The following is a 57,671-nucleotide window of genomic DNA, read 5'->3' on the forward strand; positions in this document are numbered from 1 at the left end:
GTGAGGCGCTGGATGACACAAGAGAAATGGGGACAACTCCGTCAAAAACTGCTCAAGACGGTTGGCCGGAATAATTATAAAACATGGATCGAACCGCTGCAGTTCGATCAAATGTCCGAGGGGGTTGTTACCTTTCAAGTGCCCACAAACTTTATGGGCAACTATGTCAGTCAGAACTTTGCTGATCTGATACTATATGAGTTGAACAATTCGGGGGAAACGGTTCAGCGTGTGGCCTTCAAGGTCGCTGCCAATACGGCCACCCGCCCGATGCGGGCATCCGAGACCCCCGCCGAACCCGAAGTCGAACAGGCCATGGCGCCAAAGTCGCAGTCGGCTTATTCGAACACCGGGCTGGATGAACTTCAGGCTGCGCCACTGGATGCGCGGTTCACTTTTGACAGCTTTGTCGTCGGAAAACCCAACGAATTGGCCCATGCAGCGGCGCGTCGTGTTTCTGAAGGCGGCCCCGTGACATTCAATCCGTTGGTTCTGTACGGCGGTGTCGGCCTGGGTAAAACCCACCTGATGCACGCAATCGCCTGGGAACTGAAAGCCCGTAAACCCGAGCTGAATGTCCTGTATCTGTCGGCCGAGCAATTCATGTACCGGTTCGTGCAGGCTCTGCGCGAACGCAAGATGATGGACTTCAAACATCTGTTCCGCTCGGTTGATGTCCTGATGGTTGACGACGTGCAATTCATCGCAGGCAAGGACAGTACCCAGGAAGAGTTTTTCCACACCTTCAACGCGCTGGTGGATCAGAACAAGCAGATCATCATTTCTGCCGATCGCGCACCGGGCGAGATCAAGGATCTGGAAGACCGTGTGAAGTCGCGGTTGCAGTGCGGGCTGGTCGTTGATCTGCACCCCACCGATTATGAACTGCGTCTGGGGATCTTGCAGACCAAGGTTCAGCAATATCGCACGACCTACCCGGATCTACAGTTGGCAGATGGGGTTCTCGAGTTTCTGGCACATCGGATCTCTACCAATGTGCGCGTGCTCGAAGGCGCGTTGACCCGGCTGTTTGCCTTTGCGTCTCTGGTCGGACGCGAGATCGACATGGATCTGACCCAGGATTGTCTGGCCGATGTGCTGCGCGCCTCGGAACGCAAGATCACGGTCGAGGAAATCCAGCGAAAAGTGTCGGATTACTACAATATCCGCCTGTCTGACATCATCGGCCCAAAGCGTCTGCGCTCCTATGCCCGTCCACGCCAGGTGGCAATGTATCTGTGCAAGCAACTGACCAGCCGGTCCTTGCCTGAAATCGGCCGCCGGTTCGGCGGACGGGACCACACCACAGTGATGCATGGCGTCAAGCGGATCGAAGAATTGAAGCTGACCGATGGGCAGATCGCCGAAGATGTGGAAATGCTGCGGCGCGCGCTGGAAGCGTGAGGGTTGAGATCTGGGCGGTGCGTGCAAGCACGCACCCTACAATACGTTGAACACATTGGCCCCGAACATCAGTGTTCGGGGCCTTTTCGTGGTCAGATGGGCAACGAATCCCGGTGTTCTGAACCATTCCTGGGATCCGCCTCTTGACGCCCCCGAAAAACCTGCCGAGAAATCCAAGAAAAAACCTTGTGCCGAAGGGGTAACACGTTAACGTGCTTCTCCCGGCCATGCGGAGAGGAAATTAGGGACATGAAGATCAGCATCGAACGCGGCACCCTGTTGAAAGCCGTATCGCAGGCCCAGTCGGTCGTAGAACGCCGCAATACAATTCCGATTCTGGCCAATGTTCTCATCGAAGCCGAAGGTGACCAGGTTCAGTTCCGCGCCACCGATCTGGACATCGAGGTGGTCGACAAGGCCCCTGCCCAGGTCGAGCGCGCCGGTGCCACGACCGTGGCAGCGACCACGCTGCACGAAATTGTCCGCAAGCTGCCGGATGGTGCGTTGGTGACCCTGATCGCAGACAATGCCGCCGGGCGTCTGACGGTGGAGGCCGGGCGGTCGAACTTTTCGCTGGCCACCCTGCCGCGCGAAGATTTCCCCGTCATGGCGACTTCTGAATACCAGTCTAATTTCTCCGCCAATGCGGCGGTGTTGCGTCGGCTGTTCGACAAATCGAAATTTGCCATTTCGACCGAAGAAACCCGGTATTACCTGAATGGCGTCTATCTGCATGTGTCGGATGGTGACAACGGCAAGGTTCTGCGCTGTGTGGCCACGGATGGTCACCGGCTGGCGCGCATCGATTCGGACCTGCCGCCCGAGGCGTCGGATATGCCCGGTGTCATCGTGCCCCGCAAAACCGTGGGCGAGCTGCGCAAGCTGCTGGATGACGACGAGATGGACATCGCCGTTTCTGTTTCGGAAACCAAGATCCGGTTTGCCACGCCTGACATCATTCTGACCTCCAAGGTCATCGACGGCACCTTTCCCGATTACACGCGTGTCATTCCCACCGGCAACACACGCCGCCTGGAGGTCGATGCAGCCGAGTTCGCTCAGGCCGTTGATCGGGTTGCAACCGTGTCGTCAGAACGGTCGCGCGCGGTCAAGTTGCAGTTGGACGAAGACCGGTTGATCCTGTCGGTCAACGCCCCCGACAGCGGTGCCGCCGAAGAGGAATTGGCTGTGGCTTATGGCGACGAAAGGCTGGAAATCGGGTTCAACGCGAAATACCTGCTGGAGATTGCCAGCCAGGTGGACCGGGAAAACGCGGTGTTCATGTTCAATTCCTCAGGTGATCCGACCCTGATGCGTGAAGGCAATGACCTGAGCGCCGTTTACGTCGTGATGCCAATGCGTGTCTAAGCGCGCCTTTGGCACGCGGCCTCCCCTCTTGGCGGCGAAGCCGCCTGCCAGGCAGCGGGACGGGGATATTTTGACCAGAAGAAGGGGGCGCGCGTGCTGGCCTTGAAGGCATTGAGCCTGTCCCATTTTCGTTCGCACAAACGGGCCAAGCTGGAGCTGGACGGGCGACCGGTGGCGCTGCATGGGGTCAATGGCGCGGGCAAGACCAACATTCTGGAAGCGGTATCGCTGTTTTCACCTGGACGCGGATTGCGGCGGGCCAGTGCTGCGGAAATGGCCCGCAAACCTGAAGCGTTGGGATGGAAGTTGAAAGCGCTGATTTCCAACGCTGAGCAGACATTCGAGGTGGAAACCTGGTCCGAAGCAGGATCGCCACGTCAGGTTCGAATCGACGAAAAGGCTTCGAACCAGATTGCATTGGGACGGATTGCGCGGGTTGTCTGGTTGATCCCGTCAATGGATCGTCTGTGGATCGAAGGCGCAGAAGGGCGACGACGGTTTCTCGATCGGATCGCGCTCAGCTTTGACCCCGACCATGCCGAAGCCTCGCTGATCTATGAAAAGATGATGCGGGAACGCAATCGGTTGCTGAAGGACCAGATCCGGGATGCCCATTGGTATGCGGTTATCGAAGCCCAGATGGCGACCGCGGGTCTGCGCATTCATACAGCCCGGGTGCGCGCATTGGATTTGATACGCCAGGCCCAGGAAAAGGCACAAACCGCCTTTCCCACTGCTGATCTGGAACTGGTCCAAAGCGAGGGTACCATGCCGGGTACCGAAGCGGACCTGCTAGAGGCGTTTGCCGAGAGCCGGTTTCGCGATATTCAGGCCGGGCGCACATTGGTCGGACCGCATCGGTCGGATTTGAATGGGGTCTTTGCCGCCAAGGCCGTTCCTGCGCGCGAATGTTCCACAGGCGAGCAAAAGGCGTTGCTGGTATCATTGATCCTGGCAAATGCACGGGCCTTGGCCGAACAGACCGGATCCCCACCCATTGTGCTGCTGGACGAAGTGGCCGCCCATCTGGATGCAGGCCGCCGGGCGGCGCTGTATGACGAGATCTGTGCCCTGGGGGCCCAGGCCTGGATGACCGGCACCGGACCCGAGCTGTTTGCCGAACTGGACACCCGCGCACAGGTTCTGGAAGTCACAGATGACAGCGGTCTCTCAAAGGTCAGCCTGACATGACAATCACGGTTTGGGATCTGGTTCTGTACGCAGGGGCATTGTTCATTCTGTTTCTGACCCCCGGACCCGTTTGGCTGGCCCTGATGGCCAGGTCGGTGTCCGGCGGGTTTACGGCCGCTTGGCCGTTGGCATTCGGCGTGGCAGTCGGAGACATCCTGTGGCCGCTGATCGCCATTGCCGGCATGTCTTGGGTCGTCTCCGAAATCTCTGGGGTCATGACTGTTCTGAGATGGGTGGCAACGTTGATCTTTCTGGGGATGGGCATAGGCCTGTTGCGCCATTGCGATGACAGGCTGCAAGAGAACAGGGCCCTGACCCGTCCAGGGGCCTGGGCCGGGTTCCTGGCTGGTGTTGTCGTCATTCTGGGCAACCCAAAGGCCATCCTGTTCTACATGGGCGTCCTGCCGGGTTTTTTCGACCTGCACGGCATCACGCGACCAGACATCATCGCCATCGTGGTTCTATCCTTTTTTGTGCCACTGGTGGGTAATCTGTGCTTTGCCGGTTTCATCCATCGGTTGCGCCATATCATCACGTCGCGAACATCGATGCGCAGGGTCAATCAGATCGCCGGTTGCCTGCTGATCTGTGTGGGGGCGATCATTCCCTTTACCTGAGGAAAAAGCCCGGTGATTGCGTGACAATCCCTTTTGCAAATCGTATAAGATTGCAAAAGAAATAGGGAAGTCCCGCATGTCCGAAGACACACAGCAGCCGAACGAATATGGCGCTGATTCCATCAAAGTTCTCAAAGGCTTAGAAGCAGTCCGCAAACGTCCCGGCATGTATATCGGGGATACGGACGATGGCTCGGGTCTGCACCATATGGTGTATGAGGTCGTGGATAACGGCATTGACGAGGCTTTGGCCGGTCACGCAGACGCGGTGACCGTGAAAATTCACGCAGATTCCAGCGTTTCGGTCCACGACAATGGGCGTGGGATTCCGGTGGATATCCATCAGGAGGAAGGCGTATCCGCCGCCGAGGTCATCATGACCCAGCTGCACGCTGGTGGTAAATTCGACAGCAATTCCTACAAGGTGTCGGGTGGCCTGCATGGGGTGGGCGTTTCAGTCGTGAACGCCTTGTCCGACTGGTTGGAACTGCGCATCTGGCGCAATGGCAAGGAACATGTCGCCCGGTTTGAACACGGCGATACTGTCAAGCATCTCGAAGTGGTCGGTGAGTGCGGCGACCAGACTGGTACCCAAGTCCGCTTCATGGCTTCGACAAATACGTTTTCGAACCTCGAATATATCTTCGAAACGCTCGAAAAACGCCTGCGCGAACTCGCCTTTCTGAACTCGGGCGTGCGGATCATCCTGGTTGACGAACGGCCGGCAGAGCGGCTCGAAACAGAGCTGTTTTATGACGGCGGCGTCAAGGAATTCGTCAAATACCTGGACCGTCACAAGACCCCGGTCATGGAAGAACCAATTTATATCATCGGTGAAAAGGACGACATCGGCATCGAAATCGCGATGTGGTGGAATGACAGCTATCACGAAAATGTCCTGCCCTTTACCAACAACATCCCCCAGCGGGATGGTGGTACCCATGTGGCCGGTTTCCGTGGCGCGCTGACACGTACCATCAACAACTACGCGCAAAGCTCAGGGATAGCCAAAAAAGAGAAGATTAGCTTCACCGGTGACGATTCACGCGAAGGGTTGACCTGTGTGCTATCGGTCAAGGTTCCGGACCCGAAATTCTCGTCTCAGACCAAGGACAAGCTGGTATCCTCAGAAGTCCGCCCGGTCGTAGAAAGTCTGCTCAACGAAAAGCTGGCTGAGTGGTTCGAAGAAAACCCGATTGTCGCCAAGCAAATTGTTGGCAAGATCATCGAAGCCGCTCTGGCGCGTGAAGCGGCCCGCAAGGCGCGCGAGCTGACCCGGCGCAAGACTGCGATGGATGTGAACTTCCTCGCCGGCAAGCTCAAGGATTGTTCCGAAAAAGACCCGTCCAAGACCGAAGTCTTTCTGGTCGAGGGTGACTCGGCCGGTGGATCTGCCCAGACCGGGCGGGACCGTCTGACCCAGGCCATCCTGCCCCTGCGCGGCAAGATCCTGAACGTCGAACGCGCCCGGTTCGACAAGATGCTGGGAAGTCAGGAAATCGGCAACCTGGTGATGGCGCTGGGAACCGGCATTGGCCGTGACGAATTCAACATCGAAAAGCTGCGGTACCACAAGATCGTCATCATGACCGACGCCGACGTGGACGGTGCCCACATCCGGACGCTGTTGCTGACCTTCTTCTACCGGCAGATGCCGGAACTGATCGAAGGCGGTTATCTCTACATCGCGCAGCCACCACTGTACAAAGTCAGCCGTGGCAAGTCCGAAGTCTATCTCAAGGACCAGGCTGCGCTAGATGATTACCTGATCCAACAGGGCGTCGAAGGCGCAACGCTCAAGCTCGGCACTGGCGAAGAAATCATTGGTCAGGACCTGATCCGTGTCGTGGATGATGCCCGCCAATTGAAACGGGTTCTGGACGCCTTCCCAACTCACTATCCGCGTCACATTCTGGAGCAGGCCGCAGTGGCCGGAGCCTTTGTACCCGGAGCGGTCGACGCCGACTTGCAAGGCGTCGCAGACAAGGTTGCGGCCCGCCTGGACGCCATCGCGCTGGAATATGAACGCGGGTGGCAGGGGCGCATCACCCAGGATCACGGCATTCGTCTCGCCCGGATTCTCCGGGGTGTCGAAGAGGTTCGGACATTGGACGGCCCCATGTTGCGTTCGGGAGAGGCCCGCAAAACAGGCAGTTTCACCAAGAGCCTGCAGGACATCTATGCGACCCCGGCCACTCTGATCCGCCGAGACCGCGTTCAGGCCATCCACGGTCCGCTGACGCTGTTGCACGCCATATTGGCAGAAGGCGAAAAGGGTCTGGCGCTGCAGCGATACAAAGGTCTGGGAGAAATGAACCCCGACCAGCTGTGGGAAACGACATTGGATCCTGATGCCCGCACCCTGCTACAGGTGCGCGTAGATGATATGGTCGAAGCCGATGATCTCTTTACCAAACTCATGGGCGACGTCGTCGAACCCCGCCGCGAATTCATCCAACGCAACGCATTGAGCGTCGAGAATTTGGATTTCTAGGCTTTTGTAGGTTCAGGTATAACTTTGCACTTAGAGCATAACTTTGCACTCCGGCGTGAACGCCTGGGGAAAAATGGGTCGTGGCAAGCCCTAAATTAGAGGACGTAGCGGGCGCAGCACTCGTCAGTATAGGGCGAGAAGCTGTCCTTGGGGACAAAAGTGCGTTTCGCGTTGGATCTGATCCGATACACCTGCTGTAGGGATCCCCATAGCACTGCGGATACTCAGCCGAGTGGGTATCCGCAGTGCAGAAAACAATTTTTTATCCAAAGAGTTAGCGAACCTTCACTTGTCGGAATCAAAAGGCTGGTTTCTCGTCCAGTCGAACGTACCCTGATCCCTTTCCGCCACCGCTTGTTTCCAGCCAACCATTTCAACACGGGCTTTGAAGTTCATACCCTCCGGGGAATGACGCGTGATGCCGTCGAATACAGTCGCCAGGCGCTGAGTCTGGTTGATCTTCTCCTCTACGGCGGAATTGATCACCATCTTCTGCATCGCCAGTTGGTTGATCGGCACAGTTGCCATACGCCCGGCCAGAGCCTCAACTGCATCGTCTAATTGATCATCCGGAACCGATTTCAGTATCAGCCCCATCTCCGCGGCCTCAACGCCAGAGATTTTGTCACCGGTGAACATCATGCGCTTCGCCTTCTCTGGACCCAGCCGATGAACCCACATCGCTGTGGTCGGGCATCCCCAGACCCGGGTAGGCATGTAACCGATCTGGGCGGAATCTCCCATGATTGTCAGATCTGCGCAAAGAGCAATATCTGACCCGCCAGCAACGGCGAAACCATGGACTTTGCATACAACCGGTTTCATCGCCCAGAACAGCGACATGAAGTTCTGGGTGTTCGCCCACATGAACTGGAAGTCCTGCATCGGATCCCAGGGCATCTCCTGCACCACCTTATTGGGGCCGTTGCCTTCGGCGTAGTGCGCCAGATCATAGCCTGAGCAAAACGCCTTGCCCGCTCCGGCCAGAACTATCACATGCACGCCAGGGTCTGCGTCAGCCCGCCCTACAGCGGCGGCAAGTTCGCGCGGCAGATCATCGTCAATCGCGTTCATCACGTCCGGGCGGTTCAGGGTGATCCGCCCGATACGGCCGTCTTTCTCATAAAGAACTTTGGACATGTTCACTCCCAATCGCTGACGGCTTTGACCTCAAGGAACTCCTCCAACCCCCATCCAGTACGATCCTGATCTTCTCTTCGCTGGAATAATGCTTGCGCGTGCCGCGTTTGATATCTTTGACGATCTTCTCGCCAGGGCTCTTCGTTGTCTTTCTCATCGTCCACTCCTCGGTGGCTACGATGAGCAACAAACCCTCTCTTAGCAAATAACCCTATTTGGACCCATAAGCGCTGACGTCAGACAGAAAACACTCGAAGCGCGACGCTTGCATCACCGCCAGCACGCCGCATAATCAAACCAAACAGATGAGCCAAACTCTCTCTTAGTTTAGGCAGCCACTGGTTCCAAAAACTCTGACGACGGACAGTCTCAAAGTTGATCTCGCCAATGTCTCTCCCCCTATGAGGAGGCGAATTCAGGAAGTAATGCAAAGTTATGGGCTAGAACCTTAGATTTTTTCCTTTAGTTTCAATGATGGGGGTGCAGCGTTATGCGCGCACCTACAGCTTTTCTAGGTTTCCAGGTACTGCGAACTGACTGACCCCTCTGTTCCTGGTTTTCGTTCTTAGCGATCCTCTGCTTGGCATAGCACTTCGCCGGGTGGCGTCTCCGTATGTGTTCTCAGCGGGTTGGCTGACAGACTGCTAGCCGGCCCCACCTCAAACAGGTTTGGCATACCCAAATAGCGTCGATCAGGTTTTTTGTGTTCCGATGACTTGCGGCAGACCGCGTTCACATTGGAAGGACGAAGGGGTTTGGCCAACGCTAGATACGAGCCAGACCGAGATGCAGGCTGAGACTGTTACAAAGACACAAAATGACCAGAAAAGCAGTTTTGAAACTGTAGGGTTTAAGGGAAGCAGTCTTTCCTTCAGCGGTGGTCTCTGTTCCATTCCTGTTTCACCTCGCGCTCGCCTTCAGCTTGCCGGAAGACGTGTTTGTCGTTCCGATTTGAACCACGATACCGCCCAAGGTGATAAGGGCGATTGCGGCGAAGACTTCCCAGCCTGGTTGGCCGAGGCCGAGCACAAGCATGAGAATGGTGGAAAGAACGGGGGCTGAGTATCCCAGGACGCCAAGCAGCGCAGCGTGACCCTGGCGCATGCCCAGATCCCAGAGAAAGAACGCACCTCCGGCGGGGCCCAACCCCAGCGCGGCGATGACCCAAACATCCTGGGCGGTCAGCGCCGGCAGGTTCGCACCATTTGCCATCCACCACAGCCCGCAGATCAGCGAGGACGCAAAACAGATTGTCGTCATGGCAGAGATAGCATCTGACGGGTCATGGCGGCGCAGGTTTGAAAACGTCGCCCAAAGGAGTGCGCCAACAAAGGCAAGACCGTAGCCGAAGGCCTCAGAGAGCTGGAGCGCAAACCCATCTTTGCCGATCAGAACTAACACACCGGCAAAGCCAAGGGCGGCTCCAAGGTAGCCCGGGAGCCCGCTGCGCAGTCGGAAGAACAAGTTGCCAAGAATGATCAGGCAGGCAGGCCAAAGGTAGTTGATCAGCGACACCGGGATCGGTGCGGCATGATGGAAGGCCTCTAGGTAGGCCAAATGGTAGGCGGCCAGAAGACCAGCAAACGGGATGGTGCGCCGTTCCAGCAGGCGCACCGGCTTCCGGCCCGTTGCAGCACATATTGCAAGCCCCATGGCCGCAGCGATCGCAAAGCAGAACGTCAGGACCAGATAGGGGGGCAGAGAGGCTGAAAAAGCGCCAAGGACTCCCAATGTGCCCCAGGAAAGAATCGCCAAAGCGCCCAGTCCTGTGTGCCGGGCTGACATCAGAAAACCTCGCTGCCCAGAACCGCGTCATGCGACGGTTGCAGCAGAATGGTCTCACCCGCTTCGTTCGGGACACCCATGATCAGGATTTCAGATTTGAACCCGGCGATATTGCGCGGAGGCATATTGACGACGCAGACCACATGACGGCCGAGCAGCTCCTCTTCGGAGTAGTTCTTGATCTGGGCGCTGGACCACCTCTGTCCCAACCCGCCGAAATCAACGCAAACCTTGTACGAAGGATTGCGGGCGCGGGGGAAATCTTTGACCTCGACAATCTTGCCCAGGCGCATTTCCACCTTGGCGAAGTCGTCATAGATGATCTCTTCTTTTTTCATGTGCTTGTTCCTTACGACAGAGCGGCCAGGATGGCGGCTTCGGACCCGGCAGTATCAGCGGTACCGCCGAGGTCGCGGGTTTTAGTGTCGGCGCGCTCCAGCGAGGTTTCGATGGCGCGTTCGATTTCTGCGGCGGCTTCGGGCTCGCCCAGGTGCTCCAGCATCATGGCCGCTGTCCACACTGCGGCTACGGGATTGGCGACGCCCTTCCCTGCGATATCGGGTGCGGACCCGTGTACGGGTTCAAACATCGAAGGGTACTTGCCCTCAGGGTTGATGTTGGCAGAGGGCGCAATTCCGATTGAGCCAGCGACCGCAGGCCCCAAGTCGGACAGGATGTCGCCAAAAAGGTTCGAGGCGACAACCACGTCAAACCAGTCCGGATGAAGGACAAAATTCGCGGTCATGATGTCGATATGAAACTGGGCTGTTTCGATACCAGGATGGCGCTCTGCGGCGGCGACAAAACGCTCGTCCCAGAACGGCATTGTGTGAATGATGCCGTTCGACTTGGTGGCCGAAGACACATGTTTGCGCTTGCGGGTTTTGGCCACGTTGAACGCATAATCCATGATCCGGTCTGTGCCTCGCCGGGTCAGGATGCTTTCCTGAATGGCGGCCTCATATTTCGTGCCCTGATAGACGCGCCCGCCGATCTCGGAGTATTCTCCTTCGACGTTTTCGCGCACGATGATCATATTGATGTCATCTGCACCACGCCCTGCCAAGGGCGAGTTAATTCCCTTTAGCAGGCGCACGGGACGGACATTGGCATATTGATCCAACTCGCGGCGCAACGGGATCAGCAGGCCCCAAAGCGACACGTGATCCGGAACGCCAGGAAAACCGACGGCCCCCAGGTAGATGCTGTCGAACGCCTTCATCTGCTCGATGCCGTCTTCGGGCATCATCCGGCCCGTTTCATGATAGCGTTCGCAGGACCAGTCGAATTCGGTCCACTCCACAGTGAAGTTGTGCTTTTGCGCCACAAGGTCAATGACGCGCTGACCGACAGGCAGAACCTCTTTGCCGATGCCGTCTCCGGGGATGGCAGCGATACGATATGTTTTTGTCATAGCCAGTCCTCCTTACGCGATGCCGCCGATGTGCAGCGTTTTCACCTCCAAGTATTCGTCGATCCCGTGGTGTGCGCCTTCACGGCCCAAACCGCTTTCCTTGATGCCGCCAAAGGGTGCGACCTCGGTGGCGAAGCCACCAACGTTGACGCCGATCATGCCGGTTTCCAGTTCTTCGCTGACACGGAAGGTGCGGGTCAGGTCGTTGGTGTAGAAATAGGCCGCCAACCCATAGGGCGTGGCATTGGCGGCGGCCAGCGCCTCACCTTCGGTTTCGAACTTGAAGAGAGGCGCCACCGGGCCAAATGTCTCTTCATCGGCCACGAGCATGTCAGAGGTCACACCGATCACAACAGCCGGGTTGATAAAGCGGGAGTTGGTGTCTTTTTGCGTTCCTCCGACGATTACGGTTCCGCCCTTGGCAGTGGCATCGTCCAGATGCGATTTGATTTTGGTGATCGCCGCTTCGTTGATCATGGGGCCGATTTCGACACCGTCGGCAAAGCCGTCCCCCAGCTTCATGTTACCAACCACGGCTGCCAGTTTCTCCGCGAAGGCATCATAGACGCCCGCCTGGACAAAGATCCTGTTGGCGCAAACGCAGGTCTGCCCGCCGTTGCGGAATTTCGAGGCCATAACTCCTTCGACGGCAAGATCCAGATCGGCATCGTCGAAGATGATGAATGGGGCGTTGCCGCCCAGCTCCAGGCTCAGGCGTTTCATCGTGCCTGAGCATTGCTCCATCAGCAGTTTGCCCACACGGGTGGAGCCGGTGAAGGACAGCTTGCGCACCGCAGTGCTACCGGTCAGCGCTCCGCCGACACCTGCCGGATCCCCAGTGACGATGTTGACGGCCCCGGACGGGAAGCCGGCACGTTCCGCCAGAACCCCCAAAGCCAGGGCGGTGAAGGGGGTGAACTCCGAAGGCTTGATGACCACGGGGCATCCAGCGGCCAGGGCCGGGGCGATTTTCCGGGTGATCATCGCGGCCGGGAAGTTCCAGGGGGTGATGATGGCGCAGACACCCACTGGCTGTTTCTGGACAATGATACGTCGATCCTGAACCGGGCTGGGGATGGTTTCGCCATAGACGCGCTTTCCCTCTTCGGCGAACCATTTCGCAAAAGATGCCGCATAGGCGATTTCGCCTTTGGCCTCGGCGAAAGGTTTGCCCTGCTCCAGGGTCATGAGCGTGGCCAGGTCATCCTGGGCTTCCATAATCAGGTCGAACCATGTCTCCAGCAGCGCGCCACGATGTGCTGCGGTGGTCTTTCGGAAGGTCGCAAAGCATGCCTCGGCGGCGGTTATTGCGCGTTCGGTTTCACCGGAACCACAGTTCGGAACAGTGCCGACAACAGAAAGTGTCGAGGGGTTGTCCACTTTGATCGTCGTGCCGTTGTCTGCGCTGATCCATTCGCCCGCGACCAGATTTTGTTGACGAAACAGGGTGATGTCTTGAAGATTCATGATTTCCAACTCCAGCAGTTGGAAAAACCCTACCGGGTTTCTGCGGGTGAAAATCTCGAATCTCCCGGCGACGCAGCATTCTGTGCCGCACAAGAAATTCGTTACAGCATTTTATGCTGCGTCTTAGTCCCGATCGACCAGATCTTGGATCGGCACGCTGTGCTTTTCGACGACCGGCTTAATCACGATGTAGGAGAAATATTTGTCGATGCCGAGATTCCGTTCCAGCAGATCCTCCATGATCTCCTGATATTGTGACACACCGCGCGCGACAAATTTTAGCAGATAGTCGTAGCCGCCACTCAGCAGGTAGCAGTCCACCACATTGTCATGTTTGCGGATTTCGTTCTCGAACCGAACAAAGTCCTTGCGGCGGTGGTCGGCAAGCGTGACCTCGGTAAAGACCGTCACGTGTTCACCGAGTTTCCTGAGATTGATGACGGCCCGGTAATTCTGGATATAGCCCGCTTTCTCAAGCCGTTTCACCCGTTGAAGACAGGGGCTGGGGGACAAGCCCACAGCCTCTGCCAGATTCACATTGGTAATGTTGCCCTGCGCCTGCAGGGTGGAAAGAATATTGATGTCGATCCGGTCGAGTTTTGGCGTCCCCACCATATTCTTTCCTCCCGTTGCTTAGCCCGCCAACTCTGCCTGATGGGCCTTTACCATGTCCATCATGCTGTTGAACCGAAAGTCATATTTCGGCATCTCACCAGGGTTCATCGTCGCGCCAAAACCTTCCTGGTCGTGGCGGCGGTAGATCCAGCAATTGGACAGCCCGTATTTGTTGGCCGGGGCGTGGTCATGGAACATGCTTTCGGCGGTGTGCAGAATTTCATGCTTCTGAATGCCCTGACGCGCGAGCATTTCGAGCATGTAGTCGAAATTGCGGTCGAATGGCTTGTAACTGCCCACATCTTCGGCGGTGTAGACGCCGTCGAAATGCACGCCAAGGCGGGTATTGGCACCCGAGAAGGTAAGGTTGTCGGTGTTGGTCAGGACCACCAGTTTGAAGTGCTTCTTCAGGTAGGTCAGTGCCTCGATCGTATCGTCAAAGGCCGGCCAGTGGCGGGCAGATCGGCCATAGGCCTCGCACTCTTCCCAGGTGACCTCGACGCCCCATTCCTCTGCCAAGCGGCGGTACACCACGGGCAGCAGTTCGTAGTATTTTTTCGACGGGGTGTAGCGCTGCGTGGTGCTTTCGTAAAAGGCGTGGGCCTCAAGAATGTCGTCGCGGGTCAGGTTGCGGCTCACCCGGACCGTCAGAGGCTTCAGCCCGGTGACCATGCCGGTTTCCCAGTCGAGCAGGGTGCCATAGACGTCAAAGGTCAGTGCTTTGAAATCGCTCAGTTTCATGTCTTATCCTTTCAGATCCAGAAGGGTGTTCAGGGTCGCACGGAGACGGGTCATCAGCAGATCCACCTCAGTCTCAGTGATGCAGATGGGCGGGGCAAGGCCGATCACGTCATCGGCGAATGCACGGAAGATGACGCCGTTTTCGTATCCCGCTTTGGCCAGGCGGGCGGCCACGTTCATTTCCTTGGCCGGTTTTGTCTTGGTGGATTTGTCTGTGACGATTTCCACAGCTGCCAACAATCCCTTGGCCCGGATATCACCGACCAGCGGATGATCCAGCAGGGTTTTCAGCTGTGCTTCAAAGTAGGCGCCAACCTTCTTCGAGTTTTCGATCATGCCGCCTTCGTAGAGCTTGATGACCTCAAGCGCGACAGCTGCGCTGACAGGATGCCCCGAATAGGTGAAACCATGCCCAAACGGCACGCCTTCGGGCACGGCATTGGCAATGGTCTGATAGACACCATCCGACACAAACACCGCACCCATGGGGGCATAGCCCGAGGTCAGGCCTTTGGCGGTTGTCAGGAAGTCAGGCGTCAGCCCTTCGTGCTCGCACCCAAACATTGGCCCGGTCCGGCCAAAGCCCGTGATGACTTCGTCCACGATGAACAGGATACCCAGTTCACGGCAGGTGTCCTGCATCGCCTTGGCATAACCTTCCGGCGGTACGATCACTCCGCCAGATCCCTGGACCAGTTCCATGATGAAGGCTGCGGTGTCTTCAGCGCCCAGCTCGGCCACTTTGGCCTTCAGGTTGGCGACGCCTTGCGCGATGATCTCTGCGTCCGAAGTCGCTTCATTGCGATACGGATAAGGCGAGGCGATATGGTGCTGCCATTGCATCGGAAGATCGAATTTGTCGTGAAAGACCGGCAGCGCGGTCAACCCAGCGCCATTGGAACTGGAGCCGTGGTAGCCCTTTTCCAGCGCGATAAAGTGCTTTTTGCTGCCTTCGCCGCGAGCGTTGAAATAGTAGCGCACCATACGGATCACGGTGTCCACCGCATCCGAGCCGCCCAGGGTAAAGAACACGTGATCCAGATCTCCGGGAGACAGTTCGGCAAGCTTGGCCGCCAGTTCAATTGCCGGCTCGCTGCCAAAGTGAAAATACCCGGTTGCATAGGGCAGGCGCTGCATCTGTTCGGCGGCGGCAGCGACCACATTCTCGTGGCCGTATCCTGCGTTCACGCACCACAGGCCGGCAAATCCGTCGAGCAGTTCATTGCCTTCGGAATCGGTCAGGAACACACCTTTGCCGGATTGCATGACAGTGACGCCGCGCTCTTCGTGGGCCCGGATCGGCACGACAGGATGAAAGTAGTGGGCGCGGTCTTTTTCGATGAGAGAATTGGAGAGCATCGGTTTCTTTCCCGTATGAGCTTTCCTTTGAGGGTAGGGGAAACCAGCGGAAGGAAAGTGCGTTTTACAATTGGGAACGGCATTTTCAGCCGTCATTTTTAATTTGGCAGCATTTTATGCTGCGACTACCCTGCTGTCTTTGCAGGGATTAAAGCGGATCGTGCTCTGAGTAGCCAGTTTTGCAGCATATTCTGGAAGTATGCGGGGTCTTCGCGCCACTGGCTTTGGAAAGCCATGCCCCGCACGAGGCACATGAATTCGTTCATCATGGATTGCCGGATGTCTGCACCGCAGCCGAAGGCGGCAAGTTCGATGTGCCAGACGTCATTCAGCGCCTCATTGAATTTCTGGGATTCTGCGGCGACATAGGCCAGTTCGCTCTCATTCACACGAGCCTCGGACAGGTAGTCCATGGACACCTGGAAAATTCCGCTTTGATACCTTTCCCAGATGTATTCTGTCAGCGCCTTCAGGCGGTTCTGGCCGGGTTGCAGCGTGCGGGTAAAACTGCGCAGCAGATAAGCTTCCTTGCGAAGCATCTCGGCATAGGCCGCCTGAATCAGTTCCTTGCGCGACGGGAAATGGTGCAGCATCGCGCCGCGCGAAACCCTGGCTTGGCGGGCGATGTCCTGAGTTGAGGTATGCGCCAGTCCCCGATCCACGATCAGGAACTGTGCTGCTTCCAATATCCGGGCCTGGGTCGCTGCGGATCTTTCGGCCTGTGTGCGCCTTGGTTTACTGGCTGCCTTCATGCTTCAGCCTGCCAGAAACGCCGGGAGCCAAAGTGCAATTTGCGGAAAGATGACCATCAGCAGTACGGCAAAACACATCAACAGGAAGAAGGGGATAGCGTAGACCGCCACCTTGTGGATCGGCACGCCAGAAAAGCCCTGAATGACGAACAGGTTGAAGCCGACAGGCGGCGTCATCTGACCCAGCTCGATCATGATGACGAGGAAAATGCCGTACCAGATCGGATCAAATCCGGCGGCGACCACGACAGGCAAGGTGATGGGCAGGCTCATCACAATGATCGAAATGCCGTCCAGGAAGAACCCAAGCAGAATATAGAACAGCGCCAGGGATGCGATCAGGACATAGGGGGACAGATTGAGAGCGTCGATCGCTACCGCGATATTATGCGGAATGTGCATGTATCCGATGGCGGACGACAGAAAGGCTGCGCACATCAGGATCGCGCAGACCATACAGGAGGTTTTGAGCGCGTTAACCAGTGACTCTGCGAGCATTGAGCGGGACAGCTGCCGGCTGAATGCTGCGAAACAGAGTGCGGCAAAGACACCGATGGCAGCTGCTTCAGACGGTGTGGCCCAACCGGAGTAGATCGACCCGAGAACGACCAGGATAAGCCCGAAGACCGGAGCCAGATTGCCCAGAATGGCGCTGAGGCGCGCATCTTCTTTGCTGATCGTGTCCTTGGGGGCCAGCGAAGGGGTAATTGCGCATCTTGCAGCCAGATAGGCAGCATAAAATGCTGCGATCATGAGGCCTGGAACCACGCCAGCGATAAAGAGCTTGGCAATCGAAACCTCGGCCAGAACCCCGTAGATAATAAGAACAATTGAGGGAGGAATCAGGAGCCCAAGGCTGCCCGCACCGGCAAGGGAGCCAAGCGCAAGGCTTTGGGAATATCCGCGCTGGCTCAGCTCACTCGTGGTGATCCGGCCGACGGTGGCAGTCGTCGCAGCGCTGGACCCGGAAACTGCAGCAAACAGCGCAGACCCCAGAACGTTGGTGTGCAGCAGCCCTCCTGGAACCTTGGAAACGATGGGAGAGAGACCTTTATAGAGCCGTTCGGAAATGTCCGTCCGGAACATGATTTCACCCATCCAGATGAACATCGGAACAGCGGCCAGTTCCCAGGACGAGGCACTGCGCACAATGATCCGGCTGGCAATTGCGCCGATCTTGTCCGGTGGAAAGCCCATAAAGGCAAAAAGCGAAACTGCTGCGGCTGTGGCGAGGGCAAGGAATACCCACATTCCTGACGCCAGCACGGCGAGCATCAGGGCGAATACGGCAAGGGCAGTTGTAACGGGGTCCATGATCAGCCCTCCTGTATTTTTGAGATGAAGGGGCGGATGGTCAGGGCCGACAGTTGCAGCACCAGCAGGCAGGCACCGGCAAAGACAATGGCATCCGGTATCCAAAGGGGAACTTCGGCGACGCTTTCGCTGACCGCACCCCGCTTCCAGTTCTTGATCAGGTTGCGCCATAGGAAGGTGCAGAAATACGCGCCCAGTCCGGTTGCACAGGCGGCCACGATGAATTCGACCGTTTGCTTCACGCGGAGCGGGAGCCTGAGAGTGAGCAGGTTCACCTGGATCATGCCTCCGTCCCGCAGTGTCCAGGACAGCGACAGGAAAGTGATGGAAAGAACGGCAAAGCCAATGAACTCATCCAGGACATGGGTCGACGTATCGAACAAGGTCCGCATGACGGTTTCCAGCAGGATGTGTGAAACGGCGTAAATCAGGATTGCGCCCGCGCACATCAGGGCGAACCAAGACAGGGCATCAATCGCACGCAGAAGAAGTCGCATGGTATTCTCCGGGCTCGCCGGTGGCATCAGGGGACGCCACCGGCCGGATGAGTGTTATTGAGCTTTCGCTGCATTGAAGGCGTCGATCAGAGCCTGGCCTCGGGCACCGGTGGTTTCCAGCCAGTCGTTCAAAGCAGCTGCCCCGGCCTCCTGCAGGGCCGTCCGGTAGGCATCGTCATCAGATGTGACCACCGTTACTTTGTTCTCGGCCAGCTGACCGTAGGTTGCAGCAAGACGGTCCGGGATGGCGGCCCAGTTCTGATCGCGGGTTTCGGCGGCTGCTTCGAGGACTGCAGCCTGCTGCTCTGCGCTGAGCCCGTCGAAGGTGCTTTTTGAGATGTGGACGAAATTCAGCGGGATCGCATAGTTGTAGATCTCGGTGAACGTGGTGAAGTGTTCCCAAAAGCTGCCCGAAACCCCGCCCTCGGCAGAGGTCAGAACCGCATCAATTGCGCCGGTTGAGATCGACGGAACAACGTCGGCCCAGGACAGGCGTACTGCGGCGGCACCAAGTTCGTTCAGCGCTGTGGTGCCATTCTTGTCATAGGTCCGAATTTTCAAGCCAGCCAGCGCTTTGGTGGAATTCTTGGGGTCGCGAGCCCAGATGCCCGACGGCGGCCAGGGAGAGGCGTAAAGCAGGATCTGGTCGTTTTCTTCAAAGACCTTTTTGAACTCGGGTTCAGCGACCTTGTAGAGCAGTTCCGCCTCTTCCACCGTTGTCACAAAGAACGGCAGGGACGAAATCAGAAACAGCGGATCAATGCCGCCAAGCGCGCCGCCATAGGTGTCAGCGATTTCCAGAGCACCTTCGCCAACCGCATCAAAGTGGTCAGCCGATTTGTAACCAAGGGCGCCGCCATAGTGGACGACGATTTCGACGGAGCCGCCGGTCTTTTCGGCGACCAGCGTGACAAAGCGGGCATCACCAACTCCGTGGATAGACGTGGCGGAATACTCATTAGAAAGGTTCAGCGTGACATTGTCCGCGACCGCGGTTGTGCCGGTGACAGCGAACGATAACGCCGCCACGCTTGCGAGAAGCATGTGTTTCATTTGGGTTCTCCTTGTTGGTTTGGTTTTGAGTTGGAAGTCAGTTGCCAAGCGTCATCGACGCGATGTCATGGGGCATGTCGGTCAGCAGCTCGTAGCCGTCATTGGTGATTAGAACGGTGTCCGAGTGGCGAAAGCCGCCCTGGCCGCGCCAGTAGATGCCCGGCTCGACGCTGATCACCATGTTCTCCTGCAGGATGTCGTCGCTGCCTTCGGCAACCCAGGGGCCTTCGTGGCCCCCCATACCGATCCCATGGCCGGTTCGGTGCAGAAGGTTGTTCCCAAAGCCTTCGGCGCGGAGAAACTCCATCACCTTGTGGTCGACGTCGTGGCAGCTGACGCCCGGGCACAAAGCTGCGAAGCCAATCCTTCCGGCCTCGACCATGGTGTTGAAGACCTCGGCATCTTCTTTGCGGGGAGAGGTCACAAAGAAGGTGCGTTCAGTTTCCGCGGAATAGCCGTTCACACGCAGAAAGGAGAGGCCGACATTGGGGCCCTCAATCAGCGTGTCCGAGGGCTCTGGAAAACGATGCGGCTGGGCACTGTAGGGGGCGGCCCAGATGCCCTGCCAGATGTTTGAGATATAGGGGTCAAGATAGCCTTCTTGTTGCACGATCTCTTCGCGCAACCGGGCGTTTGCCTTGTCCGTGTCAGCGATGCAGCCGCCGTGGCAGGCCAGGCCCATTGCAAGTTGCAGGCCGCGGTCGGAATACTTCGCCGCCTTGCGGATCGCCGCGACTTCGTAGGGGCTTTTGACCATGCGAAGTTGTTCGACATATGGTAGGACCCGGGGCGACCAGCCGGACAGCGCCACCAGCAATTCACCGGTTATCGACATCTCGACGCCAATGTTTGCCTCCGCGGGCAGCACTGCTTGCAGCGCTTCGATGTAGCTGCCACCGGCCGGTGCGGGGTAATCGATGTATTCGACGATCCGATGCGGCACGGCGATGGTCGCCATGTTTTCCGCTTCGATCCGGGGCGTCAGAAAGACCGGTTGGTTCCCTGGACGGACAACGATGAAGAAGGGCCGTTCAAAGGGTTCATAGCGGAAACCGGTAAAGTAAAAGATGCTGTCTTTGGTCGAAATCAGAAAGGCGTCCAAGCCTGAATTTTTTACTTTTTCTTCGAGTGCAGAAAGGCGGTTTTGGTGTTCGGGCATGGTCTTCCTCAACTAACAATCAGGACTGACTGTTTCTTAATTGAGGCCTGTTCTGCCCGGTGTTTTCTGCTTTTCTCAAAGCAGTTTCGGCATAGAATGCTTTGAGTGCGGACCTGCGCGGCACAATCTATTTCTGGCGGGACGGGCAGGGAGAATTTGACGATCCGGCTCCGAATCCAGCGCCAAAAACGATGAAAGCCGGCAGTTAAGCCGGCTCTCAAATGGTCTGTTCTGATGGTTCAGTGTTCCTACACTTCGCTGACGAACTCATGCCAGCGATGCGATAACCATTGCTCCGATAACGGCGAGGCCAGCTGCGACATACCCGAAAAGCTCTGCGGTGTTTTTGAGGTCTTTGGTCATTTTCGTCTCCCGTGATTGAAAGTGATAAGCTCTGACATTGAGCTTGATAGAGTGTTTAAGATATTGCTTTTGAATAAAAAACTTCCGGATCGTCATTCCTGATATGCCTGCCTTGCATGTCTTGGAGGAGTGAATTTCACCAAGCTCGTCTTTGGCGAAATCATGTGCCGCAGCCACGGCTGCACGGGGCAGGATTTGCTGAAGCCCTGCATTTGGGTCTTTTCCGTGGCTTTGGGATTTCATGCAATATTCAGCGGAATTGCTGTCACCAGATTCGATTTCTGATGAGGCAGAAGGCAAACAGGCCGCACCGGGAACGGCGCGGCCTGCTGCTTCGTTATTTTGCTGATTAGCCGAACTGCAGGATCACCCCAGAAGCAGCTCGGGCAGCCAAAGCGCGATCTCTGGGACAAAGGTTGTCAGCGCCAGGGTAGGCAGCCAGGCAAAGATGATGAAGCTCAGCGTCGGCAGCAACATGCTGGATACCGGCGTCCTGGTGATCTTCGCTCCGAGGTAGAGCAGGGGCGCAGTTGGCGGTGTGATGTTCGCCATACCGAGATTGACCCCCAGCACGGCAGCGAAATGGATCGGGTCCATTCCCACACCCTGCACGATCGGCAGCAGGATCGGTGCCGACAGAAGAAGACCGCTGATGTCGTCCATCAACATCCCGATCAGGATCATGACCAGGTTGACCATCAGCAGGATCACAATCGGGTTGTCCGACACCGAATAGACCAGGTCCTTGGCGATGTTCGGAATATCTTCAAAGATCAGGAATTTGCTGACGATCAGCACCATGAAGATCATCACCATGACAACGCCGATGATTACACCCGAATCCGTCAGGGCCTCGACCAGCGTTCGCCAGGTCAGACCGCGATAGACATAGATCGCCACGGGGATGGCATAAACTACGGCGACGCCAGCTGCCTCAGTCGGTGTCATGATCCCGCCATAGATGCCGCCAAGGATGATGAGCGGCATCAGCAGCGCCGGAAAGGCCAAAGTCGCCTTTTGCCGGAACGCCATGCCAAAGTCCTGCGGACGTTCGAGCAGCTCGATGTCATCATATTTGCGCAGCATGAACTGGTTCACGACAATCAGCAGCGTGATCAGAATAAGCGCTGGAATAACGGTCGACAGAAAGCATTTGAGCACCGATTGCTGTGCAACCCAGCCATAGAGAATGTGGTTCCCGCTGGGCGGAATCAGAAGGCCCAGAGGGCTGGCGCAAACGATCAGTGCAGCCGATTGACCCTCAGGATAATTCGCCCGTCGAAGATGCGGCATCATGATGCTGCCGATACAGGTCAGCGTCGCGTTGGCGGCGCCGGAGATCGACCCGAATATCCCGCAGGCCAGAACAGTCGCTGCGCTCAGCCCACCCTTCAGATGTCCAATGAACAACTCTGCAAGGCTGACCAGAGGGGCGGCGATCCTGCCGCGCTCCATAATGGTTCCGGCAATCATAAAGAGAGGAATGGCCAACAGTACTAGGGAACGCATTTTCGTTGACCCAGATGGCAGATAGCCGGACACCTCGTGGCCGCCCATTGCGGCAAGAAACAGCAAAACGGCACCGAAGGCGACATAGACACTGACCCCCAGAAGCAACATGCCGCAAATAATAACCAGACTGCCTGCGATGATCATCGGTCTGCCTCCTTTTCGTTGTTCAGTTCACCGTCATGGGCGTCGTCCCCATGTTCGACCTCCTGCCCGGTGATATGGGCAAAGAGAAATGCCGCCGAAAAAACGGTCATGAAGAAGAAGCCCAGGAAGATCGACAGTCGCCAGGCAAAGTAGGGGATCTTCAGGGCCGGCGTGGTCTTCCAGATCGGGTACTTTGCCAGTTCTTCCGCCAGCATCAGATACCCCCAGTACAAAATGGCTGCGGTTACGAAGAATTCGATGGTCAGAACAATCAGCCGCCGCCACCAGCGCAGTTTCGGGCTGGTGATGATGATGCCCAGAATGTCCGCATTGATGTGGTGGCCGCGCTCTGACGCCAGTGCCGCGCCGGCGAAGAACCCCCAGAAACAAGCTGTCAGCAGCCATTCTTCATAAGCGAACAGATCGCCGTTAAAGCCATATCTGATTATGACGACCAGAAAGAATGTGACGGACATCAGCAACCCGCTGAAGATCACGATCCAGCGCATTGCCCTCAGTGAACCCTGAAGAGGCGATGCGATACCCGTTGGTAATATCTCGGCTATGTGCGCCATAGAGTTCACCCTGTTGTATGTGCATACGTTTAGGCCGGCCTCACGGCCGGCCCTTGTTGCGTTGTTCGATGTTTATTTTAGGCTGGACAGAAGGCGGTCGATGTTTGCCTTGCCGACGCTGTCTTCAAGCATTGGCCAGATTTCAGCGCGTACCTTTTCGGCCATTGCCTGCTGATCTTCCGGCGAAAGTTTGAGAATGGTGTAGCCGCTGTCGACCAACTTCTGTTCGAACACGGCGTCGTTCTCGCGGTTGTAGGCAAAGAAATCGTCCGACGCCTTTGTGAACGCGGCCTGCACAGCTGCACGCTGCGCGTCGTTCAGCTTTTCCCAGGTCTTTTCCGAAACGTAATAGGAGGTGTTCTCCGGGATCGAATTGTACTGAACGAAATGGGTGCCGACGTCGGATTTGGCAAAGATCGAATAGGTCGCTGTCTTGGTGCAGCAGATCGCGCCATCGACGATGCCCGACTGAATGGCGGGGAAGATATCGCCCCAGGACATGGTGGTTGCCTGATAACCCAGCGTTTCGACCATCGACTTGACCACATTCGAGGACCAGACCCGGATGTTCATATTCTTGGCGTCGAAATTGTTCCAGTTCGCCGGTTCTTCTGTGGCCACGATGCCGACAAAACCTTCGGGGTTCTGACCAAGCAGGCGGATCCCGTGGTCAGCAAGCGTTTCCTGGATGATGGTGTTGAACTCGGAATCCAGGTCGCGCATGACCGTATTCATTTCGTCCCAGTTGCTGACAAGAAACGGCATGGACAGGATTTCAAGACGCGGGTCCGTGTTTGCATAGAGGAAGGCAGCAGCGAAATCGATGTTCCCGCGCGCGACATCTTCGAGCAGGGCTTCGCCGGAACCCAGCTGGTTGGCCGGGAAGACAGAGATCTTCAGGCCCACGTCAGCGGCTTCGATGTCTGCCTTGACCTGTTCCATCATTTTGGAACCCTGGTGATCGACCGGAAACACCCCGGCGAACTTCAGCCGCATGTCGGCGGCAAATGCGGGTGTAGCAAGCTGCAGTGCGACTGTACCTGCCGCCAGATATTTCAGTAATGTTTTCATCTTCAGAATCTCTCCTCATGATCGAAGGTTGTCCTAGTCGAGGGGTTCCGCGCGCGGCATCGTCGTGCACCACTGTGAGAGCGTCAGCAGTGCGAACAAGGTCAGCTGCGGTTTGCGGCCAGTCTGCCGTTGCCACCGCGAGCTAAACATCTGAACCTGCAAGGTCAGAAAACTGTGATGCCTCCAGCATTTCCAAAGGTTCCCCTCCTCCTCTTTGGTCCAAACAGAGTAGGGTCCGGGCTGTCAGTGATTATGCTGAAGGCTGCCGTGAAACGGCAGAAACTGTGGGTTCGACCAGCTTCCGCAGTGCAATCTGTTAAGCGTTGCCGTCCACCGCCAGCTTGGCGATTCTTGAGCTAGATTTGTTTGAACAGAAGGTCTGGCTTAAGCGGGCTGACTTTTGACAGCGAAATTTTGTGCCCTGGCTGAAGGAGCTTTCACTGATAGTGAAGACGGCACGCAGTTTGGTGGTCTGAAATGCAGCCAATGCGGCACAGAATGCCTAATCCGGACAGGAAAACGAAATTTCATGAAGCGCGCGCGCCTTAGTATGCCAGTCGAACACAAGAGGGCGCGTGATGACTTCATATGAGCAAGTGCTGGCCGCCTTGTCGGCTGAAATCGTGGTTAGCGACAAGGACATTATCGACGGATACACGACGGATTTCCGAAAGAAATACAGGGGCGAAAGCCCTGCACTGCTGCGGCCCCGCTCGACTGAGGAAGTCGCTTCAATTGTCAAGCTTTGCAACAAGCACAAAGTCGCCCTTGTCCCGGTTGGAGGCAACACCGGTTACTGTGGCGGCGCTACACCGGACGAAAGCGGCCAACAGCTGTTGATCAGCTTGCAGCGTATGAACAAGATCCGGGAGGTCGACACCGACAACCTTTCAGTCACCGTGGATGCGGGGTGCATTCTGTCCGAGATCCATGGGGCGGTAGAACGGGAGAGTTTAATGTTCCCTTTATCCTTGGGCTCTCAGCAGTCATGCCAGATTGGCGGGAACATTTCCACGAATGCCGGAGGGGTTTCGGCAGTCCGGTACGGGATTACCAGGGACCTGGTTCTCGGCCTCGAAATTGTGCTGCCGGATGGCCAGATACTCAGCAATCTGTCGCCGTTGAGGAAAGACAACCGAGGCTATGCTCTGCATCAGCTTCTGATCGGCGCGGAAGGCTCGCTGGGGATCGTGACGGGCGCTTCGCTGCGCCTGTTTCTGCCACCGGTGAACCGGGTCACAGCCTTTCTGGCTATTAGCAGGGTCGATGATCTGATGCCATTGTTGGCAAAGGCGCAGCAATACACCGGCGAAGCAGTTACGTCGTTCGAATACATCTCGGGTGCGTCGCTTGATATGCTCTTGGCCAGCAAACCAGAGTGGCGGCGACTGGTTCAGTCTCCATCCAAGCACTTTGTTCTCATCGAAGCTGCCACGTCCTCTCCTGTTTTGGCGATGGACGAGGCCATCGAAGCCTTCTTTGAGGACGGCATGTCCGAAGAGATGATCCTGGATGGGGTGATCGCGACCAGCGAGCAGCAGAGACAGGATTTCTGGAACCTGCGCGAACACATCCCCGAAGGTGAGGTGCTCAACGGTGGTTCGGTGAAGCACGACATTTCCGTTCGTATCTCTGATATGGCCAGATTCATTGCGCTTGGTACCGAACTTGTCGACCGGTACGGGCAAGGAGCGCGGCTTTCAGTCTACGGGCATGTCGGAGATGGCAACGTACACTTCAACATCCTTGCTCCCGAAGGTGTTAAGGCACCCGCTTTTCTCGAAGAAGTGAGTGCTGAGGTCTCTCCCTGCATCTATGATCTCGTAGCCAAACTCGATGGGTCATTCAGCGCAGAGTATGGACTGGGCCAAGACAATCTGTGGCTTGACCAAAATTATGGAGATCCGGTCAAACGCCATCTCATGGGCACAATTAAGAACGTCCTTGATCCAAAAGAGGTCATGAATCCCGGGAAAGTGGTGGGCAGCCAGATTTGCGCCCGAAGTTGAAACCGCAGGGATGGTGCGAAGTATGCGCCCATCAGTGCAGCCGGACCCATCGATGGCACACATGTTGGCACCAAGGGCGACCTTGCTGGTTTGGGACCAGTTGAGAGTTGAGCCGAGGGTGTTTCGATCAAGGGGGCCCGCCTGAAAGAGGAAACGCGTCCGCCACCCTTTCTCCACCCTGCATTTAACCGTCTTTGTTAGAATTCTGCCGGCAAACCTGGAAACCAGCAGGCTTGTCTGGATGATCGGCTGTAGAGAGGGAAACTATAGAAGATTGGCCAAATTACTCTTTTCCATAGGGAAAAAATGTAGTTTGAATCGGGTGTAGGGGCGGAACCTTGCCCACTGCGGAGTGTACATTTCGTCCGCAATCCACTTGGGTTGAACCGCAGAACTATGCGCAGATTTGGGCGGGAAATGTGAGATTTTCTCTTGCGAATGCATGGCTTTGGGCGGCCCTACAGCTTTGTTGGAAGCCTCATAATCAAACGCGACACCCATAAGTTTTCGCGAGGTGCCCAAAGTCGGGCGTTGTGATGAATTTAGCGGGTTTGGGAACAGGCAAAAAGTGCCTCGAAATTCGCTTAAATCTGAGGAATTGGCGAAAGCGGATGTCAGTTTTTTCGGCACCGCTGAAATTGCCGGATTTTTGGCTTTTGACGTCGTTAATCGGTTCAGGTTTCGCGTCCTCGAATTTCAGCCGTCCTTCATCGCCTTCTGCATGTCGTGGGAGAAAGATGAGCAATACCCATCAAAAGGGTTGTAATCATAGGGATCGAAATCGGTTCAGCGCACCCTCTAGGCGTCGTCAAAAAGCACTCATTCAGAACTGGTCACAGGGGAGGGTGGGTGATGCATTTACTCACCTTTCCTCACGCCAACGGTGTATCGCCGTTTTCTTCGTTGAAATCAGGAGTTCTGGCGACCCCGGCAGGATTCGAACCTGCAACCTGCCCCTTAGGAGGGAACCGTTCATTACGCTATTCCTTTTGTGATTTCTTACTGTTGGGTGTTTGTACAGCGTCATCCTGTACATGGTTTGTACGAAAACGGGCTCTGATGTCGGCCTCGTCGGTCTCTGCGTGGGCATAGATGCGCATGGGCAAATTGGGGTCAGACCAGCGGCCAGCCTTTGCAGCTGTGACCGGATCAACGCCTTGCCGTACGACCAATTCAGTAAAGAAACCGTGCCGCCCAGCGGGGTGGGCTGACAGGTACGGAATACCCGCGCGTTTGCAGATCGTCTTCCAGCGTGTGTTGTAGCCTGTCGAGCTGCCATAGCCGAAAACACGGGCTTTCATCAGCTTGCCGGTATTGCGGTTCTTTGGTCGCTTCGGCTGAAGCGCGAGCAGCTCTTCCATCATCTGAGGCGAAACCGTGATCCAGCTTTCCGGATGTCCCTTCTGCGCCTTTACCCGAACTTTGTTTTCGTGTGGCCGCAGATCGTCTGGCTCCAATGATACGGCCTGATCAATTCGCGCAGCCGTCTCAAACATAAAACGGACCAACGCGGCATTGTATGGATCAGCCGCATGGCAAAACGCCTCGATCCATTCCTTGTCAGCTGGCGTGCGCTCTACGCGGCTAAGCTTCCCTCGCCGCTTGTCCTGCGCGATCCGTTCAAACTTATCGTAAGGCTTCACGCGGATGAGCGGCGTGCCTTCCAGCTCGTGCGCGTTGTTGATCACCGCACTCGCGGGCGTCACGATTTCGCGCCACCAAGTATCGGTCGACGCTTTGGGTTTCAGCTTCGGCCCAAGGCTTTTCAGTAGCGCGCCAGAAATCGCACTCAGCGACAGGTCGCCGATTGCTTCGACAATCGGGATCAACTGCTTCGCTGCTTTTGGGGACGCGTTGTAGAGCATGATTGCATCAGAGAACGTCTTGCTCGGCTCGTCGCCCACGACATAGCGACGAATCTGACGTTCGGTCTCATGGTTTATCCAGTCCCGTGCGCCCTCTTCTGTAGATGCCTTAGTGCTTCGCCGGTATGGGCCGGCGATTGGCCTGCCGTTGTATTCGATCCACCCCTTGGCCCAATAGACACGGCCCCTCTTGTAAATTTGGAGCGGCATGACTGGCCTCCTTCAAAAATCGTATCAATCTGCGCGGGCGTGATGAGCATGGTCCGCCCAAGGCGATAAAAAGCGCCCGTCTCATTGGCCCGTTCGCGCAAAGTGCGTTCAGAAATATCGATCCCCATCCCGGCCATGACTTCGACCCATTGAGCGGGCGTTTTCCCAAGCCCCAGGATCTGAGAGCTGTCTGAATAGTTGGTCTCTGCCATTTCAGTTGTCCTTGTCCGCTTAAGTTGAATCGGCGACACGCATGGAATCGCTTGTTCTGCACCTTCTGACGTGGTCAGATGTGATTAACAGTAAATGTTCGTCATTTTTTGCAAAGTTCGCGAATTTCGACGAAGTAGTCAATTGGAAAATTTCGATGCCGCAGAAACATGCTGATCTTTTTGCTGCAATGGGTGCTCGTCTCACCATTGCTCGCAATGAAATCGGCTTCTCACAAGCGGCCATGGCGGAAGCTATCGGCGTCTCACCCCGCGCGTATCACAGCTACGAAAAGGGCCAGCGCGGAATGCCTGTAGAAGCCTTGGTCGCGATGGGTGAGCGGTTCGAGGTGGACGTGCCCTGGCTGCTACTCGGCACCAAATCCATTCGGGCTGGGCATGATTTCAAAGCGCTCAAACACATCGAAGGCTCGCTGGATAAGCACCTCACCGATGAGGGCATAAAAATCAAAAGCGAAAAGCGCGGGGCCATAGTCGCCCGCTGGTATCAATCGCATGTCGAAGGTCGTGAAGTGACGGATGATGACGTGCACACATGGATCGAGTTGGTAAGGGAGTAGTCTGGTGAACAAGGCAAGCAAACGCTGGAATATGTTGCGACATTCGGTCTTGGAGCGCACCCGCCGTGAGGTGATCGAACCCTTTGGCCCGCTTTACCTGATCTTTCTGGGAACCAGCGTGTTCTACCTGATTGGCTTGGGCAGACTATCATTGGCACAACAGACTGCTGAATACTCAGTTTTGGCCACCATCATGATTTTTGCAATTGCTGCGGCTGGCTTGGCACTTCCATTTTTGACAGGTGCGGTGCTGACCCTACGCGCGGCCGATCGAAAACTGGAACGTCTCCAACGCGGGTGAACCGATGGCTTTCGGCATCTTCATCCACCGCAGCGACTCGATCTACGACGACATTCCCTCGGAGCGGTATCAGTTTCCCAAGCAATACCTCTCTCGCGCCCAACAGTGCGAAGGGGAAGGTGTGGACTAGGGCCACAAGAGAGCGGGCCTTGACGAGGAGACCGTGGTTGAGATGACCCTTGGCGGTTCTACGGTCTTTCGCTTGGTGCTCCTGATCAGCTTGTCAGCGACATCATTCGGTATTCCGAGTTCCTTTCATCTTCGCTCTAAAGGAGCTTCGATGAACCAGAAATCCCCCGTTGTTCCAACCCCTAAATCTATACTGAATGCGATGACGTTACGCTTTATCGCCGCTCGTTTTCCGCGAGATGAACCACGCTGCAAGCCGGAAATCAATGGCGCCTCTGAGCCTAAACACAGCAAAATAATTGCTTACCCACGAGTCGGTCAAATTAGGCAGAGTAAAATTCCCGACTGCTATATTATTCTTCGAGGCGAAGGACCAAAGCAAGCGTTCGCAAGTTGCTTGCCAACCGATCTGAAACGTATTCGAGCGCGTACGTCTGGAACTTCAGGGCCAGTTCCGGATCTTCGGACTTCATGCGTTCGAATGCGACATCTGTCAAAACATGAGCGGTTCCTTTGCTGTCCGCTATGCCTACCGCAAGCGTCCCCACGTTTCCTTGCCTAAAAAAGCTGGCGACGCCGACCATCGAACCAGGGCCCGCGCTTCTTATTCTATGCTTTTCGCCATCCAATTCATCGAGATAGATGGAAACGGTCCCTTGCTCGATGAAGTGCAGCAAACGCTGCTTAATGCCGGGTTGTGAAACTACGTCGCCCTGAGAGAATTCAGTCGTTTCCAAGTAACTTCTGAACTTTTGAACAACAGCCTTGGCCTTAAAAACCTCAATCAACCTATCATCAATCGGCAAAGCTTTTGGGCTTGGATCAACGCCAGCCGTTCTGAGAAGGAAATCTTCGCACCATTCCAGGGCGCTGTCTGCATCCTTAAAGATTGGCTCGATAACAGCGTCGCCATCAAGGAACTCTTCCTCATGCAATTGTTGATCGATTTCTGCGGGGACGTGAGCCAAGGCGAGTTGCGTTCCGACTTCCAGCGCCTTCTTCTTGATCTTGACCAGACCGTGAACAGCAGAAGTATCCAGACCAGGCACTAGCTGAAAATCAAGGATTACAAACTCAGGCGGGCCAGCTTCTCTTGTCAGGGCTCCTACCACTTCCTCGTACAGTTTGATTGAGGATGCAAAGAAGATGAAACCATGGAGTTTGAGATATAGAATCTTCTGCCCCTCGGAGGACAAGGCCTTTCGGTGGTCATCCGGGCGATCGACGTTGCTCGAGAAATCACTTCCATCCATCACCAAGCGAACAACATTTAGCTTGCTGTAGCTGACTACGAACAACACAACAGCTGCGGCCACGCCGGTCGCTACACCCTCCAGAAACCCGATAAACTCGACGACAAAGAGGATCGCAAATATTATCGCAACGTCACCGCGCCCGAGATTAGACCAGCTTTTGACCACCCAATCATAAAGGAAGCCCAGTCCGATGAACATTACCAAGCCGCCAAGCACAAATTTTGGGAAGACAGACAGAGCACCAGCTCCGACTGTCATCGTAAGAAGGCAGAACACTGCGACGACGACCCCGACGAGCCGACTATCTCCACGCATCCGACGCCCAAGAGTAGAGAGGCTGACGTAATGATATCCGACAAGGCTTCCGCCGGGCGCAGCAAGAAGGTTTGCAATACCGGCTAGGCGCATCTCGCGATGGACATCTATGTCACGGTTAAAGGCTGACTCGAGCGCTGTGAGGTTCAGAAGTACCGAGATGAGCGCGATCGAAAGAATAGTGGCCAACCCGGTGAACTCTGTCACAAACAATGTCCAGTCGGCTGCAAGGAAGGTGGAAAGAGGTACTGGCTGCCACAACGCGCCCTCCCCAAATGGTTGCAACAACCACCCCTCGACAATGGCTTCCTGGCTTGAAGCACCGCTCAGGAACAAAGTGATATGGAAGAGTGCCACCGCGCTTAAGATGAGCCCGGGCATGATGAAAACATTGGAGTATTTGATGGAAACGAAGAGTGTAATGAGAGCGAATACGGCTCCGGGCAGCCACAGATGCATCACTTCGCCGAGCGCACTGAGTTGGGTGAAATCAAACGTTTGACCTGCCATAACGCTGAAGGAGCCCTTGAAAAGCAGCCACCCCGTTGCCGCTAGAAAACCAGCGATCACAGGATATGGTATCAGCTGAACAAATGCCGCAAGCCGCCACCGGCCGACGAGGTAGAAGATCACGCCTGAAAGAGCAGTTGACACCACCATTATTACGACTGCCTGGGCAAACAGAATTTCAGGAGTGAGCGCGCTCCCGGGAAGTTGTGAGAGAGTCGCAATCATGACAGCGATGATTGCCGTCGGGTTGTCTTGTGGCAAAGCCACGACGCCGCGAAGCTCGCTGAAGAGCCCAATGACAAGCGCAATTACAACACCGCCAAACAGAAGCTGCCCTGTCGCTCGCGGAACGTAACCGGAGAGCTCGCCAGTAAATATTACGGCCGAATAGGAAAACATGAAGGTGACGGTCAGAACACCTGCAACCAAACCGGCAGTGATACTTGGGACAACAACGGGGCCACGCAAGTTTTCCTTTAATTCCCTTCTCCAGCTTGTCTTCGTCATTCCTACTTCCCACTCAGCTTTATCGTCGACCTATTCCAGGGCACCGTTTCTCTGGCTTGTGGCTTACAATCGAAATGGCGCGTCAATCTTTTCGAGAAGCCAATTGAAGAGCGTTATGTCACGGCTCCGCGTTGCTGTTTTCATAACCCCATATCATGCAATAAGTCAGGACAAATGAGCTGAATAAGAATATCCCGACTGAATCCCCCAAAACCCACCGCGCCCAGCTTTTCGCAAATGCTGAAAGCGGCACGATTCCAGCGGAATAGAGTGATGCGACGCCAATTGCGGCACTAATGGCTGCGCTGATTACTGCTCCGAAGGTGCCCAGCTTTAGGGCTTTGTAAAAGATCGAGAGCTCCTCCCAAGGACCTAGAAGACGCAAGGCAAAGGTAGCTATGATCGCGCCAAAAGTGCTCCCGACTCCAATTCCAACGGCGGCTTGGATGCCTGATCCGTAATACAGGTTAGAAGCCATAACTGCCAAAACAATGCTTGGCCAAAGCCGCATATCTATGAAGACCAGCGCAACAAGAGCAGAACCGGTAGGCAACCAGATGATCGCAACACCGTCGTAGTTAGCCGCCAATGTCAGGCTGAGTATGCCCACAGCCCAACTGATAAAGAAGTACAAAACGAAAATACCAAGAAGTTTTGGGCCTATGGGTAGCCCTTTCTTCTGAGTTTCGTAAGTGGGCAAATGCCGTTCCCTCTTTCTCAATTTTTTCAGTGGGCGTTCCTGCCCCCGGAGCCAAAAAGCTGAGTCAGCTGCATCCTGCGGGTCGGTGAAATTTCTGCTTCAGGAGGACTGCCGAAAACCGAAGTCCAGCTACTTGGTTTCAGCTGATAACTCCTAGTCAGCTAATCCGGCCGAACTCAGAAGAACTCCAGCTTCGATTCCAGAACAAGGTTCCCCTCTGCGTCTAAAATGTGGAACTGCCCGTCAATGCTCCACCCGAGCTTTTCAGTGAGAGTCTTCATTTCGCCCCCGGTTAAGTGTGCCGCATCGCTGACAGGTGCACGCCAGGAAACGTGCACCTCCTTACCGTCCACGAACAGAATTTTCTGTATCTCAATCCTCGCCATCCTACATTCCACTCCTTCTAGCTAGACGGCTTTTAGCGCTTCTTCGTGCGCCACTTTAACCGTACGCATGATACGGTCGACGATCAGATATGGGTCACCATCGGAAGCCGGGCGCCGATCTTCAAGATACCCTTTCCAGTCATGTGTCGTGGTATAGAGTGGAATTCGGATAGATGCGCCTCGGTTCGATGCGCCAAAGCTGAACTGATCGATAGAGGCCGTCTCATGAGACCCAGTCAGCCTTCGTTCGTTTCCGGCACCATAAACATCGATGTGATCTTGGTGGAACGGGCGGAAGCCCTCACAGAGCGCTTCAATATAGTCTTGTCCGCCAACATCGCGCAGGTAGTCATAAGAAAAGTTTGAGTGCATGCCAGAGCCGTTCCAATCCCCAGAGATCGGTTTCGGATCGAGGGTCGCAATGAGATCGTACTTCTCGGTGATGAGTTGAAGGAGGAATCTTGCTACAATCAGGTCGTCGGCCGCGCGAAGGGCGCCCTTGCCAAAACACTGAAATTCCCACTGACCCAGCATGACCTCGGCGTTGATCCCGGTCACCCCAAGGTCGGCGGCAAGGCAAGCGTCCCAGTGTTCATCGACCAATTCCCTTGCTTCGACGCGGTGCGCTCCGACGGCGCAATAATAGGGGCCCTGGGGCTCAGGAAATCCGCCGTCCGGAAAGCCGACAGGACGGCCATTCGAGGTCATCAGAATGTATTCCTGCTCAAACCCAAACCAGAATTCGGCTTCGGAGCCCCGATCGATCAGATTTCGCGTGTTGGTCTCGTGGGGGCGTCCATCCCGATGAAAAACCTCGCACAAAACGAGATAGGCGTTTTGCCTGAAGGGGTTTGGATACACCCGAACCGGCTGCAGGATGCAGTCGGAATCATGGCCCTCCGCCTGCTGCGTCGAACTGCCATCGAAGCCCCACTTTGGGGTGTCTTCAACAGACCCGTTGTACGAACTGTCCGGGTGGATTTGTGCCTTTGTCCGGATGTTTGCGATCTCGTAGCCGTCCAGCCAGATGTAGTCGAGACGAGCGTTTCCCATGATTTTCTCCCTTTAGCTTAGTGTTATCGTTCCACAGCGCAACGAGCCTTCGGACCCCAAGCGGACTGCATGCCGTTCTCGGACAACGTGTGCTTAGTTTGGCGGGCGCATCGGTCCGCGGATCATTCGCATCGCGATCGCCATAGCATGACGGCGGATGTGCTTATGCTCGTCGATGCCACTCAGCGACACATCAAGTCACTCTTCGACGGCCTTCTCTGTGACCGGCATCTTTTGAGCGGCCAGGCCAAGCACCGCTTCCATGGCTGCAGTGTAACCTGCCTTGGTTTCGGCTTCGTCATCCCAGTTGAACGCCAAATCCCCCTCTCCGTTTATGTTGTTTTCGGTCGACCTGCTGGCGTCCCACAGAAACTCCACGGCAAATTGACTTTGATAACAAAAAAGTTACATAATCACATTCAATAATCAATATGTTCTTGGAGTGGGGCAAAAAGTGGAAACCTTTCTGAGATTTATACCTGCCTTGGGTCTTTTTGGACTTTTGGCCTGCTCTACGATTTTGTTGGTGCGCATCGCGACAGTCTATGTGTCCGGCCGCGTTCACCGCATCCGAGCATCAGCGGAACTCATTGGCCTTCTGGTGGTTCTCGACATCACAATCGGCCCCGGGCTTCGCTTCCTCGGAGCTGACTCTCTTGTCGCGCCTGTGGAGAGAGCCGTTCTTGCTGCGACGGCCATCGGTGTTGCCTTTCTGTTGAACAGTGTAGTTCGCGTCGTCCTTTGGGATGGACTGCTCTCGGATCATGGCGAGCGGAAGGTCCCGGTCATTGTCACGGGAAGCGTTGGGGTTGCCATCTACCTTGCAGCCATCCTGCTGGTGATGCACTTTGTGTACGACGAGCCAATCGGAGGTTTGCTGGCAACCTCGGGCGTAGCGGCTCTGGTGCTGGGCTTTGCCGCGCAATCGACACTGAAGGAGGTCTTTTCCGGCGTTGCTCTCAACGCCACCCAGGCCTTGCGTATCGGTGACTATGTCGAGATCGACGGAGTGTATGGTCAAGTCCATGAGATCAACTGGCGTTCGATTTCGGTCAAAAACCCGCATACCAACTCGCTCTACATCTTTCCCAACAGTGGCGTCGCTGACCGAACCATTCTGAACTTCAGCGAACCCACCAGTCGCTTTCGGTACTTCCTGACTTTCACTTTGGAACTGTCATCTCCTCCGGAACTGGCCATCCGCGCAATCGCAAGGGAGCTTGAGAATTCAAGGTTCGTTCGCCGCGACCCGAAACCCGACTTCAATATGCTCGGGTATACTAGTGAGGGGATTGAAGTGAGGGTTCGGTGGCACTTCGATGACGACGACCATTGGTGGGATGCACAGAACGAGATGGTCATGGCCATCTGGAGTGCGATGAGGAAGCATCGGCTGCGCATCGCGATCAACAGACATTGGCTGGGTACTGGCGACGAGTGGGAGAAACTCGACCAGACCGGTGCAGCTGATTTCGGGAAGGACAAGGTCGCCGAACAGCTTGCGAAATCGGGACTCTTTGCGGAGTGCACTGAGAAAGATCTCTCCCAGCTGGCCAATTCCACAAGGGTCCTGTCGCTCAATCCACCGGCTTGCTTCTATGAGCCGAGAGAGCCGTCAGATGGGCTCTATTTCGTCCTTAGCGGGAATGTGGCGCTTTATCAGCCCGTAGACGAAGAAGAGTTGCACGAAATCAAAGTCGAAAACTGTCAGGAAGGCCAGATCTTTGGCTTGCAAAGTTTCCTGGAGTCGGCGCCCAGAAATTACCTCGCGCAAGCTGAAATATATTCAGTGGTGGCTCATATTCCTGACGAGGCCGTCCGAAAGTTGATATCCGATCATCCTGAAATTCACGGCAAACTTCAGGACGATCTCGCTGCTCGCGCTCAGCAACGCGAAAAAGATGCAAAAGTCGCCAAAAAAGAGCTGCTGGCAGCTCTGCACGCTGAAGAACGTCGCAAGCTTTCCGAAGAGCTACGACAGAACGTGGGAGAAATGCTGGAACGTCCGGCATTGCATCACTTCATGAGCCTTCTGTCATCCAAGGTTCGCCACGAAGATGTATTGAAGTCGACAATGGCAGGCGCTGCCATCATCGCTGCTTGCCGGGGCGATGTTGATGAGACTGAGGAACAGTTTCTCCGCAGAACGATGGCCGAGGCAGACTTGCTCAGACATATGAATATTGATCACGCAATGGAGTTGTTTCGCGATTTTGCGGCCGCAGAAGATGTTCTAGCCCGTGATGGTCAGGTCTTTGCTATGCTCGACCGGGCAAACGAGATGAAGGGCGGATCACAAATCGCCCACGCGATTGCCGTCGGGATGACGGGTGTTCACGGAACCCCGAACCAGAAGGAATGCGAGGCGCTCGTGGAAATCTCGAAACGGCTCGACCAGGAGGCGCCAAAATGGGCACTAAACGTCGAGGGAGAGCAGAATGGGTGACGGAGTGGCAAAATCAGGGTTTGTCTTCACAATTGGTCTTACAGGGCACCGTGACATTCATCCTGAAGCCGTTGCCGACATACGCGCGGCGCTAAAAAATGAGCTCGAGGCTATGGGGGAGCGGTTTGAGGCCCTTCCAGTTGAGCTTGTCACTGGATTGGCTCAGGGCGCCGATACACTCGCCACCGAGGTTGCGCTTGAGATCGGATTGCCCGTGCGCGCGGTTCTGCCGATGCCCCGCGCGCTCTACGAGGCTGACTTTGAGGGCGAAGCCCATTCCAACCTAATCAGACTTTTGGATGACGCGCGCGTCAAAGTGCAGGAGTTACCACTCCCTGACGGGACCGGGGAGGACGACTGCAAAGAGGGCGCGGCTCGTGATGCCCTCTACGCGCGGCTCATGGATTACCTTGTCAGGCGTTCGAATGTCCTAGTTGCTCTTTGGGATGGAGAGGTGACGGGTCTGACTGGCGGATCGTCCGACGTTGTCGTTCGCTACCTCTCTGGTTCAGAGCCGCAGGCACGGCAGGCCCGCAAACTCGAAGCGGTTGTCGACGCCGGGTTGGCAGATGATCGGTCAGACCTCGCGATCTGGATCGAAGTCCCCAGGCAGACGGATGAGCTTGAACAGGGGGACGTGCAGACAAGCTATCTGGTACAGGCGGGTGCTACGGGCCTTATCTGCCGCCTGCCGGATATCCCTGATTTCGTAGAGGAGCGTTGGCGCGAGTTTGACCAGTATGCCCTCGAGCGGGACACAGAAATCGGCACCGATCTGACTGCCTATCCGATCTCTGCGCCCGATGATGTCAAGATATCAGAGGTCGCCTCGTCGATCGACGTGGATTTCGTACGTGCAGATCAACTTGCCCTCGCAAATCAACGTCAATCGGATCGTCTCTTTAAGCTCTTTGGGCTCATGGCAGCCCTGATGGGGCTGACATTTCTGCTCTATGCGAAGATTGCCGCACTGAAACTGTTTCTCATCGCTTATGTGGCTCTCTTCGCAGGAGGTTTCTTAATTTTTGCCATCGGTTCAAGGCGCAGGTGGTTTGGACGTCACCTCGCTTTCCGCGCGCTGGCCGAGGCACTCCGCATCCGCTTCTTCCTTGTCTTGTCCGGAGGTGGTGCAACAGGCCAGACGCGGCGCCTCTTGCGACTGACCGGTATCGAGCGTTTCAAGGGCTTTGGATGGATTGGCGATGCAATCCGATGCACAGAACCATTGACCTACGAAAGCACAGTGCACGCAAAAGAAAGAGTTGCGGCGGTTTCGGAAAGGTGGGTCAAGGATCAAGCGGCCTACTTCTCGCGAAAGCATCACCAGTTGCATGGTGAGCACGAGCGTCTTGAAACAGTAAAGAAGTATCTGTTTCTCGCAGCGTTTCTCGGTGCCGTCTCGCTGCTCTTCTTCAAGAAGTCACTCTACGGTTTCCATATCGGCGACCTCGATGGCAAGACCCTCGTGGTCTTCCTCATGGGCCTCTTGCCGCTTTGGCTTGCCGTTTGGGAAATCTACCAAACGAAAATGGCAATACGTGAGTTGCTTTGGCAGTACGCAAACCAGGGAGAGTTGTTCGAGCTCGCTGAACGGCGTCTCGAGGCGATTTCTGATCCTATTCACGCACAAGATGTGATTTCGGATTTGGCGGAACGTTCTCTCATGGATGTGGTCCAGTGGAGCGCGCACCGCTACCACCGTGAACACGAACCGCCGTCGGCCGGATGACTGAGGAAGTGGCACATGTCAGCGATTTCAAAGCGCAGCTTTCAAAGTTGCGCCACGATCTTCGCACGCCCGTTGGCCATATCATCGGCTATGCCGAAATGATCGAGGAAGATCTGCCGCCTGATCTCCTGAAGACATTTTCGGGAGACCTGCAAGCAATCCAGAATGCAGGTCAAAAAATGCTTGCCCTTATAGAAGATTTCCTGGGCGCTTCGACGGTCTCGCCTGAAGAGGTCAATGTAGGTGACGCTCAGTTTCAGTTTCGAATGCAACTCAACCACATAAAAGGGTATTCGGAAATGATCTTCGAGGAGGCGACAGACCTCGACGAAGCTGAGTTCATATCTGACCTGGAAAATATCGCCGAAGCGGGGCGAGCGGCGCTAAGTCTCGTAGATGCCATCCCGCAACGTTTGCTCGAAAAGAACACCAATAAAAAAACCGCCCCGAAGAAACAAGGCAAACGCTCTCCGCGACAAGACATCTCGATAGTCAACAGCCAAATCGGGCAAGGAGGCGAACTCTTGCTGGTCGACGACGACCCGTCAAACCGTGAATTGCTCAGGCGGCGTGTCAAACGCATGGGCTATTCGGCACGGGCGGTGTCCAGCGGTGAAGAAGCCCTTGCCCTGCTTGAGACCGATCGATTTGATCTTGTCCTGCTTGATTACATGATGCCCGGCCTGACTGGCCTTGAGACACTGCAGCGAATGAAGGCGTCTTCTCGCCTGCGCACGATCCCGGTGATCATGCTATCTGCGTCTGACGACATTGAAATGATGGTCGACTGTATCCTTCAGGGTGCCGAAGACTACATTTTCAAACCGTTCAATCCGATCCTGCTTCAAGCGCGGATCAGCGCGTGTCTTGAAAAGGTTCGTCTGCGTCAGAACATCTCAAAGCAGTTCCGCATTTTTATCTCATCACCGGGTGACGTCATTCCCGAGAGGCGAGTGGCAAAAACTGTGATTGGGCGTCTTAACGAAGAGTTCTTTGGGCGTGCCTATCTCATCCCAATCCTCTGGGAAGAGGAGCCCATGCTGGCTTCTGAGACCTTCCAGGCTCAGATCCACCCTCCTCATGAGACGGAAATCTATGTTGGTATTCTTTGGTCTCGCATCGGCTCGCCTCTACCCGATACAATCCTGAGACCGAACGGTACCCGGTACGAGTCCGGTACGGCATTCGAATTCGAGGACGCGCTGAGTGGTTTCAAGCAGCAAGGCTCTCCGGAGATGCTTCTCTACCGAAAGCAGGGGGCGCCGACGTTGTCGCTCGAGGATCGTGACGTTGTTCTCGACAGGCTCGACCAGATCGACAAGCTCACCCGGTATCTCGATCGCTGGCTGATTGGCGATGACGGCTCCTATATTGGGGCTTTTCATATGTTCGAAACTGAAGAACAACTCGACACGATGCTCGAGATGCACCTGCGAAAACTCGTTGAGGCTCGGCTGGCACAGGATCCATCGGCGGAAACAGACGCCGCCTGAAGCTTCTTGCCGTTGATCTGGATAAGAAAAAGAAAGGGAAGACAAGATGGCGAAAATTCTTCTGGTTGAAGACAATGAGATGAACCGAGACATGCTGTCTCGCAGACTCAAGAAGAAAGGCTACGAAGTCGTGATGGCATTTGACGGCCAGCGCGGTGTCGAGATGGCCTCAGAAGAAAGCCCCGACATAATACTGCTCGATATGAGCCTTCCGGTGATGGATGGCTGGGACGCTGCACGGCACCTCAAAGCCAGCGACCAAACAAAGAGCATACCGATTATCGCGCTGACAGCACATGCTATGGCCGGTGATCGAGACAAAGCCCTGGGTGCCGGCTGCGATGATTATGACACCAAGCCGGTCGACTTAAAGCGACTTCTAGAAAAGATTGAAGGTTGGCTTAACGCGTGATGATGCACGGTACTCATATCCGCAAGCTCTGGCAGTTCGTCTGATGGCGAACATTGATCTGCTCTGGGTCATTTTTGCCAGTGCGCTGGTCTTCCTGATGCAGGGTGGTTTCCTGTGCCTAGAGAGCGGGATGACCCGCTCAAAAAACAGCATCAACGTCGCCATCAAGAACCTCGCAGATTTCTGTCTGTCCACGCTGGTGTTCTGGGCTGTCGGCTTCGGGCTGATGTTCGGGCTGAGTTACAAAGGGTGGATCGGGTTGGACCTGTTCTCCCTCGACTTCGCCAAGGCGCCCCCGTCTCTTGCGGTGTTTTTCCTATTCCAGGTGATGTTTTGCGGGGCCGCGGTCACGATCCTCTCTGGGATCGTCGCAGAGAGGATGAAGTTCGGCGCCTATCTCTTTGTCGCGGTGATCGTCTCGGGGCTTCTCTATCCCATTGCGGGCCATTGGAGTTGGGCCGACCTTGACGGCGCTGGCGGATCAGGCTGGCTTGCGGATTTGGGGTTTGTGGATTTTGCCGGGTCGACGGTGGTTCACAGCGTTGGCGGCTGGGCTGGTCTCGCGCTCGTCTTGATTATTGGCCCGCGCTTGGGGCGCTTTGATGACGGCTCGGGCGCGCAGACCATCACCCCGTCGAACATGCCGACCGCCACGCTTGGCGCTCTTCTTCTCTTCATCGGCTGGCTCGGCTTCAACGGTGGCAGCACCTTGGTGCTGGATGACACCGTGCCGTCGATCCTGATCAACACAGTCGTTGGGGGATGCGTCGGTGCCATTTCGGCCGGAGGTCTGCGATATGCGGTCAACCAGCGGCTTGACGTGGATCAGTTCATCAATGGCGCACTGGGTGGGCTAGTCGCCGTTACCGCGAATTGTTTCGCCGTCTCGACAGGGTCCGCTGCCTTGATTGGCCTGGTTGGAGGCATGATCGTCGTCTTTGTCAGCCAACTTCTGGAGATCCTGAAGATCGATGATGCGGTTGGCGCAATTCCAGTGCACCTGGGGGCCGGGATATGGGGCACGCTGGCAACTGGGTTCTACGGGGATCTTGAAACCCTCGGCACGGGGCTGAGCCGCCTGGAACAAGTCGGCGTTCAGGGGCTCGGTGTCCTTGTCTACGGCATCTGGACCTTCGGAATGGCCTATCTGGTCTTCTCGGCTGGCAACGCAGCTTTCCGGTTCAGGGTGAGTGAAGAGGAAGAGATCGCCGGGCTCAATATCTCGGAACATGGGATGCAGCACGAAAGTGAGATGCAGACTGCAGAAGGACGTTCATTGGAGAGCGCCGGATGAAACTTCTGCACGCTCGAAATGTCGCGACTGAATGGCAGCTGCAAAGCCACCACTTCTTCCGGCGGAGGGTCGGTTGATGCAGGACATTGATCTTTTTTGGGTGATCATCGCCAGTACCCTATTGTTCTTGATGCAGGCGGGCTTTCTTTGCCTCGAAACGGGAATGACCCGTTCGAAGAACAACATCAACGTCGCGATCAAGAACTTCTGCGATTTCTGTGTCTCGGCCCTGGCATTCTGGCTCGTGGGCTTCGGACTGATGTATGGCCTGAGCTATCAGGGGTGGATCGGGTTGGACCTGTTCTCCCTCGACTTCGCCAAGGCGCCCCCGTCTCTTGCGGTGTTTTTCCTGTTCCAGGTGATGCTGTGCGTGACGTCGGTCACGATCCTCTCTGGGATCGTCGCAGAGCGGATGAAGTTCGGTGCATATCTCTTTGCTGCTTTGATCGTGTCCGGGCTTCTCTATCCCGTTGCAGGTCACTGGAGTTGGGCCGGTCGCATTGCAGAAGGATCAGGCTGGCTTGCGGATTTGGGGTTTGTGGATTTTGCCGGGTCGACGGTGGTTCACAGCGTTGGCGGCTGGGCTGGTCTCGCGCTCGTCTTGATTATTGGCCCGCGCTTGGGGCGCTTTGATGACGGCTCGGGCGCGCAGACCATCACCCCGTCGAACATGCCGACCGCCACGCTTGGCGCTCTTCTTCTCTTCATCGGCTGGCTCGGCTTCAACGGTGGCAGCACCTTGGTGCTGGATGACACCGTGCCGTCGATCCTGATCAACACAGTCGTTGGGGGATGCGTCGGTGCCATTTCGGCCGGAGGTCTGCGATATGCGGTCAACCAGCGGCTTGACGTGGATCAGTTCATCAATGGCGCACTGGGTGGGCTAGTCGCCGTTACCGCGAATTGTTTCGCCGTCTCGACAGGGTCCGCTGCCTTGATTGGCCTGGTTGGAGGCATGATTGTCGTCTTTGTCAGCCAACTTCTGGAGATCCTGAAGATCGATGATGCGGTTGGCGCAATTCCAGTGCACCTGGGGGCCGGGATATGGGGCACGCTGGCAACTGGGTTCTACGGGGATCTTGAAACCCTCGGCACGGGGCTGAACCGCCTAGAACAGATCGGTGCCCAAGTTCTGGGCGTGCTTGTCTATGGCATCTGGACCTTCGGTATGGCCTATCTGGTCTTCTCGGCTGGCAACGCAGCTTTCCGGTTCAGGGTGAGTGAAGAGGAAGAGATCGCCGGGCTCAATATCTCGGAGCTAGGGATTCATCAGGAAAGTGAGCTGCAAGCTTCAATAGCAACGCCCGACGGAACACTGCAATGAAAAAGAACTCTGTCTGCAAAACGGGAAATAGTGGAATGGAGTCTTCCCAGAAGCCCTTCAAACGCCGGGCGCTACTCATGGGCGGGGGCGTCTTTGCCTCGATGCTTTTGGTACATCCGACGAATCTGCTCGCGCAAGCAGAGCGTTCTGATGGGCCTCGCAGAATCAACTTGTCAGGCCGCCAGCGGATGCTGATCCAGCGAGCTGGAAAGTTTGTTTGTCTTGCCTATCAAAACCCCGATCCAGCCCCACTTCTTGCGGCCGCTGCAGAGACACTGGCACTGCATCAGACAACCGAAGCTGGGTTGAAGGACGGAGACGACGAGCTCGGACTTGAGCCGGAAACTAATGCCTCGGTTTTGAGTGCGCTGACACGAGCGAACAATGCCTTCGCCCCGTATGGCCAGACGATCCGTGATGCGATCGAGGGCCGACGCGTCGAGCAAGAGCATCTTCAGGCGATTTCGGACCTGAACGGTCCTGCGCTTGCCGATATGGATGCCGCGGTCAACTTGATCGAGAGGGTCTACAAAAGCGCAGAGCTATCCGAACAGATGGCGATGCTCATTAATATCTCCGGTCGACAACGAATGTTCACCCAAAGACTTGTTTTGCTGCTGTGCCTGTCGCGCAGCGGGTTAGCCTCTTCAGACACCCGCGAAGAACTCTTCAGAACTATGAACAGGTTCAACATATCGCTGAACATTCTGAACCGCGTGACACCAGGCGCGCTCCGGGACTCAAAATCACGGCCTATCATCGAACGTCTCAACTCACTTCAAGGTGACTGGGCGGCGCTTAGGGAGCGTATCTCGACGACCCTGCGGATCACAGAAGATGGGTCCGTAGAAGATATCCTGCATGTCAACGAAAGAGCGGAAGAACTTCTCAACAGGATGAACGCAATAGTTCTGCTCTATGAAGAGGCGGCCGAATGAAGGGAACCCAGATATGACGACTGAAAGGCAAACCCCAAAACTGGGATTGACGATCGGAACCAAGCTGGCGGCAATTAGCATCGTCATATCGATGGCTGCTGTCTGTATCGCGGCCGTCTTGGCTGGATACTCGTCAAACGAAGCCCTGAAGCGTGCGGCGTTCGAAAGACTGACAGCCGTTCGCGAACTTAAGGCACAGCAAATTGAAAGCTATTTCTCACAAGTCGAGAATGAGCTCAAGTTTGTTGCGGAAAGCGCACCGTTGAAAGAAAATCTTCAACAACTTCGGCGAGGGATCGTTTATCTGCAAGCCTCCGAAGATCTTGTGACGCCAGAGTATCAGGATGCTCTAGATCAATTCTATCTTGAGGACTTTCGTGCACGGTATGAGGCGGAAACAGGAACCCGCGCCGACGACGCCATCATTGAAGGCTTGTTGCCACAGGATCCCCTGACGATCTTTCTTCAAAATCGATACATTTTTGATCCTCAACTAGTGAATCAAGTTCAGTTCGAGACACAATATGGGGCAGCCGTTTCAGAGCTGGAACAGTCACTGAGTGAATTTCAAGATCGCTTCGGTTTTTATGATGTATTTCTAATCGAACCTAACGATGGACGCATCGTTTACTCCGTTGAGCGGGAAATTGATTTCGGAACCAGCGTATTCGATGGCCCGCATTCAAACACAAACCTCGCCCGGGCAGTCACGACTGCCTTGGCTGCAAATCCAGATCAGGTCATTTTCGCCGACTTCGAACCCTATATCCCTTCATTCAACGCACCAGCCGCATTTGCCGCCTTGCCCGTGTATGATGGACCAAATCCGATTGGGGTCCTTGCCGTGCAACTTCCTCTGAGCGGGATCAACGCGATCATGACCTCCAACCAATCATGGAGCGACGTTGGGTTGGGTGATTCCGGCGAAGCCTATATCGTCGGCCGCGACAAGCTGTTGCGCAATCAGTCCCGCTTCCTGATCGAAGATCGTGAAGAGTATCTGAAATTGGTCGGTGAAGTTGGCCTCCCAAGCTCCATCATAGGCCAGATCGAACGGACGAACAGTTCCGTTGGCTTGCAAGAGGTCGACACCATTGGAACGCAGGCAGCTCTCTCAGGACGCACAGGAACAGAGATCTTCCCCGACTACAGAAATGTCGAAGTCTTGTCCTCATATCGCCCGCTTGAGCTGTCGGGGCTAGACTGGGTCATCATGAGCGAGATCGACCGCGAAGAAGCCCTGCGCGATGCAGATCAACTGATCGACCGACTGATCTTGGTCGCCTCCATAGTTCTTGCGATCGCAATTTACGCGTCATACCTCTTTTCAATTTCGCTTACGCGACCACTTAGATTACTGTCTGGCAGCGCAGCGAGACTAACTGCTGGTGAATTGGATGAGCCGATCAAGGTGCAGACAAGCGACGAGATTGGCGAGCTTGCGCAGAATTTCGAAGCCTTACGCCTATCGATCGTTCATTCGCTTGAGGAAGTTGAAAACCAAAAGTCGATGTTGGAAACAACCGTGGCTGCACGGACGACCGAACTAAACGAGGCATCGGCTCAGCTTCAGCTTGCGTTGTCGAAGATGTCGAACGGCATCTACATGCTCGATGCCGACATGAATTACGTCCTGGTAAATGAGCGCTACACCGAGATGCTTGCTCTGCCACCACGGCTGGTCGAACCGGGGCAGCCAGAAGAAGAGGTCATCCGTTGGCACGCAGAAAACGGTGACTATGGGCTTGGCGATACTGAACAGCTAATCCGGACTCGTTTGGAGGCTCTCGCTGATGGCCACTCATCAAACGTTGTCCTCAATACAGCAGCTGGCCGGACGATTGAAATCAGAACAACGCCAATCAGCGGAGGGGGACTCGTCGGGGTCGTTACCGATATTACAACGATCAAACGTAACGAAGCTGAGCTCGTCGCACAGAACGAAAACCTGAAGAAGATTCAAGGCGATCTCGCATTTAGTGAGCAGAGAATATCGAAGATTATTGAAGCTAGTCCCATTGGTATCCTTTCTATTGACAGAAAGGGAACAATTGAGACATTCAGCTCGGCCGCTGAACAAATTTTTGGTTACTACGCGTCAGACGTTATTGGAAAGAACCTCAAGATCCTGATGGAAACACACGTCGCCGTTGAGCACGACCTTTATCTTGAACGCCGTATTCATGGTGCGTCGTCAACGGTCGTTGGTCAAAGTCGGGTCGTCAACGCCGTTCGAAAAGATGGATCGGTATTTAAACTGGAAGCGCGGGTTGAGGAAGTTCAAGTCGGGGATGAAATCTTCTATATCGGGCTCGTCGAAGACATAACTGAACGCCTTGAACTGGAGCGACAAGCCGAGGAGGCGCGCGAGCAAGCTGAACGGGCGAATGAAGCCAAGAGCGCGTTCCTTGCAAATATGAGCCATGAACTTCGCACACCAATGAATGCGATCATTGGGTACTCGGAAATGATGGCAGAGGATGCTGAAGATGACGGGCTGGAAGAAATGCTCGGCGATCTGAACAAGATCACCAACGCTGGTAAGCATCTTCTGTCCCTGATTAACGACGTTCTCGACCTCTCCAAGATCGAAGCTGGAAAAATGGATATGTTCCTTGAAGACTTCGCTGTCAAGGACATTACCGAAGACGTTGCCAGTACGGCACTCAGCCTTATCGAAAAAAATGCCAATGAACTCGTTCTGAATGTCGATCAGGATCTAGAGACCATGCACGGCGATGTAACGAAAGTTCGCCAGATCCTCTTCAATCTGATCTCCAACGCCGCGAAGTTCACAAAGGAAGGAAAGATTACTCTTTCTGCCAATACGGCCTCCATATCAAATGAACCGGCAATTCGGTTTGCTGTCACCGATACCGGGATCGGCATCCCTGAAGACAAGATTGAGCATATATTCGCCGAATTCTCTCAAGCCGATGAATCTACCACACGCGATTACGGTGGAACCGGTCTAGGGCTCGCCCTCGTTAAGAGATTCTGTGAAATGATGGGCGGCAGCATCCGTGTCGAAAGTACCATTGGGCAAGGTTCAAGTTTTATCGTCACATTGCCAAAGAAAGCTCAAAAGAAGCATGCAGGGCTTGAAGAGGAAGCGCGCATTTCAGGCGCAACGTCAGAGCCCTCTTCATCGGATGAGGACGCGACACCTATTTCAACTGAGGCAATGAAGGATACTTCTGTTCGAAAATCGGTCCTTGTCATTGATGATGAGGCCTCGGCCCGGGAACTTCTGAAGAAGCGTCTAGAAGCGGAGGGCTGTTCGGTGTTATTGGCCAAATCCGGCGCTGAAGGTCTGGCACTCGCTGCGGAACACTTGCCCGCCCTCATAACGCTGGATGTAATGATGCCCGGAATGGACGGCTGGACAGTCCTCCGCCGACTAAAGGCTGACAATACACTGAAGGATATTCCCGTCGTCATGATTTCGATGGTTGGAGACAAGGCCATGAGCTATTCGCTTGGCGCCGTCGAATCTCTTCAAAAACCGGTTGACCGAGGCAAACTATCGGGGCTTGTCAAAAAGTATGCGTCGGTCGGTCAAAAGACAGCACTTGTCGTTGAAGACGATCCGGCTGCGCGCGAAACCATGGTGCGCACGCTTCAAGGCGACGGCTGGAAAGTCGATGAAGCGGAGAACGGCAAAGTAGCGCTAGAGAGAACGGAACAAATTGAATTTGAACTCATTCTTCTTGATCTCATGATGCCGGTTATGGACGGGTTTGAGTTTCTGGAAAGGCTCAGATCAAGCGACCATCCATCAGCCAACACTCCTATTATTATTGTTACAGCGATGGAACTGAACACCGAAGACCGCAAACGCCTTCAGACCAGTGTTAGCGATGTCGTGCAAAAGTCTGGCGGAGATGTGGAGGGCGTTTTGGCAGAAATACTCTCGCTGGTTCATCGATAGAGCGTGAGGGATTCTTGATTTGAAAGAAATGGCTGGCAAACAGGCTCCGGGGCTTGATGAGGCATTACAGGCACTTAAAGGTGAGGTGACGGACTGGGAGCTTTTCCTCTCAAGTTACCCTGATACTTCGGCGGTCTTCGCCGGGGCCGACCTTTCCGAGGCGGACCTATCGGAACGCAACCTTTCAGGACTTGACCTCACCGACACCGACCTTTTCGAAGCCCGGTTGTCATCTGCAAACTTGAAGCACGCAAAGATGGATCGCGCGGAGCTTTCAGGGGCGGATCTTTCTCATGCTGGACTATACAAGGCCAGACTGACCGGTGCTACACTCACTGCGGCAAACCTCCAGAACGCCGACTTAACAGATGCCGATCTTTCCGGCGCGGATCTGCGTGGAGCAAATTTTGTCGGGGCAGATCTGACCGGCGCTGACCTCCGTGATGCAAACCTAACAGACGCCGACCTTCGCAATACCTGCCTGAAGAATGCTAATATTTCGCGCGCGTCACTCTGCACAGCAAGGGTCGAAGGGGCCAAGGTGACCGGCGTCGTCTACGGCAATTTAAAAGATATGAGCGGCCGCTACCTTGGAATTCGCGGCATAGACTCTGTTTACGGCAACGCGCTTTTTGTACGAGATGCTAGGGATCAGGACTACATAGACACCTTGGAAGCATCTATTTCAAATATGCCTGCCGGTTTTGCGAAGTCCATTGAGCAAATTTTGTTCAAGGCTTGGGGACTATTTGATCACGGCCGCAGCCTTCTAAAAGTGGGAGTTTACGCGCTATTTCTCGCAACGCTGTACGGGATCATTTATTCGTTTGATATGTGGCTGGGGTGGGGAATGATGGATTACTCCAACTCAGCGCAAAGCTGGTTTACACCCTTCTACGTCTCGTTGGTTACATATACGACGCTGGGATATGGCGATGTAACAGCTGAAAATGTCTATGGAGAAATTCTCGTCATTAGTGAAGTGGTCTTGGGATATTTTACTCTGGGCCTTCTTCTCTCGATTATTGCAAACACAATTGCTCGGCGGAGTTAGCAATATGCCGCGATCTATCTGGAGCCAAACGTTGAATCGCAAAAGCTTTAGCAAATTTTCTGCAGTCATGCTTGGCATGTCTTCTCCTGTCGCAGCCCAAGACTGCCCGATCAAAGTCGGCGTCCTGCACTCGCTATCGGGCACGATGGCGATCTCGGAAACGACACTCAAAGACACCATGGAAATGCTCATCGACCAACAGAATGCCGCCGGCGGTGTTCTGGGTTGTGAGCTTGCCCTCGTGCGCATGGCGCACCCAAAGGCAGTCGTATTGATCCCTGTCCAGCCCAGCAAAGGCCAGAGCCTCAAATAGCTCAATGGCCTCTTGCTGGGCGTCGGGACTGGGATCATCGCTGTCGGCAAAGCTGATCACACCTGCCGTGTAGCTCCATTTGTTGGGGCTCGCATCGATCAAGTCGCGGGTTTGGCGGGGGGTGCCGTGCAGTACCTCGGGCAGCGGGTCGCGGATCTTGGTTTGAGGCTGGTCGGTGTCGTCGCGGATGAGGTTGCGGTTCTCATCATAGGCCAGAACTTCGCGAGCTGTCAGGTAATCCACGGGAGCTGCACCACCACCTGTGCCGGTGGAGAAGAACGAGATGATCATTCGCAGTTCTCGTCTGTGTGCGCCGCCACGATCTGCGCCATCTGCCGTTCGATGATCACCAGCTGCGCAGCGACCTTGAGCGCATCGATCTGGCTCGCACGGCCGGATTTGACCGCGCCGTTGATCCAGCGGGAAAGCTGATTGAGGTTGCCGCCGACACGGGCAATCGCAAAGGTCAACTTCGGATCAACGCGAGGGACGGGCTTGCGCCGACGTGCCTCGGTCAGCCCCAAGGCCTCGCGCATCAACGTGGCATTGGGCAGGCCAGCGGCCCGCGCCTTGGCCACAAGCGCGGCCTTTTCGGACGGTGTGCATCGAAAGATCACGCTCTCGGAAAGGCCCTCTTTGACGCCGCTTGCGTGCGTCTGGTTGGGGTTTGAAGGGGAGGCTGGCCGCCCCTCACAAGTCCCGCCGATGTAATCGGTGGGTAACCTTGCTCTCTGCTCTTTATGGGGATCGATCGCACTCATGCTCGGAGCCCAGCCGCCTCGATTTCAGCAGGGCTGACCAGGTTTGCAGCCAGCAAAGCTGTCAATTGGCCGGGTGTGATGTGGCGGCACAGTGGATGCTTGTCTGTGACCCAATCAGCCAAGCCTTTCAGCAATTCGGCCTCTTTGGCCTTACCAGCTTCTCGTGCATCCTCAACGTCATGAAGGTGTTTCAACCAACGTCCAGACGTGAACCAATTGTCGGAGAAGCACACCTTAGAGCGGGTGAAGCCTTCGCTCTCGATCGCGTAAGCCCGCACTGCTTCCTCGAGGTCTTTAGCGTCCACTCCGTCGGCCAACGCTTGGCGGATTTGTGAGATGCAAACCGCTTTGCCGCGAATGCGATCCTCCGGATAGGCGGACAATATCTTTTCAGAAAATTCATCCTCCACCGCCGCCTTCGCGTGCGAAGGATTTGGTTTTTGATATGGTTTATATCTGTTCTTATAGGATTTGCCCTCTGGGGCAGATGGCTTGCCCTCAGGGGCAAATGCATCATTTTCCCTTTCGGTCAGATCGATTTGCCCATTTGGGCAAATGGAGTTGCCCAGGGCATACCAACAGGTCCGGTCATAGCGATCATCGCTGAAATTGCCCTTGATGATCAGCTCTGCGCTGACCAGCTTTTCGAGCGCTGTTCTGATCTGCTTCTCGCTCAGATAGGGGAACAATTCACCAAAGGCCGAGATCGAATTGTAGGTCCAATACCGCCCGTCTCGAAGGTTACGGCGGTTGGCTTGGTTCTTCTCGATCCAGAAGGTGATGTTCTGGAAAATCACCGCCGCGTTCAGGCCAACACGTCCGGCGATTTCGGGATCAAAGCTATGGCGGCTCATGATTGACCCCCGAAATACGCACAAACGTGCGAATTTTGTACAGGTTTTGTACGAGAAATCGACCGTTTCAGCCGATTTTGGCCTGAAGGCTGACGGGACTTTCTGCAGGCTTCCGCACAACGTCCTGTAAATAAGCCATATTTTTCAGGTGGTTTTGGCGACCCCGGCAGGATTCGAACCTGCAACCTGCCCCTTAGGAGAGAACAGGATCCCCCACAAAACATAGGTATTTCCGCAAAAAAGCACTTTTCTAAACATGTCTGTTCCTGCTTTGTGCAGAGAAATCCAGCCAGCGCAGGTTCAGTGAACCAAAAAGCAAACCCTAGAAAAGCAAAAAGCCCCGGCCTTTCGACCGGGGTTCTTTTGTTTAGGTTGGATCACCATCAGGCGGCGGGGCTTCGGTTAGCCGCTCAAATGATTGGCCCGAGGCAACCAGACAAGTAAGCCCGCCGGGCATTGTGACCGTGATTGTCCAAGATCCGGTTTCGGTCGATGCAAACACTTCGACCACGGCCCCTTGGGCCCCCAGGCCGATGCTTTGTCGGGTTTCGCCGAACCCCTGGGCAAGCCGGTCCACCACGACATGGCGCGGTGCGCAATTGCGGCCTTGGGCAATCGCTGAACTCGAAGCGGCAACGATTGCGAACAGCCAGGCGATAAGAAACTGTCTCACGCATATTCACCCCCTTTCGGATGGTTGGTCGCGCAGGGACCGGCGCGCGACGGGCCGGAGTTGTCAAGAAAGCTTGGCTTCGATCCGTTCCAGCGCTTCGTTCGCATAGCGTTCGGCCAAACGGCGCAGAATAAAATTGTCAGGCCCAAAATGACTGATTGCTTGGGGAACAGAAACGCGGGCATACCCGATCGCCTTTTGAACCAGCATTTCCTTGGCTTCGTCGGGCCCCTCTTTGATAGCGGCTAGAACACCGGTCATGATGGCGCTGTGCAGGGCCTCACGGTGGCGGGCCTCGATGTCCAGGCCAGTCTTGCGCCGGATCAGATTGGACACATAGACGATGACAGCCATCAGCAGAACGCTCAGGGCCTCAAGGATGGTTGGTTCCAGTTGGTCGAACAGATGGGAAAGAAAGTCCATTTCAAGCCTCATTGGTTGTGATTGGGACGCCCTTGGACGTCAGGAACACCCGGCGTCCGGTGACGGGTTCACCATCGGGCCAGCGCGCGGAGAGCAGGCGGGATTTGGCAACACGGGTCACAGTCACAGCGTTCGACTGGTTGCCGCCCAGAACGTGAAAGTGGGTGTCGTCTTCCCCGTGGTAGAAGCCGACGTGCCCCGCCCAATGGTGTTTCGAGATCCGCCAAAATACGAGACAAGAGCCGAACACCGGGTCCGACGCCTTGCCCCAATGTTGCCAGTTGCGCGCACCCAGCGGATTTTCGGGCAACGCAATGTCAGGCCGCCATTTGCGAAAACAGGTTGCTGTGAATGCGCCGCACCACGGAATGTCGCGCGGGTCTATCCAGCTGACAGACTTGTCAAACCACTTGCGCAGCTGGGCCGTGTTGCGCTGTTCGTGTAGCCCCCGGATCTTGGCCGCTTCCGCCATCCAAGGAACAGTCTGTCGCTCCTGTTCTTCTTTCGGTGTTTCGGTCAGGGCCGCCAAGGTCAAAGGTCCGATGAAAGGCCGCGAGCGAAACCCAATGGAGCGTTTGAATTCGACCACCGCCGCATCCGTGCGGGGGCCGCGCACACCGTCAATAGGCCCTGGGTTGAAACCAAGCACCTTGAGCCGGGTTTGAACCCAGCGATAATCAATGTTCATGGGATTTCTCCGATGTCAGGGGGTGATAGGAAGAAACAGCCACCCCAGGAACAACCAGAGCAGCACAGACGCCAGAACGCGCGCCTTGCGGTATCGTTGCGACCGGAAGAAGCGTTTCACTTTCCACCCCCGATCTTTTTTGCCAGTCGGGCCCGGATCAAAGAGCGAGCAAATCCAAAGACATCATGGGCAACATAGGCAATGGAAAACGCCAGCAGCACGACAATGATCGGGTGACTGAAATCATATTCCTGTTCCAGCTTCATCGCCGCCAATGGTGCAGCCATAACACCGAACACGACGTTGAAACCCAGCAAGGCGACCACGTTACGCGGCCTGCGATTTTCCAGTTCCAGAACTGCCAATGCCGCACCGATACAGGCAAACACGACGGCTGTACCCGAAAGCCCCATCTGTGCCAGCCAGGTTATGGCCACGCTAAATGACCCCGCCGCCAGCGAGCCTACCGTTTCAATTTTCATGGAATTACTCCGCTAAGATCAGCGCTTGATCAGTACCGTTCGGCCAATTCTGCCACACCTTCCGGCACATCCGGCCAGTTCGGCTCATCGCCCGCCATCGCTGCGCGCCGTCCTTCGACCTTTGTCGCTTCGATCCACTGCTGACCGGCAACAAACGTGGCCTTTTCCTGTGCGCTCAGGGCTTCTGCTAGACCCGCAGCCAAAAGGCTGGTTTGCGCGCTCTGATCAATTACCGAGAAAATACGCGCCCGAACTCGCATTTTGATGTCATCGGCGCGTTTTGTTGCGGCTTCGATTACCTTGTCCTCTGCCGTGATCAGCTTGGAAAGATCGATGATGATGCGACCTGCCCCCTCTGGGACTGAGCGCCCGCTATCATCAAGGACGATAGATGCAGGCACACGTTCATCTTCCGTCGCCCCGATCCCGTAGGGCCGAACCAAGGTGAGAGACACCACGCCGCCGATCCGCTCGATATCGCTGGCGAGCCAGGCGCAATCGACGGCAGCCCTGGGCAATGTTGCACCTTCCAGCACACCCGATGTGTCAAGAACCTCGCCATTGATAATGAGGTTGTCCCCTGACCGGCTGACCTCCCAAACGTCGTCGCCACGAATTGGTGTGAAATTGATGTTCATGATTGTCCCCTTATGCCCATAGACCGATTGCCATAATCGAAACATCTGGGGACACGGTGTCCGCACCCGCTTCGCTCCACGAATGAACCGAGCAGCTGATTGATCCGCCCCCGTCGATCAAGGCGGCGATGATCCGCGCATCCGTCGCGAAGCGCGACATAGCCGTGATCGCGGGCGCATATGAGGACACGTTAAACGTGGCCGGAAATGTCCAAGTCGCCGCGGCTGCACTCACCGTGGAAAAATTGTTGTTCCAACAGATCTGGGTACCATCGGCAAAACGAACATAGTTGCCATTTGCATTTGCTCCCTGCTCAAACAGCGCGCCATTCGGGTTGCCCCCCGACATCGACACCGTGCCGAGAACGTTGAAGAACTCAGCGGCAGACAGGTTTGACCATTCGGTGATGAAGGTAGAGAACCAAGCGACAAAGGCATCAGACCGAGAAGGAAAGGTGCCTGGGTCAGATAGTGATGGCGCAGTGGGGGGAGGCGTCAGTCCTAAAGGCATCAAACAAGCCCTTCTATTTCAAGTGTTGCAAAGGATGTTCCGCCATGGCCGAGCGGAACAGAGTAGTTCTGGAAGAACCCGAACACCGTTGTTCCAAATTCGGTCATATCGTCGTTGGCGAAATAGACAGATGGCGTCGCCCTGATGCCATCAAGAACCCGCTTGATCCGACGCGCATCTCGGGTCGGAAAAGAGAACTGGAAATCAACCGTGTCAGCAAAAGGCTTCTCGATTAGGATTGCGTTCCCAAAGGTGTCTCGCTCTTTTGTCGAGAAATCCTCACTCCCGATTCCAGTTCCATCAAGCGTGGTGCCGAGGTTATGTACGCGACCCAACACGATCTGACCGACACTGGCCGTCCCGGTTGGGGCGGAGATGGTTATGTCGATACGATGCCCCGAGTAACCCGGCACCCCAGTGAACAGGGCCTCACTGTCATAAATGCCGTCCCAAGTGAAATATTCGAACCAGTCGACTATCTCTGTGTCGTCAACGAGGTCATGGGTTTCATCAAAGACCTCGGTCAAACCCGCGTCATAGATCTGCACCCGAACGCTCTCGGCATCCAACCCGAAGAACGCGATGCCAGTAACAAGCGACGATGGCGTAATCTGATACGTGATCGATGTTGCCTTGCTGACGGTATCGGCGATTTTGCGGTCGAACGGTTTGAACCGATCGGTTGCGCCGATTTCAATCCAGTTGGTTCCGTCATCAGCTGAGGGATCATTGCCCAGGTTGGATCCCAACTGGCTTTCAAACACCGTGCGATATGCCTTGCCTGACAGGCCCGTCATATAGACCTGATCGTTTGCGGCATAGGTGGTGCCAGCATCCCACACAGGATGTACCGTGGCCGCGATGTTGGTTGACGTCACCTCAGAATCGGTGACGGACATCGGAGCGATTACTTTCATGTCGTCTCCACCTTCAAGCTGCCGGGCGACCGTTTGAACTCACTCAAAATGCTCGCTGACTTCCTGGTGTTCCGGGCATTATCCAAACCCAATTGACGTTGCTCATCGCGCAGCGCTGCCAGTTCCTTTTCGATCCGTTCATTCTGTCGGCGAAGTTCACGAAGTTCAGAAACCATAGGGTTCGCGCCACCATTCGCATGGTCAATTACGGTTTCCTGCGGGTGCAGCATCGCCATAAAGCCACCCTTCCCATCCAGACCACCAGAACGGGGAGCATAGCCAGTGAAGCCGCCACCATCGAAACTTGGGTAACCTCCAAGACTGATGACCTGTTGGCGAAGCGCTTCAACTTTGCCTAATGAAAACCCCATATTGGCATTGGCACGGGCCATGAGATCATTCAGACCACCGACACCGTAAAACGATTGCGCAAAGGCCTGTGTATTCCCGCCCGCGATCGACGCCCCATTGAAATTGATCTTGCCATCCGGGCCGATAAACATGTGTGCCGCATTGCCAGATGCATCAAGGATCTGGGTGCCGGTCTGCTGCATCAGCGCGTTTGTCTGCCCGACCAGAGACTGCGCCCAGGTCTGATTGCTGGCCAATTGGTTCTGATACGCCCCCGCTGCCCCGGTGATGTCGCTGATCAGTGCCTGTTTCTGTTCCTCTCGCAGCCGCTGGCCCGCAAGTTCGCCCCGCAGGGCGTCCAAAGCGCCCCGCAGGTTGTTCATTGGATTGCTCAGCAGATTGGTTGACGCGCTGTTGTACCAGTTGCGGAACGTGTTTTCCGGGTCCAGGACAATGCTGCTGGCCAGTGTGATTGTCCCCGTGGTCGCGCCGGTGATCCCATCCAGGATGGCACGTTGCGGCACAGACAGCGCGCCGATATCGACCCGCCCCCGAATGATCCGGTCAATCGCCCCGGCCCCGGCTGAAATCTGATCCAAGAAAGCACGGTCCCACTCCGTGATATTTTGCCCGTGGATGCCAGCGCGGATCGAACGTTCTGTCAGTCCCGGCCCCATGCCGATTTGATCCAAGAACAAACTCTCCCACTGGGTGATGTTTTGCTTATGAATGCCTGCGCGAATACTACGCTCGACAGCGCCGGGGCCCATGCCAATCTGATTGAGAAACCGATCTTCCCACGGGGTTATACTATGGTGGTGGATGCCGGCGCGAATGGACCGATCGACCCGCCCCGGCCCGATTGCCAGCTGATCCAGCACCCGCAGTCCGATCGGACTAATTCGACCAGGGTTTACGGCCGCTTGGATGGTGCGCAACGTAGTGGTGCCAGTTTCAGTCAACAGTGCCCGCTCAGCCGATGTGACCGATTGAGGAAACACCGCCGCGATGGTGATTGCCCGCGCAGCCGACGTGTTGGCATCCAGTAACAGCCGTTTGATCTGTGGCGTCTGCCCCGAGGCCAGAACCCCCGAGATATTGGCGGCATAAACCCCCTGCTGTGCCAACAGGATCCGCCGCGCCGCGCCCCCCAGATCAAAGGCCGATCTGATCATGGTCGCATAGCCGCCCGATTGGGTCACGACGATCCGGCGCACCGCCTCCGAAATCGACGGATCCAAAGCCCCGGTGACTGCAACCGCGTAATTGCCAACCCCCGACAGGGCCAGCCGCAGCGCATCCGAATTCGACCCCAGACGGTCCAGCGCCACATTCACCGTGCGGCTCAACTCGCTGTTGCCGGTCAGGGCAATCAGACGGGTTTCAGCGTCCAGATCCCGCGTCACAAAGAATCGGACGTTCTTGCGCAGCTCAGACGTGGTGGCCAGCGCCAGTTGACGCATATCCGCAGCCAGCGGATTGCGCACCAGAAAGTCCAGCGACTTGATATGTTCGGACGCGCCGTTGATCGCCAGCCACTTTTCAGGCGCGGGCAACTGCGATCGCACGACAAAATCAATGTGGCTGGTGATCCCCTCTGCGGATTGTGCGATCAGCGTCTGCATCCAAGGCGAAATCGTCGCCGTGGGCAACAGATCCACCGTCACGTTCAGACGCTCTTTCAGATAGTCATAGCTGAACTGTTCCGCCTCACGAATGGCCCCTTCCAACCCGCCAAGCGCGGTGTCGAACTGCGCCAATGTCCCGTCAAAATCGCGGGCCAGCGCCTGAATACTGATATCCAGCGCCCCGATCTGGTCATTGGTCAGCCCTTCGAGTTGCAGGAAGTTGCCCAGGTTCGTCAGAACGTCGATCTGCTGTTCATACAGCGTGGTCAGAACATCCTTGTTCGCGCCTTCCAGTTCGGACAGGCCAGCCAGGAAATTCACTTGACCCTGCACCTGCGCCGCGATCCGGCGATACTCCAAGGCACTAGATGCCCCGGCCAGTTCGCCGGTCAGCAGCGCCTTGGCCAGACCCGGAATATCGCGCGCCGCGTCCACATTCCCCCCGCGCGCCAGACCGAATGCGGTCTGGAACTGGTTTCGGTTCACGGCCAGCGCCTGTTGACGGGTGGCCGAGGTCAGATCCGAATTGACCAGATCAGACAGGAAGTCCCGCAAGGTGGTTGCCGTGCGATACCAGAGGTTCGCCGCCGAATTGGTCGTTCGCGCATTCTCGCGCGCGGCATCCATCATCGACCCGACCTCGCCACCAATGGTGGTCAGGATCCCGGTCATCTCCAACGTGAACTGCGCCACCTGCGGCAACACCTCATCCATGGCGCCCGACATTTGCAGCAACTGCGCATAA

At 55.7% G+C, this 57,671-nt stretch carries 49 protein-coding genes and 1 pseudogene (1 of these 50 running past the window's edge); 18 read left to right on the forward strand and 32 right to left on the reverse strand.

The features are described 5' to 3' along the window. Positions 1–12: 12 nt before the first annotated feature. The 5 genes from dnaA to gyrB all read left to right on the forward strand — a co-directional run bounded on the left by dnaA (position 13) and on the right by gyrB (position 7,074). On the forward strand, positions 13–1,404 hold the full coding sequence (dnaA, locus tag QEZ52_RS00005; RefSeq protein WP_406646759.1) for a chromosomal replication initiator protein DnaA: 1,392 nt from the start codon (positions 13–15) through the stop codon (positions 1,402–1,404). Between the two features lie 249 nt (positions 1,405–1,653). After that, positions 1,654–2,772 carry a DNA polymerase III subunit beta gene (dnaN, locus tag QEZ52_RS00010; protein WP_406646760.1) on the forward strand — a complete coding sequence of 373 codons (1,119 nt, stop codon included), beginning with the start codon at positions 1,654–1,656 and terminating at the stop codon, positions 2,770–2,772. 93 nt (positions 2,773–2,865) lie between these two features. Then, positions 2,866–3,963, forward strand: coding sequence for a DNA replication/repair protein RecF (gene recF, locus QEZ52_RS00015; protein ID WP_406646761.1), 1,098 nt, complete (start codon positions 2,866–2,868; stop codon positions 3,961–3,963). Continuing rightward, positions 3,960–4,580, forward strand: a complete 621-nt coding sequence (locus QEZ52_RS00020; RefSeq protein WP_406646762.1) for a LysE family translocator — start codon at positions 3,960–3,962, stop codon at positions 4,578–4,580. The genes recF and QEZ52_RS00020 overlap by 4 nt, the downstream gene beginning before the upstream one ends. A gap of 76 nt (positions 4,581–4,656) precedes the next feature. Continuing rightward, positions 4,657–7,074 carry a DNA gyrase subunit B gene (gene gyrB / locus QEZ52_RS00025; RefSeq protein WP_406646763.1) on the forward strand — a complete coding sequence of 806 codons (2,418 nt, stop codon included), beginning with the start codon at positions 4,657–4,659 and terminating at the stop codon, positions 7,072–7,074. Between the two features lie 285 nt (positions 7,075–7,359). Here gyrB and QEZ52_RS00030 read toward each other — a convergent pair whose 3' ends face one another. From QEZ52_RS00030 to dctP, 17 genes are all read right to left on the reverse strand, one after another. Further along, entirely contained in the window at positions 7,360–8,214 is an 855-nt protein-coding gene (locus QEZ52_RS00030) for a crotonase/enoyl-CoA hydratase family protein (protein ID WP_406646764.1), read from the reverse strand. A gap of 900 nt (positions 8,215–9,114) precedes the next feature. Beyond that, positions 9,115–9,969, reverse strand: a complete 855-nt coding sequence (locus QEZ52_RS00035) for a DMT family transporter (protein ID WP_406646765.1) — start codon at positions 9,967–9,969, stop codon at positions 9,115–9,117. A gap of 29 nt (positions 9,970–9,998) precedes the next feature. Beyond that, the gene (locus tag QEZ52_RS00040; protein ID WP_406646766.1) at positions 9,999–10,337 is read right to left on the reverse strand and encodes a tRNA-binding protein; all 339 of its coding nucleotides are present in this window, start codon (positions 10,335–10,337) and stop codon (positions 9,999–10,001) included. 11 nt (positions 10,338–10,348) lie between these two features. Further along, positions 10,349–11,413 (reverse strand): tartrate dehydrogenase, encoded by a 1,065-nt coding sequence (locus QEZ52_RS00045; protein ID WP_406646767.1) that lies wholly within the window; start codon positions 11,411–11,413, stop codon positions 10,349–10,351. Positions 11,414–11,425: 12 nt separating this feature from the next. After that, entirely contained in the window at positions 11,426–12,880 is a 1,455-nt protein-coding gene (locus tag QEZ52_RS00050; protein ID WP_406646769.1) for an NAD-dependent succinate-semialdehyde dehydrogenase, read from the reverse strand. Positions 12,881–13,003: 123 nt separating this feature from the next. Continuing rightward, positions 13,004–13,495, reverse strand: a complete 492-nt coding sequence (locus QEZ52_RS00055) for an Lrp/AsnC family transcriptional regulator (RefSeq protein WP_406646771.1) — start codon at positions 13,493–13,495, stop codon at positions 13,004–13,006. Between the two features lie 18 nt (positions 13,496–13,513). After that, positions 13,514–14,236, reverse strand: coding sequence for a haloacid dehalogenase type II (locus tag QEZ52_RS00060; protein WP_406646773.1), 723 nt, complete (start codon positions 14,234–14,236; stop codon positions 13,514–13,516). A gap of 3 nt (positions 14,237–14,239) precedes the next feature. Continuing rightward, a complete protein-coding gene (locus tag QEZ52_RS00065; protein WP_406646776.1) occupies positions 14,240–15,595 on the reverse strand; it encodes an aminotransferase class III-fold pyridoxal phosphate-dependent enzyme in 1,356 nt (451 codons plus the stop codon). 125 nt (positions 15,596–15,720) lie between these two features. Continuing rightward, positions 15,721–16,281: a TetR/AcrR family transcriptional regulator gene (locus tag QEZ52_RS00070; RefSeq protein WP_406646778.1), complete on the reverse strand. Its 561-nt coding sequence runs from the start codon at positions 16,279–16,281 to the stop codon at positions 15,721–15,723. A 69-nt stretch (positions 16,282–16,350) separates the two neighbouring features. Further along, positions 16,351–17,661 (reverse strand): TRAP transporter large permease, encoded by a 1,311-nt coding sequence (locus QEZ52_RS00075; RefSeq protein WP_406646780.1) that lies wholly within the window; start codon positions 17,659–17,661, stop codon positions 16,351–16,353. A 2-nt stretch (positions 17,662–17,663) separates the two neighbouring features. Next, positions 17,664–18,158, reverse strand: coding sequence for a TRAP transporter small permease (locus tag QEZ52_RS00080; protein ID WP_406646782.1), 495 nt, complete (start codon positions 18,156–18,158; stop codon positions 17,664–17,666). Between the two features lie 54 nt (positions 18,159–18,212). Next, positions 18,213–19,211: a TRAP transporter substrate-binding protein gene (locus tag QEZ52_RS00085; protein WP_406646785.1), complete on the reverse strand. Its 999-nt coding sequence runs from the start codon at positions 19,209–19,211 to the stop codon at positions 18,213–18,215. Between the two features lie 37 nt (positions 19,212–19,248). Continuing rightward, positions 19,249–20,370, reverse strand: a complete 1,122-nt coding sequence (locus tag QEZ52_RS00090) for a M24 family metallopeptidase (RefSeq protein WP_406646787.1) — start codon at positions 20,368–20,370, stop codon at positions 19,249–19,251. A gap of 267 nt (positions 20,371–20,637) precedes the next feature. Continuing rightward, positions 20,638–20,976, reverse strand: a complete 339-nt coding sequence (locus QEZ52_RS00095) for a hypothetical protein (RefSeq protein WP_406646789.1) — start codon at positions 20,974–20,976, stop codon at positions 20,638–20,640. A 123-nt stretch (positions 20,977–21,099) separates the two neighbouring features. Next, positions 21,100–22,389, reverse strand: a complete 1,290-nt coding sequence (locus tag QEZ52_RS00100; protein WP_406646791.1) for a TRAP transporter large permease — start codon at positions 22,387–22,389, stop codon at positions 21,100–21,102. Beyond that, positions 22,386–22,865, reverse strand: coding sequence for a TRAP transporter small permease (locus QEZ52_RS00105; RefSeq protein ID WP_406646793.1), 480 nt, complete (start codon positions 22,863–22,865; stop codon positions 22,386–22,388). Before QEZ52_RS00105 ends, QEZ52_RS00100 begins: the two co-directional genes overlap by 4 nt. Before the next feature lie 171 nt (positions 22,866–23,036). Then, entirely contained in the window at positions 23,037–24,035 is a 999-nt protein-coding gene (dctP, locus tag QEZ52_RS00110) for a TRAP transporter substrate-binding protein DctP (RefSeq protein WP_406646795.1), read from the reverse strand. 608 nt (positions 24,036–24,643) lie between these two features. Here dctP and QEZ52_RS00115 point away from each other — a divergent pair. Continuing rightward, entirely contained in the window at positions 24,644–26,044 is a 1,401-nt protein-coding gene (locus QEZ52_RS00115; RefSeq protein WP_406646797.1) for an FAD-binding oxidoreductase, read from the forward strand. Between the two features lie 980 nt (positions 26,045–27,024). Here QEZ52_RS00115 and QEZ52_RS00120 read toward each other — a convergent pair. After that, positions 27,025–28,119, reverse strand: coding sequence for a tyrosine-type recombinase/integrase (locus QEZ52_RS00120; RefSeq protein ID WP_406646799.1), 1,095 nt, complete (start codon positions 28,117–28,119; stop codon positions 27,025–27,027). A gap of 253 nt (positions 28,120–28,372) precedes the next feature. Between QEZ52_RS00120 and QEZ52_RS00125 the strand changes: the two genes are divergently transcribed. Beyond that, the gene (locus QEZ52_RS00125) at positions 28,373–28,909 is read left to right on the forward strand and encodes a helix-turn-helix domain-containing protein (RefSeq protein ID WP_406646801.1); all 537 of its coding nucleotides are present in this window, start codon (positions 28,373–28,375) and stop codon (positions 28,907–28,909) included. Between the two features lie 4 nt (positions 28,910–28,913). After that, positions 28,914–29,210 carry a hypothetical protein gene (locus tag QEZ52_RS00130; RefSeq protein ID WP_157063748.1) on the forward strand — a complete coding sequence of 99 codons (297 nt, stop codon included), beginning with the start codon at positions 28,914–28,916 and terminating at the stop codon, positions 29,208–29,210. Positions 29,211–29,692: 482 nt separating this feature from the next. Here QEZ52_RS00130 and QEZ52_RS00135 read toward each other — a convergent pair whose 3' ends face one another. The 4 genes from QEZ52_RS00135 to QEZ52_RS00150 form a co-directional block, all read right to left on the reverse strand. Further along, the gene (locus QEZ52_RS00135) at positions 29,693–31,927 is read right to left on the reverse strand and encodes a SulP family inorganic anion transporter (RefSeq protein WP_406646803.1); all 2,235 of its coding nucleotides are present in this window, start codon (positions 31,925–31,927) and stop codon (positions 29,693–29,695) included. Between the two features lie 118 nt (positions 31,928–32,045). After that, on the reverse strand, positions 32,046–32,627 hold the full coding sequence (locus QEZ52_RS00140) for an MASE1 domain-containing protein (RefSeq protein ID WP_406646805.1): 582 nt from the start codon (positions 32,625–32,627) through the stop codon (positions 32,046–32,048). Positions 32,628–32,803: 176 nt separating this feature from the next. Next, positions 32,804–33,013, reverse strand: coding sequence for a hypothetical protein (locus QEZ52_RS00145; RefSeq protein WP_406646807.1), 210 nt, complete (start codon positions 33,011–33,013; stop codon positions 32,804–32,806). A gap of 21 nt (positions 33,014–33,034) precedes the next feature. Then, positions 33,035–34,066: a glutamine synthetase beta-grasp domain-containing protein gene (locus QEZ52_RS00150; RefSeq protein WP_406646809.1), complete on the reverse strand. Its 1,032-nt coding sequence runs from the start codon at positions 34,064–34,066 to the stop codon at positions 33,035–33,037. A 454-nt stretch (positions 34,067–34,520) separates the two neighbouring features. Here QEZ52_RS00150 and QEZ52_RS00155 point away from each other — a divergent pair, with 454 nt between their 5' ends. The 10 genes and pseudogenes from QEZ52_RS00155 to QEZ52_RS00200 form a co-directional block, all read left to right on the forward strand. Further along, on the forward strand, positions 34,521–36,512 hold the full coding sequence (locus tag QEZ52_RS00155) for a mechanosensitive ion channel family protein (protein ID WP_406646811.1): 1,992 nt from the start codon (positions 34,521–34,523) through the stop codon (positions 36,510–36,512). Next, positions 36,505–38,241, forward strand: coding sequence for a hypothetical protein (locus QEZ52_RS00160; protein WP_406646813.1), 1,737 nt, complete (start codon positions 36,505–36,507; stop codon positions 38,239–38,241). Before QEZ52_RS00155 ends, QEZ52_RS00160 begins: the two co-directional genes overlap by 8 nt. Then, positions 38,238–39,734: a response regulator gene (locus QEZ52_RS00165; protein ID WP_406646815.1), complete on the forward strand. Its 1,497-nt coding sequence runs from the start codon at positions 38,238–38,240 to the stop codon at positions 39,732–39,734. Before QEZ52_RS00160 ends, QEZ52_RS00165 begins: the two co-directional genes overlap by 4 nt. A gap of 46 nt (positions 39,735–39,780) precedes the next feature. Next, positions 39,781–40,146 carry a response regulator gene (locus QEZ52_RS00170; RefSeq protein WP_406646817.1) on the forward strand — a complete coding sequence of 122 codons (366 nt, stop codon included), beginning with the start codon at positions 39,781–39,783 and terminating at the stop codon, positions 40,144–40,146. Positions 40,147–40,189: 43 nt separating this feature from the next. Then, on the forward strand, positions 40,190–41,440 hold the full coding sequence (locus QEZ52_RS00175) for an ammonium transporter (protein WP_406646819.1): 1,251 nt from the start codon (positions 40,190–40,192) through the stop codon (positions 41,438–41,440). Positions 41,441–41,516: 76 nt separating this feature from the next. Then, positions 41,517–42,764, forward strand: coding sequence for an ammonium transporter (locus tag QEZ52_RS00180; protein ID WP_406646821.1), 1,248 nt, complete (start codon positions 41,517–41,519; stop codon positions 42,762–42,764). After that, positions 42,761–43,702, forward strand: a complete 942-nt coding sequence (locus tag QEZ52_RS00185; protein ID WP_406646823.1) for a type IV pili methyl-accepting chemotaxis transducer N-terminal domain-containing protein — start codon at positions 42,761–42,763, stop codon at positions 43,700–43,702. Before QEZ52_RS00180 ends, QEZ52_RS00185 begins: the two co-directional genes overlap by 4 nt. Before the next feature lie 13 nt (positions 43,703–43,715). Beyond that, the gene (locus tag QEZ52_RS00190; RefSeq protein ID WP_406646825.1) at positions 43,716–47,633 is read left to right on the forward strand and encodes a response regulator; all 3,918 of its coding nucleotides are present in this window, start codon (positions 43,716–43,718) and stop codon (positions 47,631–47,633) included. A gap of 28 nt (positions 47,634–47,661) precedes the next feature. Next, the gene (locus QEZ52_RS00195) at positions 47,662–48,687 is read left to right on the forward strand and encodes a pentapeptide repeat-containing protein (protein WP_406650596.1); all 1,026 of its coding nucleotides are present in this window, start codon (positions 47,662–47,664) and stop codon (positions 48,685–48,687) included. Between the two features lie 67 nt (positions 48,688–48,754). Continuing rightward, positions 48,755–48,931 (forward strand): annotated as a pseudogene (locus QEZ52_RS00200) (transporter substrate-binding protein); the annotation flags it as partial. A 356-nt stretch (positions 48,932–49,287) separates the two neighbouring features. On the opposite strand, the gene QEZ52_RS00205 reads toward QEZ52_RS00200, so the two are convergent. The 10 genes from QEZ52_RS00205 to QEZ52_RS00250 form a co-directional block, all read right to left on the reverse strand. Beyond that, positions 49,288–49,761, reverse strand: coding sequence for a plasmid mobilization protein (locus QEZ52_RS00205; RefSeq protein ID WP_406646826.1), 474 nt, complete (start codon positions 49,759–49,761; stop codon positions 49,288–49,290). Beyond that, positions 49,758–50,735 carry a hypothetical protein gene (locus QEZ52_RS00210; RefSeq protein WP_406646828.1) on the reverse strand — a complete coding sequence of 326 codons (978 nt, stop codon included), beginning with the start codon at positions 50,733–50,735 and terminating at the stop codon, positions 49,758–49,760. The genes QEZ52_RS00205 and QEZ52_RS00210 overlap by 4 nt, the downstream gene beginning before the upstream one ends. A gap of 247 nt (positions 50,736–50,982) precedes the next feature. Beyond that, complete coding sequence (locus QEZ52_RS00215) at positions 50,983–51,288, reverse strand: hypothetical protein (protein WP_406646830.1); 306 nt, start codon at positions 51,286–51,288, stop codon at positions 50,983–50,985. 63 nt (positions 51,289–51,351) lie between these two features. Further along, a complete protein-coding gene (locus QEZ52_RS00220; RefSeq protein ID WP_406646832.1) occupies positions 51,352–51,711 on the reverse strand; it encodes a hypothetical protein in 360 nt (119 codons plus the stop codon). 1 nt (position 51,712) lies between these two features. Then, positions 51,713–52,399, reverse strand: a complete 687-nt coding sequence (locus QEZ52_RS00225; protein WP_406646834.1) for a TIGR02594 family protein — start codon at positions 52,397–52,399, stop codon at positions 51,713–51,715. Between the two features lie 116 nt (positions 52,400–52,515). Further along, positions 52,516–52,881 carry a hypothetical protein gene (locus QEZ52_RS00230; RefSeq protein WP_406646836.1) on the reverse strand — a complete coding sequence of 122 codons (366 nt, stop codon included), beginning with the start codon at positions 52,879–52,881 and terminating at the stop codon, positions 52,516–52,518. A 29-nt stretch (positions 52,882–52,910) separates the two neighbouring features. Continuing rightward, the gene (locus QEZ52_RS00235; protein WP_406646838.1) at positions 52,911–53,519 is read right to left on the reverse strand and encodes a hypothetical protein; all 609 of its coding nucleotides are present in this window, start codon (positions 53,517–53,519) and stop codon (positions 52,911–52,913) included. A 10-nt stretch (positions 53,520–53,529) separates the two neighbouring features. Continuing rightward, positions 53,530–54,030, reverse strand: coding sequence for a hypothetical protein (locus QEZ52_RS00240; protein ID WP_406646840.1), 501 nt, complete (start codon positions 54,028–54,030; stop codon positions 53,530–53,532). Next, complete coding sequence (locus QEZ52_RS00245) at positions 54,030–54,947, reverse strand: hypothetical protein (RefSeq protein WP_406646842.1); 918 nt, start codon at positions 54,945–54,947, stop codon at positions 54,030–54,032. The genes QEZ52_RS00240 and QEZ52_RS00245 overlap by 1 nt, the downstream gene beginning before the upstream one ends. Continuing rightward, positions 54,944–57,671 carry the 3' portion of a phage tail tape measure protein gene (locus QEZ52_RS00250; RefSeq protein WP_406646844.1) on the reverse strand. 3,137 nt of this gene lie beyond the right edge of the window, so 2,728 of the gene's 5,865 nt are visible here — the last part of the coding sequence; its start codon lies beyond the right edge, outside the window; the stop codon is at positions 54,944–54,946. The genes QEZ52_RS00245 and QEZ52_RS00250 overlap by 4 nt, the downstream gene beginning before the upstream one ends.

This window comes from Aliisedimentitalea scapharcae (assembly GCF_045277565.1).
GTDB classification, from domain to species: domain Bacteria; phylum Pseudomonadota; class Alphaproteobacteria; order Rhodobacterales; family Rhodobacteraceae; genus Aliisedimentitalea; species Aliisedimentitalea scapharcae.

What these genes read in the sequence shown, in the direction of transcription:
- QEZ52_RS00095 (WP_406646789.1), bottom strand. Translation starts at nt 20,976, where the DNA reads ATGAAATCCCAAAGCCACGGAAAAGACCCAAATGCAGGGCTTCAGCAA.
- QEZ52_RS00175 (WP_406646819.1), top strand. Translation starts at nt 40,190, where the DNA reads ATGGCGAACATTGATCTGCTCTGGGTCATTTTTGCCAGTGCGCTGGTC.
- QEZ52_RS00180 (WP_406646821.1), top strand. Translation starts at nt 41,517, where the DNA reads ATGCAGGACATTGATCTTTTTTGGGTGATCATCGCCAGTACCCTATTG.
- QEZ52_RS00080 (WP_406646782.1), bottom strand. Translation starts at nt 18,158, where the DNA reads ATGCGACTTCTTCTGCGTGCGATTGATGCCCTGTCTTGGTTCGCCCTG.
- QEZ52_RS00105 (WP_406646793.1), bottom strand. Translation starts at nt 22,865, where the DNA reads ATGTCCGTCACATTCTTTCTGGTCGTCATAATCAGATATGGCTTTAAC.
- QEZ52_RS00150 (WP_406646809.1), bottom strand. Translation starts at nt 34,066, where the DNA reads ATGGGAAACGCTCGTCTCGACTACATCTGGCTGGACGGCTACGAGATC.
- dnaA (WP_406646759.1), top strand. Translation starts at nt 13, where the DNA reads ATGACACAAGAGAAATGGGGACAACTCCGTCAAAAACTGCTCAAGACG.
- QEZ52_RS00030 (WP_406646764.1), bottom strand. Translation starts at nt 8,214, where the DNA reads ATGTCCAAAGTTCTTTATGAGAAAGACGGCCGTATCGGGCGGATCACC.
- gyrB (WP_406646763.1), top strand. Translation starts at nt 4,657, where the DNA reads ATGTCCGAAGACACACAGCAGCCGAACGAATATGGCGCTGATTCCATC.
- QEZ52_RS00020 (WP_406646762.1), top strand. Translation starts at nt 3,960, where the DNA reads ATGACAATCACGGTTTGGGATCTGGTTCTGTACGCAGGGGCATTGTTC.
- QEZ52_RS00060 (WP_406646773.1), bottom strand. Translation starts at nt 14,236, where the DNA reads ATGAAACTGAGCGATTTCAAAGCACTGACCTTTGACGTCTATGGCACC.
- QEZ52_RS00225 (WP_406646834.1), bottom strand. Translation starts at nt 52,399, where the DNA reads ATGAACATTGATTATCGCTGGGTTCAAACCCGGCTCAAGGTGCTTGGT.
- QEZ52_RS00240 (WP_406646840.1), bottom strand. Translation starts at nt 54,030, where the DNA reads ATGCCTTTAGGACTGACGCCTCCCCCCACTGCGCCATCACTATCTGAC.
- QEZ52_RS00085 (WP_406646785.1), bottom strand. Translation starts at nt 19,211, where the DNA reads ATGAAACACATGCTTCTCGCAAGCGTGGCGGCGTTATCGTTCGCTGTC.
- QEZ52_RS00245 (WP_406646842.1), bottom strand. Translation starts at nt 54,947, where the DNA reads ATGAAAGTAATCGCTCCGATGTCCGTCACCGATTCTGAGGTGACGTCA.
- QEZ52_RS00120 (WP_406646799.1), bottom strand. Translation starts at nt 28,119, where the DNA reads ATGCCGCTCCAAATTTACAAGAGGGGCCGTGTCTATTGGGCCAAGGGG.
- QEZ52_RS00185 (WP_406646823.1), top strand. Translation starts at nt 42,761, where the DNA reads ATGAAAAAGAACTCTGTCTGCAAAACGGGAAATAGTGGAATGGAGTCT.
- QEZ52_RS00125 (WP_406646801.1), top strand. Translation starts at nt 28,373, where the DNA reads ATGGAATCGCTTGTTCTGCACCTTCTGACGTGGTCAGATGTGATTAAC.
- QEZ52_RS00055 (WP_406646771.1), bottom strand. Translation starts at nt 13,495, where the DNA reads ATGGTGGGGACGCCAAAACTCGACCGGATCGACATCAATATTCTTTCC.
- QEZ52_RS00195 (WP_406650596.1), top strand. Translation starts at nt 47,662, where the DNA reads ATGGCTGGCAAACAGGCTCCGGGGCTTGATGAGGCATTACAGGCACTT.
- QEZ52_RS00040 (WP_406646766.1), bottom strand. Translation starts at nt 10,337, where the DNA reads ATGAAAAAAGAAGAGATCATCTATGACGACTTCGCCAAGGTGGAAATG.
- QEZ52_RS00220 (WP_406646832.1), bottom strand. Translation starts at nt 51,711, where the DNA reads ATGGACTTTCTTTCCCATCTGTTCGACCAACTGGAACCAACCATCCTT.
- QEZ52_RS00065 (WP_406646776.1), bottom strand. Translation starts at nt 15,595, where the DNA reads ATGCTCTCCAATTCTCTCATCGAAAAAGACCGCGCCCACTACTTTCAT.
- QEZ52_RS00045 (WP_406646767.1), bottom strand. Translation starts at nt 11,413, where the DNA reads ATGACAAAAACATATCGTATCGCTGCCATCCCCGGAGACGGCATCGGC.
- dctP (WP_406646795.1), bottom strand. Translation starts at nt 24,035, where the DNA reads ATGAAAACATTACTGAAATATCTGGCGGCAGGTACAGTCGCACTGCAG.
- QEZ52_RS00050 (WP_406646769.1), bottom strand. Translation starts at nt 12,880, where the DNA reads ATGAATCTTCAAGACATCACCCTGTTTCGTCAACAAAATCTGGTCGCG.
- QEZ52_RS00160 (WP_406646813.1), top strand. Translation starts at nt 36,505, where the DNA reads ATGGGTGACGGAGTGGCAAAATCAGGGTTTGTCTTCACAATTGGTCTT.
- QEZ52_RS00235 (WP_406646838.1), bottom strand. Translation starts at nt 53,519, where the DNA reads ATGAACATCAATTTCACACCAATTCGTGGCGACGACGTTTGGGAGGTC.
- QEZ52_RS00075 (WP_406646780.1), bottom strand. Translation starts at nt 17,661, where the DNA reads ATGGACCCCGTTACAACTGCCCTTGCCGTATTCGCCCTGATGCTCGCC.
- QEZ52_RS00090 (WP_406646787.1), bottom strand. Translation starts at nt 20,370, where the DNA reads ATGCCCGAACACCAAAACCGCCTTTCTGCACTCGAAGAAAAAGTAAAA.
- QEZ52_RS00190 (WP_406646825.1), top strand. Translation starts at nt 43,716, where the DNA reads ATGACGACTGAAAGGCAAACCCCAAAACTGGGATTGACGATCGGAACC.
- QEZ52_RS00165 (WP_406646815.1), top strand. Translation starts at nt 38,238, where the DNA reads ATGACTGAGGAAGTGGCACATGTCAGCGATTTCAAAGCGCAGCTTTCA.
- dnaN (WP_406646760.1), top strand. Translation starts at nt 1,654, where the DNA reads ATGAAGATCAGCATCGAACGCGGCACCCTGTTGAAAGCCGTATCGCAG.
- QEZ52_RS00145 (WP_406646807.1), bottom strand. Translation starts at nt 33,013, where the DNA reads ATGGCGAGGATTGAGATACAGAAAATTCTGTTCGTGGACGGTAAGGAG.
- QEZ52_RS00170 (WP_406646817.1), top strand. Translation starts at nt 39,781, where the DNA reads ATGGCGAAAATTCTTCTGGTTGAAGACAATGAGATGAACCGAGACATG.
- QEZ52_RS00230 (WP_406646836.1), bottom strand. Translation starts at nt 52,881, where the DNA reads ATGAAAATTGAAACGGTAGGCTCGCTGGCGGCGGGGTCATTTAGCGTG.
- QEZ52_RS00135 (WP_406646803.1), bottom strand. Translation starts at nt 31,927, where the DNA reads ATGACGAAGACAAGCTGGAGAAGGGAATTAAAGGAAAACTTGCGTGGC.
- QEZ52_RS00205 (WP_406646826.1), bottom strand. Translation starts at nt 49,761, where the DNA reads ATGAGTGCGATCGATCCCCATAAAGAGCAGAGAGCAAGGTTACCCACC.
- QEZ52_RS00100 (WP_406646791.1), bottom strand. Translation starts at nt 22,389, where the DNA reads ATGATCATCGCAGGCAGTCTGGTTATTATTTGCGGCATGTTGCTTCTG.